Raw genomic sequence first — 57,671 nt, forward strand, 5'->3', positions numbered from 1 at the left:
CCTTGGCGAGGATGATGTAGTCCGGCTCCAGCCCGATGGCGGTGCCCGCGAGGAACGTGCCGGAGCGGCCCATGCCGGACTGGATCTCGTCGGACACCAGCGGCACGCCGATCGTGTCGCACGCCTGGCGCAGCGCCCGGGCCAGCTCGGCGGTCAGCGGGAAGATGCCCGCCTCGCCCTGGATCGGCTCCACCAGGAACGCCGCGAACACCGGGAAGTCGCGCTCCACCAGGTCGACCACGCCGTCCTGCACGACGAAGTCCAGCAGCGCCGCGCGCTCCTCGTCCACCACCTTGGCGATCAGCTCGGGGCGGTCGCGCGGGATGAACCGGGCCTGCGCGGCGAGCGCCTTGAACGGGCCCCGGAACTCCTCGTTGTAGGTGAGCTGGACACTGCTGACCAGCTTGCCGTGGAACCCGCCCTCCAGCGCGAGGAACAGCGGCGGCCGGGCGGCGGTCTCCGCGTTGCGCCGCTGGACCTCCGCGACCAGCGCCGCGAACCCGCCCCCGCCGGTGTCGAGGGCGGCGGCGGCCTCCGACACCGGCACACCGGCCTCCACCGCGGCACGGGCCCGCGCGGTGTGCTCGTCGATCTCGGCCTGGAGTTCGGCGATCCGCATCCCGCGGTCCAACTCGGCGTGTTTGATCGTGATCTCGACCGCTTCGGCGCCGGAGTTGCCGAACAGGCCGTAGAACTTGTCCTTGGTGCCCAGCTCGCGCCGGACGATCTTGTTCAGCCCGGCGGCGAGGTCGAGCGCGAAGGAGTAGCCGGAGAACTGGGCGTGCACCGGCGTCCGCTGGTCCAGCAGCCACTTGGCGTGCTCGACCAGTTCGGGGTGGTTGTGGCCGAACATCAGCGAGCCGAAGCCGCTGGCGGCGTCGAAGACACCGACCTCGGCGCCGTCGTCGGCGAGGTAGTACAGCGTGTTGCCCTCGGCCCGCACGTACTTCCGCGCCAGGCCGAACTCTTCGAGCACCTCGACCAGGTACGAGTCCGCGAATTCGGGCGTACCAGGAGATGAACTCATTTTCTCGTCTCCGATCGACAGGTTTTCGCGGCAGTTGCAGTTCCGCGCCCGCGCGGTTCGGCGAGCTGTGTGCAGATATATCGCGGATCGCCGACGAGGCTGGTCATCGCGGGTTCACCCGGGCTCCGGATGAGTCCTCGATGAGCACCCGATTACCGGCAGGTGCCCGGTGTGGGGAAATACGCGCGAGGCGTGGACACTATTCGTGTCGCCGACAGCACACAGCGCAGTCGCACCAAGCCGGCCAGTGGGGCGGGGTCTCAGCTCTCCAGCACAAGGGAGCGGACTTCGCTCAGTCCCAGCGCCCGGCCCTCGGCCATCAGATCGGCGAACGCAGCGCCCAACGCCGCCTCACCGCGCCCGGTGGAACGATCCACGTCGCCGCGTTCGGCGGGTGGCAGTGGAGCGCCGGCGGTGGCGCGGGCGGCTGCCGCGGCACCCAACAGCAGCGCCGCCCGGCGGTGGTCGCCGCACGCCGAGTAGCCGCCCGCCACGCCTTCCACGGCGAGCGCGATGGTGCGGGGGTCGCCGGTGGCCCAAGCGGCGGCGTAGCCCTCGCGGTGCAGGCACAGCGCGGTCTCGGCCTCGCCGCGCTGTTCGGCCACGAAACCCAGCTCCGCCAGGATCAGCGCGACGCCGTGGTCGCCGTCGAGTTGGCGGCACCAGTCCAGCCAGCGGCGCAGGTGCGTTTCGGCGGCGTCCAGCCGGCCCTCGCGCCGCGCGCCCAGTCCCAGCCCCACCTCGGCGAACTGCTCGCCGAAGGTGAAGCTCTGCTCGGCCGCCAGCCGCATCGCCCGCTCGTGCAGTTCCCGCGCCTGCGCGTAGTCGCCGCCGAGCAGTGCGATGCGGCCCAGCCCGGACAGTTTGGTCGACACCTCGGTCCACAGGCCGAGGGTCTCCGCGATGCGCAGCCCGTCCCGGTGCAGTCGTGCCGCGCGGTCGTACTCGCCGTGCACCTCGGCCAGCGCCGCCAGCGCGTCGGTCGCCTGCAACCGGCCCCAGCCGTCGCCGAGGTCGGTGAACAGCGCGGCGCTCTCCGTGCCGTACTGCCTGGTCGACGTCAGGTCGCCGCGCAGCACGCTCTGCGTCGCCAGCGCGGCCAGCGCGGCGGCGGTGCCCCAGTCGTCACGCAGCGCCCGGAACTCGCCCAACGCCCGGTCCAGGCGCTTCTCCGCGCTGTCCTGGTCGCCGAAGCCGATCCTGGTGAAGCCGAGGAACCAGCGCACGATCGCCCGGCCCAGCGGGTCCGCCACCTGGTCGACCAGCTCGTCGTAGCGTTCCAGGGAATGCAGGGAGTCGCCCGCGCGCAGACTGAACCCGGCCTGCCACGCCAACGCTTTCGCACGGTCCGAACCGGTCCTCGAAGCCCCGCTGAGCGCCCGCACGCCCTCCGAACCCGACCCCGCAGCCCCGCCCAACGCCGTCGCGCCGCCCGCACCCGGCCCCGCAGCCCCGCCCAACGCCGTCGCGCCGTCCGAACCCGGCCCCGCAGCCTCGCTCAACGCCGTCGCGCCGTCCGAACCCGCCGCCGCAGCCCCGCCCAACGCCGTCGCGAACGCCCGCTTCGCCTCCGCCAACCGGCCGCGCAGGAACCAGTACCAGGCCAGCGCGTTGACCATGCGCAGCGCGAGGTCCGGCGCGCCGTGCCGACTGGCGGACTCCCAAGCCACGCGGAAGTTCGCGCTCTCCGCGTCCACCCGCTCCAGCCACGTGCGCTGCCCCGGCCCCCGCAGGTGCGGCAGCACCCGTTCGGCCAGCTCCGCGTGGTGGCGGGCGTGCCGCAGCCGCACTTCCGCCTCCTCACCCGCCTGCCTCAGCCGGTCCGCGCCGTACGCGGCGACCGACTCCAGCAGCCGGTAGCGCCGCACCCCCGCGACGTCGGACACGGTGACCAGCGACCGGTCGACCAGGCGGGCCACCAGGTCCAGCACCTCGCCCGGCTCGATCGGCCCGCCCGCGCACACCTCCTCCGCGGCCCGCAGCGGGCAGCCGCCGCTGAACGCCGACAGCCTGCGCAGCACCACCCGTTCCTGCTCGGTCAGCAGCTCCCACGACCAGTCGATGGCCGCGCGCAACGTCTGCTGGCGGGCGGGCGCGCCCCGGTTGCCCACGGTGAGCACGGCGAACCGGTCCGCCAGCCGGGCGGCCAGCTCGTGCACGCCCAGCGCGCGGACCCGGGTGGCGGCCAGCTCCAGCGCGAACGGCAGCCCGTCCAACCGGCGGCAGATCGCGTCCACCGCCGCCAGGGTGTCGTCGTCCAGCGTGAACCCCGGCGCGGCGGCGGTGGCGCGGGCGACGAAGAGCTGCACCGCGCCGGACTCGGCGGCCCGCTCGGGCGACCGGGGCAGGGTCAGCGGCGGCACGGTCCACAGCCGCTCGCCCGCGATGCCCAGCGGCTCCTGGCTGGTGGCCAGCACGCGCACGCCGGGCGCGGCCTGGAGGATCAGCTCGCTGAGCCGCGCCACCTCCTCGACCACGTGCTCGCAGTTGTCCAGCACCAGCAGTAGCTGCTTGGTGCGCAGCGCGTCGGCCAGCCGACCGTCCTGCGACATCCGCCGCCCGCCGGCCGCGACCTCGTCCCGCACGCCCAGCACGCCGGCCACCTGGTTGGCCACCGCGGAGAACCCGTGGTCGGCGGGCCGGTCCAGGGTGGACAGCTCCACCAGCCACACGCCGTCCGGGTACTGCTCGGCCACCTGGTGGGCCACGGCCAGCGCCAGCCTGGTCTTGCCGACCCCGCCGATGCCGTGCAGCGTGACCAGCCGGCTGGCCTCCAGCAGCGCGCGGACCTGCACCACCGCCGCGTCCCGCCCGATCAGCCCGCTGACCGGCACGGGCAGGTTGGTCACCGGCCGCGCCGTGGTGGTGATGGGGCTGGGGAACGGCGCCAGCGCCGGGTCGCGCTCCAGGATCGACTGCCGCAACGCGACCAGCTCCGCGCTCGGCTCCAGCCCCAGCTCCTCGGCCAGCCGCTCGCGCAGCTCGTCGAAGCCGGCCAGCGCCTCGCTCTGCCGTCCCGCGCCGTACAGCGCCCGCAGGTGGGCGGCCCGCAGCCGTTCCCGCAACGGGTGGCGCACCACCAGGTCGGCCAGCTCGCCCACCAGCAGGCTGTGCTCGCCCAGCTCCAGCATCGCGTGGGCGCGGTCCTCCAGCGCGGTCAGCCGCTGCTCCTCCAGCCGCGCGATGGCCGGCTGCGCGAAGTCGTCGTCGGCGAAGTCGGCCAGCGCCGGGCCGCGCCACTCCGCCAGGGCGTCACCGAGGGCGGCCACCCGGTCGCGGGGGTTCGCGGCGTCCCGCGCCTCGTCCAGCCGGTGCTGGAAGCGGCGCACGTCCACGTTCGCGTCCGGCACGTCCAGCAGGTAGCCCGGCGGGCGCGACACGACCTGCTCCCCCGCGCCCGGCTCGGCCGCCTCCAGCGCCCGCCGGAGCTGCCAGACCTTGGTGTGCACGGCCCCGACCAGGTTGTTCGGCGGCGAGTCGCCCCACAGCACGTCGGCCAGCCGGTCCACGGAGACCGGCTCGCCCTCCTGCACGAGCAGCGCCGCGAGCAGCGCGCGGACCTTCTTCCCCGGCAGGGCGAGCGCGCGGTCGTCCACGGGCCACGCGGCGAGGGGCCCCAGGATGCCGAAGCGCATGACAGCACGATATCCGGCGGTCCCGCCCGGGACAGTGCGCTGACGGGCAGGTCGGAGGACATTTCCGGACCGGCCGAACGGGATCGAGAGAGGTTCGAGAGAGCGCCGGGAGAGCGTGGGGCCACGGTGGACCAGGAAGCGGAGGTGGGGTGTGCCCACCTACCACCGGACAACGCGACACACGAGGGGAACTGGCAATGACTTCGGACAACCGCGCGCCCGTGACGGTCATCGGCCTCGGCTCGATGGGCTCGGCCCTGGCGGGCGCCTTCCTGGCGAAGGGACACCCGACGACGGTGTGGAACCGGTCGCCGAGCAAGGCGGACGACCTCGTCGCCAAGGGCGCCGTCCGGGCCGCGACGGTGGCGGAAGCCGTCGCGGCCAGCGGCCTGGTCGTGGTCTGCGTGCTCGACTACCGGGCGATGCGCGAGATCGTCAACTCGCTGGGCGACGCGCCCGCCGGCCACGTCATCGTGAACCTGACCTCCGGCACCCCGCAGGAGGCGCGCGAGACCGCCGCCTGGGCGGCCGAGCGCGGCGTGGACTACGTGGACGGCGCGATCATGGCGATCCCGGCCATGATCGGCTCCGAGCACACGCTGATCTTCTACGGCGGCCCGGAGGACGTCTACGACGCGCACGCCGCGACGCTGACCGCGATCGCGGGCGCGGGCACGTACCTCGGCGAGGACGCGGGCCTGCCGTCGCTGTACGACGTGGCGCTGCTGGGCCTGATGTGGACCACGTGGACCGGGTTCATGCACTCGCTGGCCCTGGTCGGCACCGAGCAGGTCCCGGCGGCGGCGTTCCTGCCTTACGCGCAGGCGTGGTTCGAGCACGTCATCGCGCCGGAGGTGCCGAACATCGCGAGCCAGGCGGACGCCGGGTCCTACCCGGACAACGACTCGACGCTGGGCATGCAGGCCGTCGCGATCGAGCACCTGGTGGAGGCCAGCCGCGCCCAGGGCGTGGACCCGGCCCTGCCGGAGTTCCTGAAGAACCGCGCCGAGCAGGCGATCAAGCGCGGGCACGCCGGCGACGGGTTCGGCGCACTGCTCGAAGTACTGCGCAAGCCCGCCACCGATTAGGAGATCAAGCCGGACACACCGGAGACGGGCTCGGCGCACCACTCGAAGCCACACCGCTCGAAGTGCTCCGCACGCCCGCCACCGACTGGGCCGGGCCGCCGCGGGCGACGCGGGAACCCGTCGCCCGCGGCGGGAGGCCAGGCGGCCGGGCGCGTGCTCGGCCGCCCACCTGGGGAAGGAACGGACATGGCACACACCGCCGACCGCGCCGGGGTCAGGGAATGGCTCGGGCTCGCGGTCCTCGCGCTGCCGACGCTGCTGCTGTCGGTGGACGCGACCGTGCTCTACCTCGCGCTGCCGCACCTCGGGGCCGACCTGCGCCCGAGCGGCACCGAGACGCTGTGGATCATCGACGTCTACGGCTTCATGATCGCCGGCTTCCTGATCACCATGGGCACGCTGGGCGACCGGATCGGCCGCCGGCGGCTGCTGATGATCGGCGCGGTGGCGTTCGGCGCGGCGTCCGTCGCCGCGGCCTACGCCACCGACCCGGTGATGCTCATCGCCGCGCGGGCGCTGCTGGGCATCGCGGGCGCGACGCTCATGCCGTCGACGCTGGCGCTGATCAGCAACATGTTCCACGACGCGACGCAGCGCGGCGTGGCGATCGGCGTGTGGGCGGCCTGCTTCTCGGCCGGGGTGGCGGCCGGTCCGCTGATCGGCGGCGCGCTGCTGGAGCTGTTCTGGTGGGGCTCGGTGTTCCTGCTGGCGGTGCCGGTGATGGTGCTGCTGCTGGTGGCCGCGCCGTTCCTGCTGCCCGAGTCGCGCGACCCGTCGCCGGGCCGGCTGGACCTGGTCAGCGTGGCGTTGTCGCTGGCCGCGATCCTGCCGGCGATCTACGGGCTGAAGGCGGTGGCGGCCGACGGCGTCGGCGTGCCGGCGCTCGCGGCGATCGTGCTGGGCGCGGTGTTCGCGGTGCTGTTCGTGCGGCGCCAGCGGTCGCTGCCCGACCCGCTGCTGGACGTGCGGCTGTTCGCGCGGCCCGCGTTCCTGGGCGCGCTGTTGGCCCTTCTGGTGGGTTTGGCCGTGGTGGGCGTGGTGTATCTGTTCGTCACGCAGTACCTCCAGTTGGTTGCGGGCTTCTCACCGCTGGCCGCCGGGCTGTGGCTGCTGCCGTCGGCGGTGGCCATGATCGTGACGTCGATGGCGGCTCCGGTGCTGGCGCGCCGGGTCGCTCCCGGCCCGCTGGTGGCGGTGTCGCTGGGCGTGTCGGCGGTCGGCTACCTGATGCTGGCGTTCGTGGACGGGCCGAACGGCCTGGCGCTGGTGGTGGCCGGTCTGGTGGTGGTGTACCTCGGCATCGGACCGATGATGGCGCTGGGCACCGAACTGGTCGTGGGCGCGGCACCCGCCGAGCGGGCCGGGTCGGCGGCGGCGATGTCCGAGACGAGCATGGAGTTCGGGCTGGCGCTGGGTGTCGCGGTGCTCGGCAGCGTCGGCACCGCGGTGTACCGGTCGGAGCTGCCGGCCGGCGTGCCGGGCGATGCGGCGGAGTCGCTCGCGGGCGCGTTGGCGGTCGGCGGGTCCGACGTGGTGGAGGCGGCCCGAGCCGCTTTCACGTCCAGCCTGAACGTGGTCGGTGTGGTGAGCGCCACAGCGACGGCGGTCATCGCATTGGTGACGTTGTTGCTGGTGCGTGGTCCCGCAGTGGAAGAGAAGCCGTTGGTCGATGAAGAACGGACATCTCGGACATGACAGACACGTCACCCGGTCGGGCGACAAGCCGCATTTCTGCTGCCGGCGACCTCGTCACCGGGTAGACACATCGGGCACGGACCAGCGACGCACATCCGCCACCGGATCCGGTGGACTCCGCGGGCCGGCCCTGAAACCAGTGGCCTCACCCGCCAGAACTGGGGGAGAGAAGATGAAGTTCCGATTACTGGGCCCATTGGAAGTCCTGCACGAGGGACGGCCGATCGCACTGGGCGGCATCAAGCAGCGGGCGACCCTGGGTTTCCTGTTGTTGAAGGCCAACCAGGTGGTCCCGACCAGCCAGCTACTGGGCGCGCTGTGGCCGGGTGAGGACCCGCCCGCGTCGGCCCGCAAGATGCTCCAGAACGCGGTGTGGAGCCTGCGCGCGGCGCTGTCCGTGACGGAGGGCCCCCACGCGCCCCGGCTGTCCACCCAGGCGCCCGGCTACGTGCTCCAGGTGGACCCGGAGCAGGTGGACCTGTTCCAGTTCCACCGGCGGGCCGAGCTGGGCCGGGCCGAGCCGGCGGCGCCGGAGCTGGCCGCGGGCGTGCTGCGGGAGGCGCTGGGCATCTGGCGCGGCGCGGCGCTGGCCGACCTCGTGGAGAGCGGCATCTGCTGGCCGGAGCTGACCGTCGTGGAGAACGCCCGGCTGGACGCGCTGGAGGACTACTTCGACGCGGAGCTGGCGTGCGGCAGGCACCAGTCGGTGCTGGGCGAGCTGGAGGCGATGGTCGAGGCGGAACGGCTGCGCGAGCGGTCCTGCGGCCAGCTCATGCTGGCGCTGTACCGGTGCGGGCGGCACGCCGACGCGCTCGCCGTCTACAGCAGGCTGCGCACGTCGCTGGTGGAGGACCTGGGGCTGGAGCCCGGACCGGGCCTGCAGAAGCTCCAGCACGCGATCCTCACCCACGACCCGGCGCTCGCGCTGGAGCCCGCGCGGGAGGAGGCCGTGGTCCGGCACCCGCGGCCGGTGGAGCCGGTCCCGGCGCCCCGGCCCTCGTCCGGGCCGCAGCGGCAGCACCTGAGCGTGGCGCTGGTGCGGGTGCGGCCGGCCACCGACGACGCCGACCCGGCCGAGGTGGACCACGCGCTGGCGGCGGTGACGTCGATGGTGCGGTCGGGCATCGAGGAGCTGGGCGGCACGGTGGCCACGTCCATCGGGTCGGCGTCGCTGGCGCTGTTCGGCGGTCCGTTCGCGCAGGGCGACGACGAGGAGCGGGCGGTGCGGGCGGCGCTCGCGCTGCGCGACTGCTTCGCCGACGGGATGGGCCGCAGCCTGGTCGTGCACATCGCGGTGGTGACCGGCGAGGCGCTGGTGCTGACCGAGCCGAACGCGCCGCCGACCGTGAACGGCGCGCTGGTGGACGAGTGCCAGCAGGTGCTGTCGGCGGTGCCGGACGGCGCGGTGTGGATCTGCTCGCGGACCCGTGAGCTGACCGGCCCGGCGTTCCAGGGCACGGCGGCGCGGGGCGGGGCGTGGGAGATCTCCGGCGCGACCGGCGAGGCCGACGGGCACGACAGCGAGTTGGCCGTGGTGCGCGGGCTGCTGGACCGCACGCTGCGGCGTGCCACCCCGCACCTGGTGACGGTGCTGGGCGAGCCGGAGGAGTTCCTGGAGCGGTTCGAGGGCCTCGTGGACGGGCCTCGGGTCCTGAGTGGACGGATCACGCCGGGCGACCCGCTGGGCGTGGTGCACGAGGTGCTGGCCGGGTACTGCGGCGTGCGGCCGGACGACGGGCCCGACGTGACGCGGGGCAAGCTCGCGGCGGCGCTGCGGGCGCTGAGCCCGGCCGAGGCGGACCGGCTGCTGGCGCGGCTGGACCCGACGCGGCCGGTCGACCCCGACGTGGTGCCGGCGGCGTGGCGGCGGTTCCTGGAACTGGCGGCGCAGGACCGGCCGCTGGTGGTGGTGCTGCGGGACGTGCACCTGGCGGGCGAGCAGGTCCTGGACGCGGTGGAGGACCTGGCGGACTCGGCGCACCCGGTGCCGCTGCTGGTGGTCGTGGCCGCACGGCCGGCACTGTGGGAGCGGCGGCCGAGCTGGGGCGGCGGCAAGCCGCACGCGGCGTCCATCACGCTGGACCCGCCCCGGGACGGGACGGCGGAACGGCTGCGCAGGCTGGTGTTGTCCGAAGTGGACAGCGAGGCGCTGTTAGGCGGAGAGGAGGAGGACCCACCGCGGGACCGGCCGAGACGTGAGCCGGACAGCTCGCTGCGCACCCTGTGGCCCGCCGACCACTGGCCGCCGCGGGTGCTGAAGCTGCCCCGGCTGCCCGTCGGGGCGAACCGGGGGGCCTGACCGCCCCGCACCGGATACGCCCGCCGGTACCCCGCCCGCTCCCCCGGGCTCGGCGCGTCCGCTCCCCCGGGCTCGACGCCACCCACTTCCCTCGACGCCGCCGCTCCGCCGGCTCGACGCGTCCCCCTGCCGACGCCTTCGCTCCCCCGGCCCGAGGCCAGTCCACAGTAGACGGTCAGCCGGGGCTGGACCGGCCGTGCCGCCAGTAGCCGACGAAGGTGATGTCCGCTTTGGCCACACCGCGGTCGTTCACCAGGTGACGGCGCAGGCCGCCGGCCAGCTTGGCTTCGCCCGCGACCCAGGTGTAGAACCGGCCCGGCCGCAGCGGCGACCGCCGGACCGCGTCGAGAGCCGACATTCCGGGCCGGCTGTCCGCACCGTCACGGGCCAGCCAGTGCACGCGCACCCCTTGGGGTACTGCGATGTCGGGCCGGATGTCCGCCGTCTCCGGCACCTCCAGGAACACCTCCGCGATCAGCGACGCCGGGGCACCTTCGAGGATGGCCAGGATCGCCGGCACCGCGCTCTCCTCCCCGACCAGTAGCTGCCAGGGCACCTGGTCCGGCGGCAGGTAGGTCGTGCCCATGTCGAAGATGCCCGCCGGGTCGCCCGGCTTGGCGCGCCGGGCCCATTCGGAGGCCGGCGCGTCACCGTGCAGCGCGAACTCGATGTCGACCTCGTTCACCTCCGGTCGGGTCCGCCGGATGGTGAAGTTGCGCACCCGGGGGCGGCTCGACTTGGGCATCAGGAGAAGCTGCGCCATCCACGCCTCGGTGGAGAGGGTCGGCATCCGCAGCCCGGTCTGCCCGTCACGGGGGAAGAACAGGCGCACGGTCTGGTCGCGGCCAGTGGGTCGCAGGTGCGCCAGCTCGGGTCCGCCGAGCGTGACGGTCGTGAAGTTGGGGCTGAGCCTGGTGTTGGCGACCACCTCCAGCGTGATCATCCTGCGGGTCTCGGGTGTCTGCACCTTGGGCAGCATTGGATTCCTGGCTTTCCGGTCAGAGGTCCACGACGAGCCGGGGTGACAGCGCGCGGGACACACAGGCGTACATGCGGCCCGCCGCGTCCGCCGCGGGTAGGCGTCATGAACGGCTGCTCCTGGGTAGAGACATGCGGCGAATTCGTGCTCCCGCGACCTTTGACCCATCACGTTGTCGCAGGTCATAACACTATTATGAGCAATTGCTCGCTTCGCGCGCCACTCGCTTTCACGCTGCCGCCCGGTGGTGCCATGACGTCGGACAAGCACCGGCTCCACCCGCGCAAACAGCCCCGCCAGGTGCGGGCCGAACTCACCAGGCGGCGCATCCTCACCGCACTGCTCACGTTTTCGCCGAGCACGGGTACGCCGCCGGCTCGAAGACGAACTCACGGCCATGCCCGCCCGCTACCTCACCGCCGCGACCTGCCTGACCACACCGCTATAGTTGACACTGACTAATCAAGCATGGATAGTCAGTCCTGACTACAGGAGGACGGATGGCGAGCAAGCGCAAGGTCGGCAACCTGCTGGCCCTGGCGGTGCTGAGCTACCTGGTCAGGCAGCCCGCACACCCCTACGAGCTGAGCCGGATGCTGCGCGAGCACGGGGACGCGCGCAGCATCAAGTTCACGCACGGCTCGCTGTACATGGTGGTCGGGCAGCTCGCCAAAGCCGGGTTCATCGCCGAGCACGAGACGTCCCGCGAGGGCCACCGCCCCGAGCGCACGGTCTACGCGCTCACGCCGGCGGGCCGGGCCGAGTTGCGGGACTGGCTGCGGGAACTGGTCGCCGAGCCGCGGCACGAGTACCCGCAGTTCGTCGCGGCGCTGTCGCTGATCGGCGCGCTCCCGCCGGACGAGGTGGTGGAACTGCTCACCGGCCGGCTCGCGCGGCTCGCGGAACAGCGGGTCGAGATCCGCGGGCTGATCGACGACACCGACGTCCACCCGCTCTTCCTGGTGGAAGAGGAGTACCGACTGGCCCTGCTGGACGCCGAGGCGGCGTTCGTCCGGGGCTTCATCGAACGGATCGAGCACCCGGACAGCGGGTGGGGCCCGATGTGGGCCGAGTTCCACAGGAAACCGGAGGGGACATGACCGCGTTGGTGATCGGCGGCGGCATCGGCGGCCCGGTGGCCGCGATGGCGTTGCGGCAGGCGGGGATCGAGGCGACCGTCTTCGAGGCGTACGACCGCACCGCCGAGGGCGTGGGCGGCGCGCTGAGCATCGCGCCGAACGGGCTGCGGGCGTTGCGCGTGATCGGGCTGGACGAGGCGGTGCGCGCCATCGGCACGCCGATCACCGCCATGGCCATGCAGAGCTGGACCGGCAAGACGCTGGGCGCGTTCACCAGCGACCCGGCGCAACTCCTGGTGTGGCGGCAGGACCTCTACCGCGTGCTGAGCGAGGAGGCCGCGCGACGCGGCGTCGAAACCGTGCTGGGCAAGCGTTTGGTCGACGCCGTGTCGTCGCCCGACGGGGTGCGGGCGCGGTTCGCGGACGGCTCGGTGGCGCGCGGCGACATCCTGATCGGCGCGGACGGCATCCGTTCCACGGTGCGCGGGCTGGTCGACCCGGCCGCGCCGCGGCCCCGGTACGCGGGCCTGCTCGGGTTCGGGGCGAACGTCGCCGACACGGGTCTGCCGTCGACCCGGGGCCGGATGAACCTGGTCTTCGGCAAGCGGGCGTTCTTCGGCTACCAGGTGCTGGACGACTCGTCCGGCGGCTGGTTCGCCAACCTGCCGCGGCGCACCCCGGTGTCGGCGGCGGAAGTCCGCGCCACCGGCCCGGCGGAGTGGCTGGACATCCTGCGCGCGGCGTTCGCCGACGACCGCACGCCCGCCGTGGCGATGATCGACCGGGCGTCGCCGGACGAGCTGGTCGTGACCGGCCCGCTGGAGGACATCCCGTCGGTGCCGACGTGGAGCCGGGACCGGATGGTGCTGGTCGGCGACGCGGCGCACGCCACGTCCCCCAGTTCGGGGCAGGGCGCGTCGCTGGCCATCGAGAGCGCGGTCGAACTGGCCCGCTGTCTGCGCGACCTGCCGCACCCGCAAGCGTTCCGGACTTATGAAGGCCTGCGGCGCGAACGGGTGGAACGCATCATCGCCATGGCGGCGCGCACGAACCAGAACAAGGCGGCCGGACCCGTCGTGCGGGTGATCCGTGATCTGGTGATGCCGGTGGCGATGAAGTTCGGCAATCCCGCGAAGTACACCTGGCAGTTCGACCACAGCATCGACTGGGAATCATCTTTGGTGACCGCCTAGGAAATCGCGATGTCACCGGTTCGCGGTGGTGTGGGCGATATATGTTGCGCGGGTTGCGGTCCGCGTACGTGAGGCGAGACCGAGAACGCTGCGGCGGTCCGTTCGCAGGCGGGCCACGAGACCGATCACGGTTGCCGATACGAGTACCCAACCGGTGTGACCGGTCGAGGTGAGCAACAGGACCGGCAGCCACCACACGGCGAAGCGGAGCACGATCGCGGGTCGTGGCGCGGGGTTGCCGTCGGCGTCCAGCACCGCCAGGTGGAACACGAACTGGCCGGGGGTCGCGCGGTCGGCGCGCAGCAGCGGCACGACGAGCGTGCAGGTGATCAGCACGGCCGCGCCGAGGGCGACGCCGAACCAGCGCGTGCCGGCCAGGTCGCGCAGCCGGCCGCCGGCCAAGGACAACGCCGCCTGGCAGGCGAACTGGGTCAGGCCGATGGTGAGCAGGTCGCCGGCGAACGCCAAACCTCGGCGGGGCAGGCCCGGCGGGGCGGTGTCGTCGGTCGGTTCGGACACGGCGGGTGGCAGCACGCCGGCCAGGAGTCGGGCGAGCAGCCAGCCCAGGACGCCACCCAGCGTGTTGGTCATCAGGTCGTCCACGTCGGCCAGCCGGTAGGGGCACGGGTAGAGGCCGAAGACCGCCGTGCCCTGCGTGATCTCGACGCAGAGGGAGGTCGCCAGGGCCAGCGCGGTCGCGGCGGGCAGACCTCGGTGGAAGCGGTAGCGGAGCAGGAAACCCAAGGGGGCGAACAGGATTACGTTCAGCAGCACCTGCTGGAGGGCGGGACCGCCGGCGCGGACGATGTCGTCCAGCGACGCGAACGGGCGGAGCTGCCAGTCGTCGATCAGGCGCCGGTCGGCGCAGAAGTCCGGCGTCACCACCGGCAGGGGGAACAGCGTGAAGGCCACCAGGCCGCAGGCGTAGAGGACGCCGGCCGCGGCCACGAACGCCGACCAGCCGCGCAGCTTGCCGAACAAGCGGTACTGGCGGTGCACCCAGGGGAGCACCGCCAGCGGTACCACCAGTGCGAACAGGATGAGCGTGATGATCGATTCGCTCATCCGAACCGACACGCGCTAAGCCTCCCGGATTGTCGTCTGTTCTGGACTACCATTGTGGACAGTCAGTTTCGTGGTCGCCTCACTCCCGCGGTGCACGAGGTCGGTCACGTGGTGGCCGTGCGGTCTTCCGGGCAGGCGGGCGTCCCGCCCGGGTCGCACACCCGGCGTCCACGCGAAGTTTTTGTGGTGACGTGCTGATTATCGGACGCGCAGGCTCCTGAGCTGGTCGGGACGGTCCACATCGGCGCCGGTGCCGGTGCGGATCCGGTTGCCGGTGATGATGAGGTCGGGGTTGGTCAGGTGTTCCGGGTTGAGTTCGACGAGGGCCTGCCAGCCCCCTGCCACGTTCAGTTGCTCCGCGATGGAGGTGAGGGTGTCACCGGCCACGATGGTGTAGTCGCCGGCCGGGTTGTCCGCGGAAGCGGGCCGGGCCGGCGCCACCGGGGCCGCCGGGGGCTGCGGCGCGAGGTACGCCGTGCCGGTCGGAGCGGTGGTGGCGGCCGTGGCGGGCGCTGCCTTCCGGACGGGGCCGCCACGGGCGCAGTTCGGCCACGCGCCGGGGCCTTGGGTGCGGAGCACGTTCTCCGCGACGCGGATCTGTTCCTCTCGACTGGCTTCGTTCGGCATCCCGGTGCCGCCGTTGGCCTTCCAGGTGCTGGGAAGGAACTGCAGGCCGCCGTAGTAGCCGTTGCCGGTGCTGATCGACCAGTTGCCGCTGGACTCGCACTGGGCGACCGCGTCCCAGTCCAGACCGGGTTGGGCGGTCGCGGCGCCGCTCGTGAGACCGAGCAGGCAGGCGGTGGCGGCGAGGAAGAGCGCCGCCCGGCCGAGGTAGCTGGTGCCGCTGTCGGGGTTGCCTCCGTGATATCCCATGGACTCGACTCGCCGCCGCACCCGCGCCGGTCCGCGTCGCGGTCCGGCTTCCCCTGTCCGACGGCCTGGCCCTTCCGTGCGGTGACCCTGGTCCGGGAGGCCGGCGGACAGAGCTGGTGCCCGACCACCCGGTGGTGCCGTGTCCGGTCCGATCTAGGACCGGTCACGAACGGACCATAGGAACCTCCGGGCGGAACGGCGCGGCGAGCCGGCCACCGTCACCTGGATGACCAGGGGTAAGTCCACTCGAAACGGTGACTTCCGGAAACGAATGGGTGCTATCGGGTTTGGCCCGCCGACTTACCGCCGAGCACTCCGCCGAACACCGCGAAAGCGATCAACCCTCGGAAAAGAATCCTCCCGGGATTGTGCCTACTCCTTCCCCCGCGACAGCCGGGAGGGCCACCAGATCCGCCGGCCGATGTCCACCGCCAGCGCGGGCACCAGCAGCGACCGCACGATCAGGGTGTCCAGCAGCACGCCGAACGCCACGATGAACGCGATCTGCGCCAGGAACAGGATCGGCAGCACGGCCAGCGCGGAGAACGTCGCCGCGAGCACCACGCCGGCGGAGGTGATCACGCCGCCGGTGATGGTCAGGCCGCGCAGCACGCCTTCGCGCGCGCCGAGCGCCCGGGACTCCTCGCGGACCCGGGTCATCAGGAAGATGTTGTAGTCGATGCCCAGCGCCACCAGGAACACGAAGCCGAACAGCGGCACCACCGGGTCCGCGCCGGGGAAGTCGAGAATCCCGTTGAACACCAACGCGGACACGCCCATGGTGGCGCCGAAGGACAGCACGACGGTCGCGATCAGCAGCAGCGGCGCGAGCAGTGAGCGCAGCAGCAGGGCCAACACCAGGAAGATGACCAGCAGCACGATCGGGATGATGACCAGGCGGTCGCGCTCGGACGTCCGCTGGGTGTCGAGCTGGGTCGCGGTGGGGCCGCCGACCTTGGCGTCCGCGTCGGGCACGGCCCGCACGGCGTCCCGCAGCCGTTGCACGGTGGCGACGGCGGCCTCGGAGTCGGCCGGGTCGTCGAGCACCACGTCGAACCGTGCCAGCCCACCGGTTTCGCCCTTCGGCTCCACTGTGGACACTCCGGCGACGTCGGCCGCCCGCGCGACCGCCTCGCCCTGATCGGCACGCGCCAGGACGACGGTGGGCGCGCCGCTGCCGCCGGGGAAGTGCCGGGACAGCAACTCCTGGCCCGCGACGGAGTCCACGTCGTTGAGGAAGACGTCGGACTGGGCGGTGCCGGATGCCTTGAGCTGCGGCACGAACGCCACGCCGACCAGCAGCACCAGCGTGGTGGCGACCCACGTCAGCCGGGGGCGGGCGGAGATCAGGCGGGCCACGCGCGCCCACAGCCCACCGGCTTCCGGGTGCGGCGAGCCGAACGTCGGGCGCTTCGGCCAGAACGCCGTGCGCCCGAGCAGCACGAGCACGGCGGGCAGGAACGTGGTGGAGGCGAGCAGCGCCGCGCCGATGCCGATGGCGGCCACCGGGCCGAGGCCCTTGTTCGAGGCGAGGTCGCTGAACAGCAGGCACAGCACGCCGAGCACGACGGTGCCGGCGGACGCGGCGATGGGTTCGACGGTGGCCCGCCACGCGGTCCGCATGGCCCGGTAGCGGTCCTCGGTGTCGCGCAGTTCCTCGCGGAACCGGGAGACCAGCAGCAGCGCGTAGTCCGTGGCCGCGCCGAAGACGAGGATGGACAGGATGCCCTGGCTCTGGCCGTTGAGGTCGAGCACGTCGTGGTCGGCCAGCAGGTAGACGGCGAGGCTGGCCGCGCCGAGGGCGAACCCGCCGGACAGCAGCACGACCAGCGGCAGCAGCGGGCTCCGGTAGACCAGCACCAGGATCAGGGCCACCACCGCGCCGGCGACCAGCAGGAGCAGCCCGTCGATGCCGCCGAACGCCTCCTTGAGGTCGGCGATCTGCGCGGCCGGTCCGGCGACCAGCACGGTGAGCCCGTCGGGCGGGTCGGCGAGTGCGGCCCGCAGGTCCGCCACCGCGTCGGCCGGATCGGCGGCGTCGACCGCGACCAGCACCTGCGCGGCCTGGTCGTCCTGCCGGGAGGGGATGACCGGCGACGCCTGGCCCGGGTACGCGATGCCGGCCAGGTAGGCGCGGTCGGCCTCCGTCATGCCGGATGGGCGCTCGGCCACCACAATGGCGGGGAGGCTGCGCTGGTCGCCGAACGCCTTGAGCCGCTCGGCCACTTCGGTGGCCTCGGCCGAGGCGGGCAGGAACGCGGTGCTGTCGTTGACCGCGACCTGGCTGAGCTTGCCGGTGTACGGGCCGGCGAACCCGCCCAGGGCCAGCCAGGCGACGGCGATCAGGGCGGGCAGTAGCCATCGGGCGCGCACGGGAGAATGACCTCCGGGACAGCAGGTGCTTCGATGATCTGATAATTCGATCATCGAAATAGTAACCGGAGGACGGATGGTCGACAACGCGGCGCTGGTGCGGCTGCTGCGGCAGCTCATCGTGGAGTCCGACCACTTCGTCAGCCTGTTCGGCGAGGTGCAGGGCATGCACCGCACAGACCTCAACGCGCTGGCCCTGATCATGGACGCGAAGTGGCGCGGCGGCGAGCCGCTGACGCCGGGGAGGCTGGCCGAGGCCATGCACCTGAGCGCGTCGGCGACGACGTCCGTGCTGGACCGGCTGGAGTCCTCGGGCCACGTCGTGCGGACCCGCAGCACCCGTGACCGGCGGAAGGTCGAGCTGCGGGTGCCGGACCAGGCGCTGAGCCTGGGGCGGCGGTTCTTCACGCCGCTGGACGGGGCGTTCGGCGAGGCGTGGGCCGGGTTCAGCGACGCGGAGAAGGCCACGATCGCGCGGTTCCTCGCGGCGAGCATCGAGGCGACGGTCGCGGTGCGCGGGGAGTTCGCCGCGTTCCGGAAGTCCGCCGACGCGAGGCAGGGCACACCGGACTGACCACGGTCGATCACCCGGTGTCACGAGTGGTCACCCAGGCGGTTCGAGTAATTCACCCGGTGACGAAAAAAGTGGCTATGATCGAACCGGTGAGGATCCTCTTTTCGAGCCTCGGCTCGCACGGACACACCTACCCACTCCTGCCCCTCGCGATCGCGGCGCGCGAGCAGGGCCATGACGTCACCTTCGCCACCACCGCGAACTTCGCCGCGGCGGTCGAGCGGCACGGCATCCGCCACCGGACGGCGGGTCTGCCGATGCGCCAGGCGTTCACCGAGGCGCACGGCGTCCACGCCCCGGAGCTGCCCAAGGAGCAGTTGCCGCCGCTGATCGCGGAGGTGTTCGGCTCGTTCCTGCCGCGCCGCAACCACGCCGAGCTGACGCCGTTCATCGCCGAATGGCGTCCCGACCTGGTGGTGCACGAGCTCGCCAACACCGGCGCCGGGCTGGCCGCGCGGGTCGCGGGCGTGCCCGCGCTCTGCCACGGCTTCGGCCGGATGTGGCAGCCCGAGGAGCTGCACCTCGGTGAGAAGCACCTGTCCCTGTTCGCCGCCGAACTCGGCGTCGACCTGTCCGCCGAGGACCCCATGCTGCTCGGCAACCCGTACCTGGACGTCTGCCCGCCTTCCGTGCAGGACAAGCGTTTCCTGGCGGCGAACGACACCATCCCGCTGCGGCCGGTGCCGTTCGCCGAGCCGGGCGAGCTGCCGTCGTGGGTGGCGGAGCACGACCGGCCGCTGGTGTACCTGACGCTGGGCACGGCGTTCGGCGATCCGGGCGTGCTGCGGTCCGCGATCACCGGGTTGTCGACGCTGGAGGGCACCCGCGTGCTGGTCGCGGCCGGGCCCACGGTGGAGGTCGGGTCGCTGGGCGAGATCCCGGACCACGTCGTCGTGCTGCCGTGGGTGCCGCAGGCGGACCTGTTGCCGCACACCGATCTCGTGGTGCACCACGGCGGTAGCGGCACGACGATGGGCGCGCTCGGCGCGGGCGTGCCGCAGCTCGCCCTGCCGCAGGGTGCGGACCAGTTCGGCAACGCGGAGGCCATCGTCGCGCACGGGCTGGGCGACCGGCTGGTGGGCGAGCAGGTGACGTCCGAGGCGGTGGCGGACCGGGCACGGCGGCTGCTGGCGGACTCGGTGGTCCGGGACGCTGCCAAGGCGGTCGCGGCGGAGGTCGCCGCCATGCCGTCGCCCGCCGAGGTGGCCGCGCGGCTGCCCGAGTACACGCGCTAGTCGACTGGGGTTCCGCGGCTCTTGGGGTGTTTCGTTTCGTTCGCCGCGGATGTTCGGAAGCTCAGGACGCGGGCATGGGCGCTCATGCCCGCGTTCGTCTTGTGTCGCGTTCGTCTCGGTGGCGTCGTGCGCTGACGGCGAACGGGCCTGACAAAGCGGCCCTGCCTCGCGCACGATGGCGTTGGAATCGGGTGACCGCTGGGAGGCCGGGTGGACGAGAGCCCGTTGGACGCCTACTCACGGGTGGTGGTCGCCGTCGCCGAGTCGGTCACACCGCACGTCGCCAGTGTGCGGATGCGGCGCGGCAGCGGGTCGGCCGTGGTGTTCACCGACGACGGCTACCTACTGACCAACGCGCACGTCGTCGGAACCGGCCGCGAGGGCGCGGTGGTGTTCGCCGACGGGGCCGAGTCGAAGTTCGACGTGGTGGGCGCGGACCCGTTGTCCGACTTGGCGGTGGTGAAGGCACACGGCGACGCTCCCCCGGCGGCGGTCTTCGGCGACGCGGACGCGTTGCGGGTGGGCCAGTTGGTCATCGCGGTGGGCAACCCGCTGGGCCTGGCCGGCTCGGTGACCGCCGGCGTGGTCAGCGCGCTGGGCCGGGCCGTGCCGGTGAGCACGGGACGGGTCGGCCGGGTGATCGAGGACGTGATCCAGACCGACGCGGCGCTCAACCCGGGCAACTCCGGCGGCGCGCTGGCGAACTCGGCGGGCGAGGTCGTCGGCATCAACACGGCGCTGGCGGGCATCGGGGTCGGGCTGGCGATCCCGATGAACACCACGACGCAACGAATCCTGTCCACGCTGATGGTCGAAGGACGGGTGCGCCGGGCGTACCTGGGCGTGGTCGGCGTGCCCGCGCCTCTGCCGGACCCGGTGGCCTTGCGGACTGGGCAGCGGGCTGGTGTGCGGCTGGTGCAGGTGATCCCCGGCGGTCCGGCCGACCAGGCTGGGTTGCACGACGGGGACCTGGTGCTGAGCGTGGCCCGGACGGAGGTCCGGGACGCGCAGGGCATCCAGAAGCAGCTCTTCGCCGAGGCGATCGGGCTTCCCTTGCCTGTGACGGTTTTGCGCAACGGCGCGATGGTGGACGTCATCGCCACGCCTGTCGAGCTGACCGCTTAGGTGTGCTTGCTCAGCGTGGAAGGCACGCGGCTTGGCACGCTGGGCGGGTCGCTGTGCGGGCGGCGTGTTGCGTTCCGGCCGTCCCCCGGCAACCCACAGGTGCATCGATGATGTGGTCCATTTGCTTGATGTTCCCGGCTTGAGCCCAGACCTGCGTGCTTCCGGAGCGCTTTGAGTCCGTGGTCCCTCTTCTGCCGTCAAGCTGCGTAAAACAAGGGGCACAACATGATCGTCGGTTTTTTGCGCAGCTTGACGGCAGAAGGGTGACCACAACGGCGGGGCGACCAGAACCTACGCAGGTCTGGGCTCAAGCCGGGGACAGCACGCAAATGGACCACATCATCGGAAGCCCTAAAGGCTGCCGGGGGACCGGACTCAGCGCAACACGCCGCCCGCAGAGCGACCCGCCCAGCGTGCCAGGTCGCGTGCTCTGTCCATGAGCCCCGACAGACTCACAGTCGGATTCCGATCCAGCGGGCGAAACCGGCGAGGGAGTCCGATCGGCGGCGGTCGTGTTCGGCGAGGGTGAGCAGTGTTTCGCGGACCTGCGGGTGGTAGCGGACCTGTTGTGGCGCGGTCCTTCTGGCCTGTTGCAGGGTCGACAGGGCTTTCTCTCGGTTCCCGTGGAGTTGCCAGCCCCGGGCCAGGTCGATCCAGTGGTGCCCGATGCGTTCCTTCGGTGTGGTGCTCGCGAAGCGGAGCCCTTGGGAGCGGTTGACCGCTTCGGTGCCGTCCTGTCGCTCCACCGCCAAGCCGACTGCCCAGATGTCGACCGAGTCGGTGTCGAACGCGAGCCGGTAGTGATCGCTTCCGGTGGTGACGTGGCGGGCCAGGTGTCGGGCTTCGGCGAGGTGGGCGTCGGAGGTGTCGGCGTCCCCGGCCCTGGCGGCGGCGAGCCCGGACTTCAGGTGCAGGACGCCGCACATGGCGTACGCCGCTTCGTCGCCGGCGGTGAGCCGGTCTTCGACGCGGGCACGTGCGTCGTCGAGGAAGGTGAGCGCGCCACGCCACTCGGCGGTCGCGATGAGCTCACCGGCCAGGTAGAAATCCGCCGCCGCGCGGGCGAGCGGGTCGCCGGATGCCGCAGCCGCCCATTCGACGCGTTCGGTGGTCAGGGAGGAGAGGTCCGGGTAGCCGAGCTTCCAGGCGACTTGCCCGGCGGCTGCGTAGGCCTCGGCGAGCAGCCCGAACAACAGCTCACGCTCACGCCCGTCCGCTTCGGCGATCGCCGCCCGGATTTCGGCGAGTAGCGCGGGCAACCCTGCTCCCAGGGTGTCCAGGGCTGCGGCGTGGCGCAATGCGGAGACCTTCGCGACCGCCTGGGTGAGTGCGGGCCGGGAACGGGGGCGGATGCCGGTTTCCGGTGGGAGCCGGTAGGCGACGATTTCCCGCCGAAGTGCGGGAATGACAGCGTGGATGCGCTGATCGGCCCGGTCCTCGACGCGGTGCGGTTGACCTTGGAGCTGCGCGTGGTCCACACCGAGCGCACGCGCGGTGGCCGCGATGAACGCGGTCAACGCCGGGGCGCGGCCTTGCTCGACGGCCTTGACCAGGCTGAGGCTGACGTTGGCGGCACGGGCAAGCTGCCGTTGGGTTCTGCCGTCGATCCTGCGGGCGAGCGCGATGCGCGCCCCGATCCGGGCGGGCGGCTGGTCAGCGGGCATGGCGCACCTGCTTCATGGGCGGAGCCTGGCGCTTCCCACCGTACAACGGCGGTGACGCCACCCGCCTGTTGAATTCAGTCTCGCCGGCGGCACGTTGGACTCCCACTCGTCGTGACGCTCGACGGCTCGCGACCCGTGCGCCCAAGGACTATCCGGACGAGCTGCGTCCACGGCAACAGGGCGCAAGACAGCCCAGCCGGAGACCGCTCCGCAGGGAACGGCCCCCGGCCGACTGGAGTGTCAGGCTCCAGCTCTCAACGCCACTAGAGCGTCAAGGTCCAGGTGTCGATGGTGCCGACGTCGTTGCGCGCCACGTCCTGCACGCTGAGCTTCCACGTGCCGTTGCGCGTCTCGGACGTCAGGTTGGCCGTGTAGGTCGCGTCCACGTTGTCCGCGCTGTCGCTGCCGCTGGAGTTCTTCAACCGGTAGGAGGAACCGTCCGGCGCGATCAGGTCGATCACCAGGTCACCGCGGTAGGTGTGCTTGATGTGCACCTCCACCTTGCTGCTCGCCGAAGCGGTGCCGGTGCAGCCGGAGAACGTGACCGAGCTGGTCACCGCCGCGCCGACGTCCGGGATCGCGACGTCGGTAGCGCTGGTCTGCGGGGAGCAGTCCGCCGCGGCCACGGTCCAGGTGAACGTGGTGCTGCCGGAGCCGCCCGCCGACGCGGTGGCCGTCGCCGTCACGTTGTAGGTGCCGGGGGTGGTCGCCGTGCCGCTGATCAGGCCGGTGGACGAGCCGATGGTCAGGCCCGCGGGCAGGCCGGTGGCCGTCCAGGTGTACGGGGCCGTGCCGCCGGACGCGGTGAGCTGGAGGTTCGCGCTGCCGCCGACCGCCGTCGTCTGGTTGCCGGGGTTGGGCACGGTCACCGCGCCGGTGCCGCCCTTGTTGACGCGCAGCAGGAGGTTCGGGGTGCCGGTGCCGGGGCTGGTGATCTTGCCAGGCGTCGCCGCCGCGGTGATCGCGGTGTGCACCTCGGCCGGGGTCTTCGCGGGGTTGTCCGCCAGGTACAGCGCGACCGCGCCCGCCACGTGCGGCGAGGCCATCGACGTGCCGCTCATCGACGCCGAGCCCGAGTTGTTCGAGTGCGACGCCGAGACGATGTCCTGGCCGGGCGCGAACAGGTCGCTGCACCTGCCGAAGCTGGAGAACGACGCGCGTGCGTCGCTGCGCGCCGAGGCCGCGACGTTGATCGTCTCGGTCACCCGCTGCGGCGAGTACTTGCACGAGTCGTCGTTGAAGTTGCCCGCCGCCACGACGTACGAGATGCCCTTGGCGATGGACGCCTTCACGGCGTTGTCCAGCACGCGGCTGGGCTCGTTGGCCGTGCCGGTGTAGAGGCTCATGTTCGCCACGGCCGGGAGCACCGCGTTCGCGGTGACCCAGTCGACGCCCGCCGCCTCGGTGGACACCGAGCCGCTGCCCGCGCAGTTGAGCACCCGCACGGCCTTCAGCTTGACCTGCTTGGCCACGCCGAAGGTGTTGCCGCCGACGGTGCCCGAGACGTGCGTGCCGTGACCGTGGCAGTCCTTGCCGTTCTGGCCGTCGGAGAACGCGTCGAAGCCGGCCGTGGCGCGCCCGCCGAAGTCGGTGTGGTTGTAGTTGATGCCGGTGTCGATGACGTACGCGGTGACGTTCGACGCGCCGGTGGAGTAGCTGTACTTCTGGTTGAGCGGCAGGGAGTCCTGGTCGATCCGGTCGATGCCCCAGGACGGCGGGTTGTTCTGGTCGGTCGCCACCTGGACGGTGCGGTCCTGCTCCACGAACGACACGGCCGGGTCGGCGGCGAGGCGCTTGGCCTGCTTGGCCGACATGGTGACCGAGAAGCCCTTCAGGGCCGCGCGGTAGGTGAAGCCGATCTTGCCGCCGTAGCGGGCGACCAGGCTGTCCGCCTCGCCGCGCACCGCCGACTGCGCGAGCCCGTCGTTCTTGAGCACCACGATGTAGCTGTCGTGGACCGCGTTCGGCGCGCTCTCCGCGACGATCGGTCCTTCCTGAGCGGCGGCGGTGGCCACGCTCGGCAGGACGACCGCGGCGGCGACGGCGGCGGTGGCCGCCAGTCCCAGGCCGAGAATTCGTCCGGGCAGGGTTCGGTCTCGCATCACTGCTCCTCGGTGCAGGGCGCCCGGAACGGCCAGCCCTCGATGACCACGTTGTCCCGGGCGGGGGAATGAGCGGTGTCCGATCGGACCTCGCGAGTATTTGCCGCCACCGCGGTGCCGGACAAGAGACTTTCGTACGGTTCCGGGTGAATTCCCATCGAGCCGCGTGTCCGATTCCCGACAATGTCCGGGTTCCCCATTTCCCGACGTTCGGCCCTTGACGACACTCGGGCGTCCACCTAACGTCGCCGGACGTTCGCCCTGCGAGGTGCAGATGTTCCTGCTGGAACCGGTCGGGCTGGGTCAGCGGGACAACGACGTCTACCTCGCCCTGCTGGAACTGCGCCGGGCCACGGTCGCGCATCTCGCCGAGCACGTGGGCGAGTCGCAGGCCGAAGTCCGCGCGGCGCTGGCCGTGCTGCTCGGCGCGGGCCTGGTGCACCAGCTCGGCTACGCCCCCGCCGTCTACATGGTGGTCGCGCCGGACGAGGCGCTGGCCGCGCTGATCCAGCGCCGCCGCGGCGACCTGGCCCGGATGCAGGTGCGGGTGGAGGACCTGGCGCACCGGCTGCGGTCCGGGCCCCCGCGCACCGGGTCGGCGGTGGAGCTGGTCGAGGGCGAGGACGCGGTGATCGCGTCGGTGACCAGGTTGCAGGCGCACGCCCGCAAAGAGGTGCTGGCGGTGGACGCGCCCCCGTACCTGGGCGGCCAGTGGAATCCCAACGACTTCGAGATCACGCAACTGGAGAGCGGCGTCGAGTACCGGTTCGTCTACTCGGCGGACTCGCTGTCCACGCCGTTGCACGTGGCCAACATGCGGCGCTGCGTGGAGGCGGGCGAGCAGGCCCGCGTGCTGCCGGACGCGTCGATGAAGATGCTCATCGTGGACCGGCACACGGCTCTGATGCCGGCGTCCTACCAGCACCCGGACGCGGCCGTGCGCCTGCTGGTCCGCGAGTCCGCGCTGGTCGACGTGCTGGTGTGCTGCTTCGAAGGCATGTGGGCCCGCGCCACCCCGGTCGTGGCGGGCGAGGCGCCGGACGGCGTGCTGGCGAAGGCCGCCGACAAGCCGGGGCTGTCACCGCGCGACGGGGAGCTGCTGTCGCTCCTCGCCTCCGGGATGAAGGACCGGTCCATCGCGCGCGCACTGGGCGTGACCGAGCGGACCGTCGGCCGGCGGGTCACCGAGCTGATGACCGAACTGGGCGCGCAATCCCGTTTCCAGGCGGGTCTGCTGGCGGCTCGGAAAGGCTGGATCTGACCGCGGCGAATGTCGTGCGGTGGCTGCATCAACAGCTCGCACCGCGCGTGAACAGGCCCGACCACCACTGCCCGGCTTCTCCCCACCCGCGCCTTGCCCGGTGTTCCCGCGCGCGTCGAATCGGGGGGCACTAGGCTCCGCGCATGGCGAGGTACTTCGACGTTCACCCGGTCAACCCCCAGCGCCGCAGCATCGACCAGGCGGTGGAGATGATCAGGTCCGACGGTCTCATCGCCTATCCGACGGACTCCTGCTACGCGCTGGGCTGCCGGCTGGGCAACAAGGACGGCCTGGACCGCATCCGGCAGATCCGCCACCTCGACGACCGGCACCACTTCACGCTGATGTGCCGGGACTTCGCGCAGCTCGGCCAGTTCGTGCACGTGGACAACGCGGTGTTCCGGGCGATCAAGGCCGCGACGCCGGGCAGCTACACGTTCATCCTCCCGGCCACCCGCGAGGTGCCGCGCCGGCTGCTGCACCCGAAGAAGAAGACGGTCGGCGCGCGCATCCCCGAGCACGCCGTCGCGCAGGCCCTGCTCCAGGAACTCGGCGAGCCGATGCTGTCCAGCACCCTGCTGCTGCCCGACCAGGACGAGCCGCTGGTGCAGGGCTGGGAGATCAAGGAGCGCCTGGACAACGTGGTCGACGCGGTGCTCGACTCGGGCGATTGCGGCACCGAGCCGACCACCGTCATCGACTTCTCCGACGGCGAGCCGGAAATCGTCCGCCGGGGCGCGGGCGACCCCAGCCGGTTCGAGTGAGCCGGGTCGAGTGAGCCGGGTCGGGTGAGCCGGGTCGCGGCGGTCAGTCGAGCAGCCCGGACGACATGCCGATCCAGAACAGGTTCACCGTCACGTAGACCGCGGTGACCACGAGCGCGGTGACGCTCAGGCTCAGCCGCTGGCCGACCTTCCCGGTGATTTCGCGGCCGACGACCATCTGCCACAGCACGATCACCAGCATCGGGGCCAGTCCGAGGTGCGGCATCAGGAGCAGGGGCAGTGTGTCGGCCACCCGGTTGAGCGGCAACAGCACGAGCATGCTCACCAGAGGCACCACGACCACCGCGACGCACATGAAGCCGGTCATCAGCGCCGGCCTGAGTGTGGGCCCACGGGGTCTCCGGGACAGGAACCAGCTCGCCACCGCCATGCCCAGGGACAACGCGATCATCAGGCACAGCAGGGCCAGCGTGATCGTGCCCTCGGTCAGCTCGGACCACCACGGCAGACTGTCGCGGACCGCCCGCGCGGCCTCCTCGGGGACGGACAGGCCGACCGCTACCTCGGGCGCGTACGGGCTGTTGCCGAACCTGCGCGCGCAAGTCGTCGACTCCGAGCCGTAGGTGGCGGTGCAGTCGACGTTCATCCGGGCGCGATCGGTGTCCACGGTGACGGCGAGCGTCTTGCCGTCGATCGGGACCGCGCAGGTGGCGACGGTCCCGTTCAGGTCGCAGTCGGGGTGCGTGACGGTGAACCGGTCGGTGTGGATGCGGTAGACGCTGGTCGCGGTGGGTGCGACCGGGGCGAGCAGCACCGACACGAGCAACAGCGTTCCGGGGACGAACAGCGGCAGCCAACGCAGCGGGCCCGGTCTGGTGCGGGTGATGGTGGTCATGAGTCAGTCCACCAGCCCGGTCGCCAAGGCCATCATGAGCAGCGTCGCGGACCCGTAGACCGCCGTCGCCACCAGGGCGGAGGCGCTCAGGCCCAGCCGCGCGCCGGTTCTGCCGCTGATCCCACGGTCCACGAGCAGTTGCCACGGCAGCACCAGCGTGAGCGTGAAGCACGGCAGCATCGCCATCGGGAGCTTTTCCGCCACCTGATCGAGCGGCGTCAGCAACACGAGGCTTGCGAACGGCACCAACGCCCCAGCCGCGAACGTCACCACGGCCATCCGCGCGCTGTTCGGGTTTGCCTCGCGCGGACGCCCGGAGAGGAACCAGCTCGCCGCGGCGGCGACGAGCGACATGCCCACCAGTAGCCAGAACAAGGTTCGGGTGAGCGCGCCTTCGCCGACACCGGACCACCAGGGCTGACCGGCGCGCACGGCTTCGGCGGCCTCTTCGGGGACCGTGAAGCCGTTCAGGATGACCGCGGGCGTGAGAATGTCGCCCAGCGTGCGGTCGCGGCTGCACGCGGTCGGCCGGGAGTCGTAGGTGGCGGTGCAGCCCGAGTTTAGCTGCGACCTGTCGTTGTCCAGGACGACGGTGAGCGCCTTGCCGCCGACGGGGACGGCGCAGGTGAGAACCGTGCCGTCGGTGGCGCAATCGGGCTTCATGACGGTGAACTGCGGTGTGGTGACGCGGTACAGGCTGTCCCGGTCCGCCGAGACCGGCATGAGCGCGATGGCCACGAGTAACAGGAATCCGGGAACCGATAAGGGCAACGAGCGCAGCAGACCGGGTCCGCTGCGGGTGATGGTGGTCAAGGTCCACCTCCTGTCACCCGCAGGATCGGCTGCGCCCGTCACCTCGTTAGCCACGGCGCGACAGTCCGGCCCGCCGCGCCATTGGCTACCGCGTTGCCGTCACCGCGCCGCCCGGCGCGAGGCCCGCGGCGGTGTGGTGCCGCCGCCGTCGGGCATGTCGGTCTCCTCCGAGTCGAGACCGGGCCGCTTCCGCGACCAGTCGCCGCGCGTGAAGTCCGGCACCGGCACGGCCATGCCGCCCATGGCGAGCGACCTGACGCTCAGCGGGATGGGAGCGCACCACGCCGCCGAGTCGTACACGTCGATGTCGGGCACCAGACCGGACCGCATGCACTGGACGGTGCGCCACTGCATGATCCAGTCCATGCCGTCGTGGCCGCCGATCGGCACGGGGAACTTCCGCCACAGCCAGTGCTTGTGCTCGTCGCGGAACGGCGCGAAGTCACGCCAGGAGTGGTTGGTGTGACCGGGTTCGAAGTAGACGCGCGCCCCGGACGGCGTGCCCGCGTAGTCCTCGAAGATGCCGCGCGTGCCCGCGATGCTGTTGATCCGGCTGTACGGGCGCGGCGTGCTCACGTCGTGCTCGGTGCGGATCTGGTAGCCCTTGGACGTCTTGATGTGGCAGGTGACCAGGTCGCCGTTGACGTAGGTCTCCTGCCACGACCGGTGATCGCGGGGCACGAACCGCTCGCGGTAGTCCGCGAGGCCGCGCGCGGGCGTGGACACGGCGCTGACCGTGGTGAAGCGGTCGCCCCGGTTGACGTCCATCGCGGCGGCGACCGGCGCGAGGCCGTGCATGTGGTAGAAGCTGGCCTTGCTGCGGGTGTGCCACAGCCTGCGCCAGTCGTCGGTGTAGTAGCCGTCGTCGAACAGCAGCGCCCGCAGGTCGTGCAGGTAGCCGCCGTGCCCGTTGGTGACCTCGCCGAAGACGCCCCGGTGCGACATCCGCAGCATGGCCATCTCGTTGTTGCCGTAGCAGCAGTTCTCCGCGAGCATCAGGTGCTTGCGGGTCTTCTCCGAGGTGTCGACCAGGCTCCACAGCTCGTGCAGCTCGGTCGCGATGGGCAGTTCGACGGCCACGTGCTTGCCGGCCAGCATCGCGTCCCGGCCCTGCGCGTAGTGGAACTCCCAGGGCGTGGCGATGTAGATGCAGTCGATGTCGTCACGGGCCAGCAGTTTCTTGTAGGAGTCGGCGGAACCGCCGTAGACGGCAGGCTTGGCCCTGCCTTCGGCGTCGAGCCGGTCGGCGGTGCGCTGCGCGCGGTCGGTGCGGATGTCGCAGACGGCGGCGACGACGCAGCCGGGCACGGCGGCCCAGCCGGAGGCCATCGAGCCGCCCCGGTTGCCCAGGCCGATCATGCCGACGCGGACGCCCTTCAGCGGGCGGAACGGAACGTCGATCATGGACGCCTGGCCGTGCGGGCGGGGACGCGCGGCGGCGGGGTCGCCGAGGGCCGCCGGCGTGGCGCCGGTCCCCAACGCGACTCCCGTGGCGATGGCTCCTCCGAACAGGGAACGGCGGGAGACGTCGGCCATGAAGGGCTCCTTCGCTTGTTACTTCACGGCGCCGAGGGTCAAGCCCTCGGCGATGCGGCGGCCGAGCCATGCATAGAGCGCGAGCATGGGGAGCACGAACTGGATGAACACACACCGGTCAACAGCTATCTGTCCACCATTCGAGCACGGATTTAGCCAGATAAAGGGGCCTATGTTGCAAAATTATGCAGTATGTTCAGAGCTTTAGTGCAGAAATGCGCACCACCTGGAGGAGGGCCCGTGAGCACCCACGTCGCCGTCGAGATCGCCACCCAACCGGACTGCTGGCGCCGGGCGGCCTCGCTGGCCGACGAGGTCGCGCCGCGCCTGCCCCGACCGGGTGAACGGGTGGCCGTGGTCGGCTGCGGCACGTCCTGGTTCATCGCCCAGTCCTACGCGTGGCTGCGCGAGGCGCGCGGGCTCGGCCACACCGACGCGTTCGCCGCCTCCGAGTTCCCCGGCGTGCGCGACTACGACCGCGTCGTCGCCATCACCCGCTCCGGCACCACGTCGGAAGTGCTGGACCTGCTCAACTCGGTCGCCGTGCCGACAACGGCCATCACGGCGGACGGCGGCACGCCGGTGGCCGACGCCGCCGACGGGCTGGTGGTGCTGGACTTCGCCGATGAGGCGTCGGTCGTGCAGACCCGGTTCGCGACCAGCACGCTGGCCCTGCTGCGGGCGTCCCTCGGCGAGGACCTGTCGGCCGCGGTCGCCGACGCCACGGCCGCGCTGACGGCTCCGCTGCGCCCGGAGTGGACCGGGGCCACGCAGTTCACGTTCCTCGGTCGGGGGTGGACGTGCGGCCTGGCGAACGAGGCGGCGCTGAAGATGCGCGAGGCGGCCGGCGCGTGGACCGAGTCGTACCCGGCGATGGACTACCGCCACGGCCCGATCAGCATCACCGCGCCGGGACGGCTGGCGTGGATGTTCGGCCCCGCGCCCGCCGGGCTGGCCGAGGACGTCGCCGCGACCGGGGGCACGTTCGTGACGAGCACGCACGACCCGATGGCGACGCTGGTCCTGGCGCAGCGGCTGGCGGTGCACGTGGCGGAGGCGGCCGGCCGGAACCCCGACCGGCCCCGCCACCTGACCCGGTCGGTGATCCTGTCCTGACCCCGAGAACCCCGGTTCCGCGGGTGCTCGCGACGCCGGCGCCGGGCACGTGGTGGACGCACCCGGCGCGGCGACTCAGCGACGGCGACTCCGGCACACCGGCGCTGTCCGGTGGCCCCCGGAATCGCGGCGGCGGTCTTCGTGGTCGTGGTCTCGGTGGTCGTGGTCTTCGCGGTCGTGGTCTTCGCGGTCGTGCCGGGGGTGCGTCGCGGCCCGGCGCACCCCCCACACTCTTAAGCCGGCCAAGGCACACCCCCGAAGGTTCGAGCCGGACATGACGCGTCCGGTGACAGGTGGTGGAAGGACCCGCTCAGGTCGCTCCTGTCCTGGTCCCGACTCCGACGCTAGGCCGTTCCGCCGGGCCCGGCCACGCGAGGTAGCACAGACGAGTGACGTGCGAATTCGAGAACCGGTCGAGTTTTCCCGAAGCGCTCCCCCGGACGGTGAGCCGTCGGCAGGAGGAGGACACATGGCCGGACGGACGGCGTGGCTCGCGTTGGTGGCGGTGCTCGGCGCGGTGCTGGTGAGCGGGCAGGCACAGGCCGAGGAGCGCACGAACCTGTTGTGCGCCAACAACACCGGCGACGACGAGCGGATCAACGCGGCCACCGCCGCCAGCTCGCCCGGCGACGAGATCGTGCTGCGGGGGACGTGCCTGATCGACCGCACGGTCCGGCTCGCGGGCGACCGCACCTACCGGGGGCTGTCCCGCAGCGGCACGGTCATCCGACAGGCGCCCGGCGCGAACCTGGACGCGATGCTGGCGAGCGACTCGTACCTGGACAACGTGCCGTGGACCGGCGCCCCGGTCACCCTCCGGTCGCTGACCCTGTTCGCCGACCGGGCGAACAACCCGCGCGCCCGCGACGGCCTCGTGCTGCGGTCCTGGCAGGCGGTCGTGGAGGACGTCGTCGTGCGTGAGAGCAACCGGCACGGCATCCGGGTCACCAACCTGTCCGCCAACCGCACCGCCCTGACCACGACCCAGGTCAACGGCCGCATCACCGGCAGCCACATCGCCGGGTCCGGCGGGCGGGGCGTGCACGTGGAGGACACCGGCAACGCGGTCACCGACTGGCAGCTCCTGGACAACTGGGTCGAGGACTCCGGCGCGGACGGCATCGGCCTGGACAACGCCGCCGGGTGGCTGATCCGCGGCAACCACGTCTACGGCGTGGGCGGTGTGGCGGTGTGGGCGGAGCGGCTGTTCGGCTCGTCGATCACCGACAACTACCTGGAGGACTTCACCACGTCCGGCATCCGGGTGTCGGTGCAGGGCGAGGCGGCGTCCACGGTCAGCGGCAACCGGGTGTTCAAGGCCAACGGCGGGTCGGGCACGTTCGTGGAGACCCGCGTCAACTACGGCGTGGGCAACCTGGCCGTCGTCGGGAACACCATCCGGGGCAACGGCTCCGGCGTGGGCCTGGACTTCCGAGGGCCGAACCTCGTCGTGACGTCCACCGGCAACCTGGTCACCGGCGTCGACACGCCGCGCCGCGTCGGTCCGGGCGTGTCGCTGTCCGCCGGGAGCTGAGCGGGACCACCCGCCCACGACGGGCTCGGCCGACCTCGCCCACCGGCTGCCAGGCAGGACCGACCACCCGCCACGACAGGCTCCGCAGCCCACCACGGCCAGGAGCTGCTAGGCGGGACGGACCACCCGTCTGCGACGGACCCCTGACTCGGCCGCCGACGCCTGCAACACCTGCCGGTGCACCGCGCGCAGGGCGCCTCCGGGATCGGTGCCCAGCTCGTCCGCCAGCAGCCGGCGCACCCGCTGGTAGTGGCCCAGCGCCTCGCCCGTCCGGCCGGTCCGGTGCAGGGCGAGGATGAGCTGCGCCGCCACGCGCTCGTCCAGCGGGTGCGCCGCCACGCGGGCGGTGAGCCGGGCCAGTTCCTCGCCGCCCCGGTCCAGCCGCAGCACCACGTCGGTGCGGTCGGTCTCGACGAGGAACCGCTGCCGCTCGGCCATCGCCCGCAGCGCGGTCAGCCAGGGCGTGTCCAGCCCGGCGAACGCCTCCCCCCGCCACAGCCCCAGCGCCGCGTCGAGCAGCGCCAGCCGCTCGGTGTCGGACCGCGCCCGACGGGCGTCCTCGGTCAGCCGCTCGAACCGCCGCAGGTCCACCGCGTCCGGGTCCGCCACCAGCTCGTAGCAGCCGGTGCGGCGGACCAGCGCCAGGTCGCCGGTGTCCGCCAGCGCCTGCCGCAGCCGGTACAGGTAGCCGTACAGCGCGGCGCGCGGCCGGCGGGGCGGCTCGTCCCCCCACACCCGCGTCACGAGCTGGTCGAAGCTCACCGGCTGGTTGGCCTCCGCCGCGAGCGCCGCCAGGACGCACCGCTGCCGGGCGTGCCCCAGGTTCGTCCGGCGTCCGTCCAGGACCGCCTCGACCGTGCCGAGCAACCGGATCTCCACCGCCATGCCCCCACCTCCCGATCCCCGGTATAGCGGTGCGCGGGCGTTCGGAGCCGTTCGGGCTTGTACGGGGATGTACGTGCAGGTGGGGACGGTGTCCCGGTGTCACGCCGACCACGGGTCGGCCGACGCCGGGACACGCCCTTGTGACACTCGCACCAGTGCCGTGGACCAAATCGCCGATGGAGGGCGGCAGCCGGCTAGAGCAAGCTGTGGGCGTGGAAGATCTCCGGGCGGGGCCGCCGCGGCCCGAGGACGCGACCACGGCCGCCGAGTTCATCACCGCGATGAAGCAACTGCGGCTGTGGTCCGGTTTGACCTTCCGGCAGCTTGAGGGCAAGGCGCAGGCGGCCGGCGACGTGCTGCCGTCCAGCACCACCGCCACCATGCTCGGCCGGGCCACGCTGCCCCGCGAGCAGTTGGTCACCGCCTTCGCGCGGGCGTGCGGGCTCGGCGACGAGGAGGCCGAACGCTGGGTCGCGGCCCGCCGCAGGCTGGCGATGGACCCGGCCGAACCCTCCGACGAGCCGGCCGAGCCCGTCGAGTCCGTCGCTCCCGGGCGGAACTGGTGGCCGCTGGTGGCGGGCGTCGCGGTGATCGCCGCCCTGGCCGCGACGGTGGCCGCGCTCGTCACCCGATCGGATGCCCTGGAGAAGCCGCCGCCGGACGGCCGGTACCTGCTGCGCCCGGCGCACGTGGCCGACCGGGACCTGTGCGTCGGCGAGGGCCAGGAGCGCAACAAGCGCACCACCCGCCCGCTGGCCGTGCAACGGGCGTGCGAAGGGCTGGTGCCGGACACGTACCTGGAGTCCGTGGGCGAAGGCGTGTACCTGGTCAAGTGGCGGCACCCGGTGGAGGGCTGGGGCTGCCTGTCCGTGGACGGCGCGTTCCTGGGCGACGAGGCGTTGATAGCGCCGGAGGACTGCACGGGCGCGGCGCACCAGCGCTTCCTGTTCGAACCGGTGTCCACGCCGAAGCCCCGGGGCTTCGTGCTGCGGCCCGTGCACAGCGGCAAGTGCGTGGGCGTGCTCGGCGGCCCGGCCGACGTCGAACCGGGCGCGGAGCTGATGCAGACCGGCTGCTCGGGCAAGGCAGACCAGGAGTTCCTCATCGAGCCGGTCCGAGGCTGACTGAACCCCCCGCCAACGATTCTCTGTTCTTTGCTTTACGCAGCTTGACGGCAGAAGAGGGACCACAGCGGCGGGGTGACCAGAACCTGCGCAGGTCTGGGCTCAAGCCGGGAACAGCACGCAAATGGACCACATCATCGGAAGCCCTAAAGGCTGCCGGGGGACCGGTGTCAGCGCAACACGCCGCCCGCAGAGCAACCCGCCCAGCCGATCGACTCGCGTACCCAGGAGCAGAACGCGACCTGGCAGCCGCAAGTGCACGATCCGTAGCGCGCGTGGCGTTCCAGCCGTCCCTGGCAGCTTCAGGGCTTATCGATGATGTGGTCCCGTTGCTTGATGTTCCCGGCTTGAGCCCAGACTTCCGTGCTTCTGGAGTGCTTTGAGTCCGTGGTCGCCCTTCTGCCGTCAAGCTGCGTAAAGCAGAGATTCAAACGATGCTCGCTTGGGGTGGGGGTGGGGGTGGGGGTGGGGGTGGGGGTGGCGGTGGCGGTGGTTGGGGCGGTGGCCGGCTGCTGTTGGCTGTGCCGGCCACCGCCTTGGGCCGTGCTAGCGCGGTAGGTATGCCCTGTGCGCCTTGGAGAACTCGAAGCCGTTGAACCTGTCCCAGTTGATCGACCACGTCATCAGGCCGCGCAGGTTCGGGTAGGTGGCCTTGGGCTTGTACGGGCCGCAGTTCGTGCCCTTCATCAGGCAGTCCAGTGCCCTGTGGGTGTCGGCGACGGACGTGAAGCCGTTGCCCGCGTTGACGCTCGCGGGTAGGCCGATGGCTACCTGGTCCTGCCGCAGGCCGGTGAAGAACTTCGTTGCGTCGCCGCGTACCGGGAAGCCGGCCAGCACCATGTCGGCCATCGCGACGTGGAAGTTCGAACCGCCCATCTGGTGGTACTGGTTGTCCAGGCCCATGATGGGGCCGGAGTTGTAGTGCTGGACGTGCAGCAGCGTCAGGTCGTCCCGCATGGCGTGGATGACCGGCAGGTATGCGCCGGCCCTCGGGTCCTGTCCGCTGCCGCCGCCGTAGAACTGGTAGCCGAGTTGGACGAAGAACGTCTCCGGGGCCATGGTGAGGACGAACTTGGCTCCGTAGCGGGACTTCAGCGTTTTGAGCGCGGAGATCAGGTTGACGATGACCGGCGTGGTGGGGCTGCGGAAGTCGGTGTCACCGGAGTTGAGGGACAGCGAGTGGCCCTCGAAGTCGACGTCGAGACCGTCCAAACCGTACCGGTCGATGATCGCGCCCACGCTGCGCACGAACGCGTCCCGCGCCGCCGTGGTGGTTAGCTGGACCTGGCCGTTCTGGCCGCCGATGGAGATCAGCACCTTCTTGCCCTGGGCCTGCTTCTCGCGGATGCCGGCGATGAACTCGGCCTCGGGCTCGACGTTCGGGCACTCCGCGACGGGGCACTGCTGGAAGCGCAGGTCGCCGGAGGTGACGGAGGTGGGCTCGGCGAAGGACAGGTTGATGATGTCCCAGTCCGGCGAGACGTCCTTCATCCGGATGTAGCCGGAGCCGTTGGCGAAGCTGGCGTGCAGGTAGCCGACCAGGACCCGCTTCGGCAGGTCGGTGGGCGGCCGGGTGGTCGTGGTGGTCGTCGTCGTGCTCGTGGAGGTGGTCGTCGTCGTGGTGGTCGACGTCGGCGACGTGGTGGTGGTCGTGGTGACCGTCGGCGCGCCGGTGCAGGCCGCGCCGTTGAGCTTGCAGTTGGCCGGCACGGCGGCGCCGGTGGCGTTGAACCCGAAGGTCACCGTCGCACCGGGCGCGACGGTCCGGTTGTACTCACGGTGGGTGAACGAGTAGTGACCACTCGCGTTGGTCTGGAGCGCGTCCCAGTACGCGGCGACACTGGTGCCGGAAGGCAGGTCGAACTCCACCTTCCACCCGGTGATCGCCTCGCTGGTCTCGTTCTTGATGGAGAACTGGGCGGTGTAGCCGGCATCCCAGGACGCGGTCTTGGTGAACGTCGCGGTGGCCGAGGCGGCGTACGCCGGGGCGAAGCCGACCGCGACCGCGCTCAACACCAACGCACCCACCGCCGCCACCCTCGCCAACAGGACTCTGCGTGACATCAGTCGTTCCTCCTAGCGGTGGGCGGCCTCCAGGTGGTCAAAATTGGACTAGACCATGTCCGCACTGTCAAGGCCGGCGCCGGGGAGACCGGAACGAAGCGCGGAAAAGCTCCCGCCGAACGGGTTTCGGCGATTACCGTCACCAGGGTGCAGATACCGTGGAGAGCCGCGCCGCGCGCCGCGCTGTCGAGCCCGCTGACCCTGCTGGTCAGCCTGGTCACCGCGCTGCTGCTGAGTTTCGTCGTGGCCGCCGCGGTGCTGCATTCGGCCGCGTCCGGGAGCGCCGCCGTGGACTACCAGCAGGACCGGCTCTGCGCCGAGGCGCTGCACCCGTCGTTGGAGACGCGCCTCCCGCCCGAGCAGGTGACGCCGCTGCTGGACGAAGTGCGCCGGACCGTCGGCGACCAGCCGATGCTGCCCGCCACCTACACGCGTGAGGCGCGCGCCGACTTCGGCGGCAAGCAGACCTACGCCAAGTTCGGCTTCCGGCCCGGCGCCACGGACCGCCTGGAGGTCCTCGAAGGCGGTTCCAAAGACGGGCTGTGGGTGCCCAAGAGCATCTCGTTGACCACGGACCTGAAACTCGGCAAGCGCGGCATGGGCGGGAGGCTGCCACCGGTCACCGCCATCTACGCCGACCTGCGCGACCCGCTGGAACCGTGGTGGTGCTCCGAACGGTCGTGGGTCATCCCGAACACGTACGCGAAGTACGACCTGGCGACGGCCGTGGTGTGGATGCCGAGCGCCGAGTCGTTCGCCGACCTCCCGCCCGAGCTGGCCCGGACCGTCGACGTGACCATCCGGTTCCCCAGCGCCCAGCCGCAAACCGTGGACGAGGCCGAAGACCTGCTCGCCACCGGCACCGCACGTGTCAAGCCGATCGCGGACCAGGGCGTCCGGATGGTCTCCCAGCTCGTCCTGCCGGTGGAGAACGCCCACCAGACCGCCGGCAACGTCCGTTCCGCGATCCTCCCGCTGACCCTGATCAGCCTGCTCATCGGCCTGGCCGGCGTGGCGACGGTGACCGTCCAGTGGGCACAGCGCCGGCACGGCGAGCTGCGCCTGCTGTGGGTGCGCGGCTCGGGCCCGGCGGCACTCGGCGGACGCGCCCTGCTCGAACTGGGTCTGCCCCTGGTCGTCGGCGGGTTGCTGGGACTGGGCGTGGCCCGGCTGCTGCTCCCCCTCTACGCGCCGTCGACCGCACTGCCACCGGGCACGATCCCCACCGCCTCGGTGGCCGTCCTGGTCGTCATCGCGCTCGCCATCGCCGTCACCTGGGCGACCGCCGCCGTCCGCATCCACCGCGTGTTCCAGGCCGCCACCGCCGACACCCGGGTCCGCCGCGTGCTGGCCGCCGTGCCGTGGGAGCTGGCCACCGCCGCGCTCGCGGTGTGGGCGTGGAACCGGGTGCAGCACAGCGGGCTGTCCACCCCGCTCAAGATCGGCGGCCTGCCCCGCATCGACGCCGCCGCGCTGGCGTTCCCGTTGCTCGTCGTGCTCACCACGGCGTTGGTGGCGGCCCGGCTGGCGCGGTGGGCGCTCAAGGCCTCGCACCGCACCTCGCTGTGGTCCAAGCCGGCCGCGCAGCTCGCGATCCGCCGGCTGGCGGCGGCGGCCGGACCGGTGACCGGTGTGCTGCTGGTGGGCGTGCTGGCCATCGGCACGATCGCGGTCGGCTCCGGTATCGCCGGCTCGCAGAAGACCGCGCTGGACGTCAAGTCCGGCATGTTCACCGGGGCGGAGAGCATCGCCCAGGTCGACTACGACACCGTGCTGCCGGCCGACCTGCGCGGCACCTCCACCATCGTCGGGGTGAGCGAACTCCCGGACCGCATGGCGCTGGTGGTGGACCCGGGGACGTTCAACGACGGGGCGTTCGGCGAGGACCTCGACCCGGCGCTGCTGGCCCAGCCGCTGCGCGTGGGCACCGCGCCGCGCCGCGAGATCACGCTGCCCGGCCTGCCGCCGATGAACCCCGAGGCGCACCTGCCGTCGTTCCCGAAGCTCGGCACGTTCGGCTGGGTCGTCCCGCGGGACCGGGTGCCGGCGGCGGACGACGTCAGCTCCTGGTGGGTGTGGTCCGCCAAGCCGCTGGGCGAGTTGACGAAGGCGTTGGCGGACAACGGTATCCCCTACCGGAACGTGGGCGAGAAGGCGAAGGCCGTCGCGGGCCTGCCGTTCCTCACGATCGCGTGGACGTTCGGCTTCGTCACGGCGATCGGCGCGGTGCTGGCGGTCGTCGCCGCGATAGCGCTGCTGCTGGCGATCGAGGTCCGGCGGCGGCAGAACGCGGTGTCCGGCGCGTTCAGCACGCGGATGGGGCTGCGCCCGTCGGCCCTGCTGTCCAGCCACCTGCTGGAACTGGGCGCGCTGGCGTCGGCGGCGGTCGCGGTCGGACTGGCCGCGAGTTCGGTCAGCAGCGGGTTCGCCGTGCCGCGGCTGGACCCCTCACCGAGGCTGTTCCCCACACCGGAGCTGCCGAACCTGTTCCCGCTGTTCGGCGCGACGGTCGCGGGCAGCGCGGCGGTGGTGCTGGTGGCGGCGTGGATCGCGGTGCGCGCGGTTCGTTCGGCGCGGATCGGAGAGCTGATCCGTGGCTGACCCGCACGACGTGAAGTCGAAGAGCCGATCCGTGGCCGACCCATACGACGTGAAGTCGAAGAGCCGATCCGTGGCTGACCCGTACGACGAAGGGACGGCGGCCGTGGCCGAGCACGTGTTGCGCCTGCGAGAGGTGGGCGTCGAGTACCGGACGCCCGGCGGGACGGTGACCGCGGTGTCCGATGTGTCGCTCGACGTGCCGTCGAGCGGGATCACCGTGCTCGCCGGGCCGTCCGGGTCCGGGAAGTCGACGCTGCTGCGGGTGCTGAGCCTGGTGGAGCGGCCCACGCTGGGCGGCGTCGAGCTGCGCGGCAGGGGCACGGCGCGGCTGTCGTCCCGGGCGCGGAGGGCGTTGCGGCGCACCGAGATCGCGCTGGTGTTCCAGAACCCGGGCGACAACCTGATCGGCCACCTGACCGTCGGCGACAACCTGCGGGCGGCCTCGCAGGCCGCGGGACGCCCGCCGCGGGTGGACGAACTGCTGACGCGGCTCGGGCTGCCGGACACGGCGGCGTGGAAGGTCTCAGCGCTGTCCGGCGGGCAGCAGCAGCGGCTCGCCTTCGGGTGCGCCCTGGCGCGCGAGGCCTCCGTGGTGCTGGCGGACGAGCCGACGTCCCAACTGGACTCGGCGTCGGCGGACCTCGTGCTGGAGACCATGGCGGACCTCGCCCGGCAGGGTGTGCCGGTGGTCGTCGCCTCGCACGACCCGCGCCTGATCGCGTTGGCGCACACCAGGTACGACCTTCGGAACGGGGCGTTGGCGGCATGACGGCGTTGCGAGCGGTAGGGGTCAGACGGTCGTTCGAGCACGCCAGCGGACCGGTGCACGTGCTGCGCGGGGTGGACTTGGAGGTGTCGGCGGGCGAGCTGGTGACGCTGGCCGGTCCGTCCGGTTCGGGCAAGAGCGCGCTGCTGACCGTGCTGTCCGGGTTCGACCGGGCCGACGGGGGCACCGTCGAGCTGTGCGGCGAGCTGATGACCACGCCCCCGACGTGGCGGGTGTGCGCGCTGCTGCCGCAGGCGCTGGGCCTCGCGGGCGAGCTGACGCTGGCCGAGAACGTCGCGCTGCCGCTGCGCCTGCGCTCGTCCGGACCGGTCGACGTCAGCGCGGTGGCCGAGCTGCTGGAGGAGCTGGGCATCGGCGAGCTGGCCGACCGCTACCCCGGCGAGGTGTCGTTCGGGCAGCAGCAGCGCGCCGCGCTCGCCCGCGCCGTGATCGGGTCGCCGAAGGTGCTGCTGGCCGACGAGCCGACCGCCCACCTGGACCAGGTGAGCGCGCCGACGGCGGTGCGGGTGCTGCGGCGGGCCGCCGACGCGGGCGCGGCAGTGCTCATCGCGACCCACCACGACGAGGTGCACCGGGCGGCCGACCGCACGGTCGTGATGTCGGCCGGGCGGGTGTCCGTAAACTAGTCCGCGATGTCCCGCCGAATCATCGCCCTCGCCCTGGTGCTGCCCCTGGTGGCGCTGCTGCTGATGGTGGCCGACTCCCCGTTCCCGGACCCGATCGGTCCGGGTCCGGACGCTCCGACGGCCATGGTCGCGATGGGTGACAGCACCATGTCGGGCGAGGGCGCGGGCTCCTACGAGCCGGGCACGGACGGTGAGAACGGCAACTGGTGCCACCGGTCGCGCGAGGCGTCGATCCACCACACGAAGGTCGCGGGCGTCGACAAGGTCTTCAACCTGGCCTGCTCGGGTTCGAACGCCGAACAGGTGGGCCTCACCGACCAGGTCCGCAACACCGAGGGCTCGCAGGCCCGGCAACTGGCCCGCATCGCTCGCGAGTACCGCGTCACGACCGTTGTGGTGGCGGTGGGCGCGAACGACGACCCTCGCTTCGCCGATGTCCTGGGGACGTGCCTGCAAGCCTGGATCCAACGCCGGGCCGACTGCTCCAAGGCGCTCACGGACGACTGGCGTGGCCGGGTCTCACGGATGGTGCCGAAGGTCGAGAGTGCTTTGCGGGATATCCGCCAGGTGCTGCGGGACTCGGGCTACACGCCCCGCTCCTACACCTTGGTGTTGCAGTCCTATGCCGCCCCGGTCAGTCCTGATCTGCCGTTCGACTTGCAGAACCTGGCTGGGTGTCCACTGCGGACCGGTGACTTGCGTTGGGTGCGGGAACACGCCGTCGGGGAGCTGTCCGCGGGGTTGCGTTCTGCGGCTTCGGCGGTGGGGGTGCGGTTTTTGGACCTGTCTCAGGCTGGTTCGCGGCATGAGGCTTGTTCTGGTGGGAAGAACCCCGATGGCGAGTGGTTCACCCGGCTCACGGTGGACTTCGCGGGGTTGCGGGACGATGCTCGGGCTCGGCACGCGTTGCAGGAGTCGTTCCACCCCAACGCCCGGGGGCACGCGCAGTTCGGGCGCTGTATGACCGAGTTCCTGAGCACGTTGGTCCGGTCGGCGTCGTGTGTGGTGGGTGAGGACGGGAATCTCACCGTTGTCCAGGACCGGGACTGACCTCGCTTCGGCTGCTTCGCTTCGGCCTCTGAGCGGCTGTGTGGCTACCGCGTGGTGGCTCGCCACTCGTCTTCGAGGATGGCGTAGACGAACTCCTCGCCCCAGTCGCCCTTGAAGACCTCGTGGTGGCGGAAGTGGGCTTCCCGGCGCATGCCCAGGCGTTCCATCACTCGCCAGGACGGTTCGTTGAACGCGTCGCAGGACGCCACGATGCGGTGCAGGCCCAGGTTGTCGAAGCCCAGCCGGAGCATGGCTCGGGACGCTTCGGTGGCGTAGCCGTTGCCGTGGTGGTCCGGGTGGAAGATGTAGCCGATCTCGCCTTGGCGGTGTTCCTCGTTGAGCCACTTGAGCACCGCTTCGCCGATGACCCGGCCGTCCCGCTCCACGGCCAGCGACAGGTGTTCGCCTTCCTTTCCCGGCCAGGTGACGGCGGCCTTCATGGCCAGGCTCTCGGTGGTCTGCTCCGGGGTCTTGGCCTCGCCGTAGAGGTAGCGCACCACGTCGGGCCGGGACTGCCAGGAGTGCAGCGCGGCGTGGTCGGCGAGGGTGAACGGGCGGAGCAGCAGGCGTTCGGTGTGGATGGGGTAGTGGGGTTTCGTCACGTCGTCCAATCTACGAGAGTCGGGCGCGTGACGCGGGTTGTCCGGTTACAGCTCGGCCAGGGCGGTCACCGGGGATTCCACGCAGTCCGCGACGAACCGCAGGAATCCGCCCGCCGTGCCGCCGTCGCACACCCGGTGGTCGAAGGCGAGGGTCAACTGGGTGACCTTGCGGACCGCCAACCTGCCGTCGACGGCCCACGGTCGGTCGATGATGCGGCCGATGCCCAGGATCGCCGCCTCCGGGTGGTTGATGATCGCGGCCGAGCCGTCGACGCCGAAGACGCCGTAGTTGTTGACCGTGAAGGTGCCGCCGGTCAGCGACGTCGGTTGGAGCCGGCCTTCGCGGGCGGACGTGGCCAGGTCGGTGATGGCGGTGGCCAGGTCGGACGTGGTCATGGTGTGCGCGTCGCGGACCACCGGGACCAGGAGGCCTCGGTCGGTCTGCGCGGCGAAGCCCAGGTGCACTTCGTCCAGCACGACGATCTCGTCGCCTTCGACCCGCGAGTTGAGTTCGGGGAACTTCCGCAGACCCAGCACCGTGAAGCGGGCGAGGAGGGCCAGTAGCGACACCGACGGCATCGCGGCGCGGGCCGTCAGGAAGTCGGTGGCGTCGACGTCCACCCACACCGTCGCCTCGGGGATCTCACGGCGGGAGGTCGTCAGCTTCTCGGCTACCGCGCCGCGCAGGCCCCGCAGCGGGATGCGTTTGCCGGGCTGTCGCCCGGTGGTGGGGGGCGGGGCTTCGGTGGCCGCCAGTTCGCGCTCCACGTCCGCACGCCGGATCACGCCGCCGGGGCCGGTGCCGGCGATGCGGTCCAGGGCCAGTCCGTTCTCCTTCGCCATCCTTCGCACGAGTGGCGAGATGACCGCCGGGGCGTTCGTCCGGGTGGGCGCGAGCGGTGCGCGGTCGGAGCCGGCCGGCGGTGCGGTCGCTTGGGTGGGCGTGATCGGGGCGGTCGTCGGTGCGGTCGCCTGGGTGGGCGCGATCGGCGCGCGGCCCGAGCCGGTCGGCGGTGCGGTCGCCTGGGCGGGCACCGAGACAGCGGTTCCCCGACCTGGGCCTCGGCGGTTGGCACGGCGGCGGCGTGGGGAGTCCGAAGTGCCGTAGCCGATCAACACGTTGCCCGAGGACTCGCCGGACGCCGGCTCCTCCGCGCCCACCGACAGCAGCACGGACCCGACGGCCAGCTTCTCCCCCGGCTCGCCGAACCGCGCGCTCACCACGCCCTCGAACGGGCACGGGACCTCGACCACGGCCTTCGCCGTCTCGACCTCCACCACCGGCTGGTCGACCGACACGTGGTCGCCCACGGACACCAGCCAGGTGACGATCTCGCCCTCGGTCAGGCCTTCGCCCAGGTCGGGCAGCCGGAAGTCAGGCACCGTAGCTCCCCACGACCTCGTCGTCCCACTGGAGCCGCGCGACGGCGTCCAGGATGCGGTCCACGGTCGGCAGGTGGTACTCCTCCAGCTTCGGCGGCGGATACGGAATGTCGAACCCGGTCACCCGCAGCACGGGCGCGTGCAGGTGGTGGAAGCACCGCTCGGTCACCCGCGCCACCACCTCCGCCCCGTACCCGCCGAAGCCGGCCGCCTCGTGCACCACCACGGCCCGACCGGTCTTGCGCACGGACGCGCACACGGTCTCGTCGTCGAACGGCGACAGCGAGCGCAGGTCCACGACCTCGACGTCCCACCCTTCCTCGCGCGCCGCCTCGGCGGTCTCCAGCGCGGTGGCCACCATCGGCCCGTACGCGATCAGTGTCACGTCCGAGCCGGTCCGCCGCACGAGGGCGCGGTCCATCGGCACGGCCACGTCCGACAGCTCGCCCTTGGCCCAGTACCGCCGCTTGGGCTCCAGGAAGACCACCGGGTCCGGCGACGCGATCGAGTCGCGCAGCAGCCGGTAGGCGTCGTCGGCCGTGCCCGGCGTGACGACCGTCAGGCCCGGTGTGTGCGTGTAGTAGGCCTCCGACGAGTCGCAGTGGTGCTCGACGCCGCCGATCCCGCCGCCGTAAGGCACCCGGATGACGACCGGCAGCGACACGGCCCCACGGGTGCGGTTGCGCATCTTCGCCAGGTGGCTGGTGATCTGCTCGAACGCCGGGTACGCGAACGCGTCGAACTGCATCTCCACCACGGGCCGCAGCCCGTTCATCGCCATGCCGATCGCCGTGCCGACGATCCCGGACTCGGCCAGCGGCGTGTCGAACACCCGCGCCTCGCCGAACCGCGCGGCCAGCCCGTCGGTCACCCGGAACACCCCGCCCAGCGGCCCGACGTCCTCGCCGAACACCAGCACGCTCGGGTCCTCGGCGAGCGAGTCGGCCAGCGCCCGGTTCAGCGCGGCGCCCATCGAGAGCGTCATGCCAGTTCCTCCGCCAGCGCGGCGGCCTGCTCGCGCAGGTGTGCAGTGGGCGTGGCGTAGACATGCTCGAACAGCGACGCGGGGTCGTAGGAGTGGTCGACGTTCAGCTTCGCCCGGACCGACGCGGCGAACTCCTCGGCCTCCGCCGCCACCGCCGACCGCCGTGCGGCGTCCAGCAGCCCGCGCGAGGTCAGGTAGGCCTCGATCCGGTCCACGGGGTCGCGGTCCAGCCACGCGGCGACCTCGTCGGCGTCCCGGTAGCGGGTCGCGTCGTCGGCGTTGGTGTGCGCCTCGATCCGGTAGGTCAACGCCTCGATCAGGGTCGGCCCGCCCGCCTCCAGCGCCTCGCGCACCACCGCGTAGACCGCCGCGACGTCGTTGCCGTCCACCAGCACGGACGGCACGCCGTATCCGACGCCCTTGTGCGCCAACGAAGGCGCGGCGTTCTGCTTCGACATCGGCACGCTGATCGCATACCCGTTGTTCTGCACCAGGAACACGACCGGCGCCCGCCACACCCCGGCGAAGTTCAACGCCTCGTGCGTGTCCCCCTCGGACGTGGCCCCGTCGCCCAGCAGCACGAGTGCCGCCGTGTCCTCGCCCTTGAGCCGCGCGGCGTGCGCGAAGCCGACGGCGTGCAGGCTGTTGGTGGCCAGCGGCGTGCACTGCGGCCCCACCCGGTGCTCGTACGGGTCGTAGCCGAGGTGCCAGCCACCCTGGAGCAGCGTCAACGTCTCCGCCGGGTCCACTCCCCTGGTGACCAGCGCGACCGAGTCCCGGTACGTGGGGAACAGCCAGTCCTCCGCGCGCAGCGCCGACACCGAGCCGACCTCGCACGCCTCCTGCCCGCGCGACGACGGGTACACGGCCAGCCGGCCCTGCTTGGTCAGCGCGGTGGCCTGCGTGTCGAACCGCCGGCCGACGACCATCCGGCGGTGCAGTTCCAGCAGCACGTCGTCGTCCGGCATCCGCAGCGGCGAGTCGGCCACCGGCGAACCGTCCTTGTGCAGCAGCGCCAGCGGCTCCCGGGTGGGCAGCAGCGACCGCTCCCTGGTGTGCACCATGGCTCCTCCGACGCTCGGGTGACGACGAGCGCATGGTCCAGGTCACACTGACCAAGCTTCCAGTTCTGGGCCGGAATTCCGGACGAATTGCCGCGCAGAAGGGTTATGGTCGGCCATATGACGCCCAGGTCTGGACATTCGGCCCCACTGGATGCCACCGATCGCCGCCTCGTGGAGGAGCTGCGCGCGGACGGCAGGCTGTCCATGCGGGCGCTCGCGGACAAGCTGCACATCTCGCGCGCGAGCGCCTACTCACGGGTGGAGCGGCTGCACCGGGACGGCGTGATCACCGGCTACACGGCCGTGGTCGACCCGGAGCGCTACGGCTTCGGCATCTCGGCCTACGTCTACCTCAAGATCAGCCAGCACTCGTGGAAGGCGGTGCGGCAACGCGTGCTGGAGATCCCCGAGGTGTGGCACGGCGCGCTGGTGTCCGGCGACTACGACCTGGTCCTGCTGGTCCGCGCGCCGGACGCGCACAGCCTCCGCGACCTGGTGCTCAGCCGACTCCAGACCATGCCCGACGTGACGTCCAGCCACACCGTGCTCATCCTCGACGAGCTGCCGACCGACGGTCACCAGCCGAAGTTCTGAGTCCAGTACAGCCCGTACGCCCCGCCCCGCGCCATCCCGACACCCAGCGTCCTGAGCTTGCAGTTGAGGATGTTCGCCCGGTGTCCGGGCGACTCCATCCACCCCTTGACCACGGCCTCCGCCGTGCGCTGGCCGGCGGCGATGTTCTCGGCCCCCGGCGCGGGGTGGCCGGCGGCCTTGACCCGGTCCACGAACGTGCGGCCGTCCTTGGACTTGTGGTCGAAGTAGTTCTGCGCGGCCATGTCCGCGCTGTGCCCGCGCGCGGCCTTGTCCAGCCGCTCGTCCACGCCCAACGCCGGGCACCCGTTCGCCGCGCGCTCGGCGTTGGTCAGGTTGAACACCTTGGCTTCGGAGATCTCCACGTCCGTCCTGGTCGGCGCCACCGGCTCCGGAGCGGGTTCCGCCACCGGCTCGGGAGCGGTCGTCGTCGTGGAAGGCGGCGCCGGCGTGGTGGACGGCGAGTCGGACGCCGACCGCGCCGGCGGGTTGGCGTGCGACGTGGTGCGCACGGTGGTGGTGGCCGTGGCGGTCACCAGGCCGACGTCGCCGGAGTCACCGCACCCGGCGAGGCCGGGTCCGGCCGAGGCGACGAAGGCGACCACGACGACACACCGTGCACTGCTCATGCGCGACACGCGGGAAACCTCATCTGCATTCGGTGGCAGTTCGGGCACGGCGACCGCGCGAGCGCTTCTTCGCAGGGAAAGCGCGCTGCGGTCGCCGCACCGAAGGGGGAACCGGGCGGACCGGGCAAGGGGGAGAGCGCTGCGGTCGGCTCCAATTCCGAAAATAACCATATCCGCCGAAACCGCATTGTCAACACGGCACTTTATTTAAGGAACATTTAAAGGTGCCATCAGGTAACGCAAAGAAAAGCCGGGCTAGCCTTCCTGCTCGGGCAGCCGGGTCAGGTGCAGTTGGACCCGGGTGCCGCCGAGCGGCCCGCGGTCCACGACCAGCGAGCCCCCGGTGGACTCGGCCGCGCGGCGGGCGATGTCGAGTCCGAGGCCGGTGGAGCCGGCGCTGCTGCTTCCACGGCGCAGCGCCGCCTCCAGGTCCACGATGCCGGGTCCGGCGTCCTCGATGACGATCACCACCCGGTCGGGCTGGTGGAACAACGCGACGACGAACCCGACCCCCTCCGGCGTGTGCCGGAAGATGTTGCCCAGCACCACGTCCATCGCGGCGGCGAGGTCGGTCCGGGTCAGCGGCACGAACGCGCTCCGCTCGGTCCCCCGCATGTTCCACCGCCGCTGCTGGTCGTCGGCCAGCGCGGACCAGAACACCAGCCGGTCGTGCACGACCTGCGCGGCGTCACAGCGCCCGCCGTCCGGGTCGTCCAGCTCGTGGCGGGCGGCCCGGATCAACTCGTTGACCTCGCGCTCCAACGCGTGCACGGCCTGCCGGACCCGGTTGGCGTTGGTATCGGCGCCCAACGTCTCGGAATCCAGCCGCAACGCGGTGAGCGGCGTCCGCAACCGGTGCGAGAGATCGGCGAGCACCTCCCGCTCGGCGGCCATCAACTGCCCGATCCGGTCGGCCATCCGGTTGAACGCACCGGCCGCGTCCACCAGTTCGGGCGGCCCGGTCTCGGTAGGCGTGACCCGAGCCGCCAACTCCCCCTGCTCCATCCGCCGAGCCCCGTCCGCCAACGCCTTGGACGCCTTGACGACCCGAGCCCCGAGCCGATCGGCGACCAACACGGAAGCCAACACCACCAACACCCCGACCCCGCTCAACGCCAACCAGGCAGAAGTCACCCCGCGCGACAACTCGGCCTCGGGCATGAACGCCTCCACGACCACAACCCGCCCCTTGTCCAGGACAACCGGCTGGAGGTGCACGCGACCGTCCGGAACAACCGCGCGAAACGCCAACCCTTGGTCACGAGCGGTCGCAAGCTGCTCGTCGGTCGCCTTGGCCGTGCCGACCACCCGCCCGTCCGCCAGGTGCACGGAAACCTGCCCACCCGTGGACGCCAGGGCCTGCTCGACGATCGCGGGATCAACGGTGATCGCCAACACCGGAGTCAGCGCACCGGCCTGCCGCTCGGCGCCGTCCATCGCACGGTCCTCGGCAAGCCGGCGGACGACCAGGGCGAGCGGGATCAGGAAGGCCAACGCCACCATCGACGTGACAGCCAACGAGACGAGCGCCAGCGACTTCCTCACTCGGCCGCCGTCAACTTGAACCCGACACCACGCACGGTGTGCAGGTAACGCGGCTGGGCGGCCCGCTCCCCCATCTTCCGACGGAGCCACGACAGGTGGACGTCCAACGTCTGGTCGTCATGCCGACCGGGCAGGTTCCACAGATTGGCCAACAACTCGGCCCGAGGAACCACTTTGCCTTCACGAGCGGCGAGATAGGCGAGCAGATCGAACTCCTTGCGGGTCAACTGAAGCACCCGAGCCCCCAACCGAGCCTCCCGCCGATCGAGGTCGACACTCAACTCGCCAATCCGGATAGGCCCAGGAGGAACATCCTTGCGAGCCCGCCGCAACACCGCCGACAACCGAGCGGCGAGGTGCTCACTGGAGAAGGGCTTGACGAGATAGTCGTCCGCCCCGGCATTGAGCACCCGAACGATCGAAGCCTCATCGTCACGCGCAGTAGCCACAATAACCGGCACATCACACACCCCCCGCAACATCCGAAGAGCGTCGGCACCGTCCATGTCAGGCAGTCCAAGATCGAGAACAACCAGGTCGAACCGCCCGGCAGTGATCTCCCGCAAGCCCTCCAACGCCGTCCCGACCGGCAGCACAGCATGGCCCAACCCAGTCAACGCACGGGTGACAGCAGACCGCACAACAGGGTCATCCTCGACGAGCAACACCGAGACCATGGCGCGCACCGTAACGCCAACCGCCACGAACAGGTGACCACCCCACCCACCAACCACACGAGACGACACACCAGCCCAACCGTGCGTGAGCACCCAACAAGCAGCCTGCGCGAGCACAAAGAAGGGGCCTCGTGTTCTCCCCGTATGGCCTGCCCGCAGGGCAACCGCGCTTGTCAAGGAGGTGCAAGCACGCTTTTCGCTTGCGCCTCCTTGACAAGTGTGGTGGTCTTTGACCAGGTCATACGGGGAGAACACGACGCCTTGCCCTTCCTCCCCGGAGGCCTGCCCAGCGGCGAGCGCCCGCTCTTCGTCTTGAAGCGGTCGCGACTGCCCATAGACGAAAAGCTAAAAGCGTCCTCGCCGGACCGGCAGGCCGCCAAGGATGTACACAAAAGCAAGACTCGGGCGTCGTGTCATCCCCGCATGACCTGGTCAAAGACAACCACCCTTTTCCTGGGAATGCAAGCGAAAAGCGTGCTTGCATTCCCAGGAAAAGCGCGGTTCCCTGCGGGCAGGCCATACGGGGATGACACGCAGCCCACCTGAGGGTGTGCGCGGGGCGCGCGTCCTACGACGAAGCTCCCGCCTCGCGGTCTCCACTCGCGTCCGGGTAAGCCAAGAACAAGGTGTTCACCGTGCGCGTATCCGTGCCACCCTCGGAGTACTTGGCCAACAACGCCAAGTACTCCTCGAAAAATGCCTCAAGCTGTTCCAGTGAAACCCGAACCGTGCCCCGGGAATAAGGGAACGCGTCGCCCCACCCGCCATCGTCGGCAGCATCCGCCCGTGCCCGCTGGAAAGCCTCCACGTCCTCGGCGAACCCACGGGCGTCCATATCCGCCAACACCGCCCGCACCTGCGAGTCCTACGCGCTGCGCCGAGGAAACCGGATATCGGCGGGCACCGCCCGCCACCACCGCTCCCGGCCGTGTGCCCGATCCGGCATCTCCTCCACGAACCCGTGTCGAGCAAGCTCCCGCAGGTCGTAGCTGGTGGCGCCGGTGTTCAGGTCCAGCGCACGCGCCAACGAGGCCGAGGTGGCAGGCCCGTCCCGATGCAATCGATCAAGCATCTGCTGCCAGCGGGGGATGAGCGAGCGCCTTCAGCTCCGCGAGGTCGGTGATCATGCGCGGCTGGTCCGGCAACTCGACGCCCACCACCGCGAGCACCACACCTTCTGGCCGTACACGGCAGCCGAGACGTCGGGGCCGATCACCGACTCCCCCCGGCACTGCGCCCACTGGCCCACCCCGCGCCACAGCCCACCGGTCCGAGCGGGCCACTACCCGGCCGTCCCGGTCCTGGCCATCAGCGGCGAGTTCGACATCGGCACCACCCCGGCGCACGCCGACACCATCGTCGCCCGGTACCCGAACGCCCGCGCGGTCACCGTCCCGTACGGCCGGCACGGGCTGTTGCTGGGTCTGTCGCCGGCGGCGAACTGCGCCCAGGCCGCGATGCTGGACTTCCTGGCGAACCCGCGCACGGACGTCCCGGTGGACTGCACCGCCCGGACCCACCGAATGCTCGGCCGGTTCCCGACCACCGCGCCCCTGCCGACCGGCGGCGACCTGACGGACGGGCAACGCGAGCGGATCGCCGCCGCCGCCCACACCGCCGAGGACGCGCTGGCCCTGCTCGACCCGGAAGCCGCCGCGCCCGCCGCGTCGGAGCCGGGGCTGCGGGGCGGTCGGCTGACCATCACCCCCGACGGCATCACGCTCGATGCCGCCCGCTTCACCGACACCCCCGTCTCAGGGGCCGTCGGACTGGACGGCACGACCGCCACCTTCACCGCCCCCGGCCTCGAACTGACCTGGACACCGTTCCGCGCCGGAGACTTCACGCAGGTCAGCGGCACGGTCGACGGTCAGGGGTTCGCCGTGGAGGTTCCGCCGGCAGGATGACCGCGTGACCAGAGGACTGCAGTACCTGGCGGCGTGGTCGGCATCGACCGCCGTCGCGGTGGCGCTGTCCTGGCTGGGCATCCGGTTCGTGCTGGACGCGGGCGTCCCCGAACGCCCGCGTCTGGTGGCCGGTCCGGTCCAGCAGTCCACGGTGATCCCGACGACCACCACGACAACGACGACGACAACGACCACCACGACCACCACCACTCAGCCCGTGATCGTGACGACCGAACCACCCGCGACAACGACGACCACCACCGCCACCACGACGACGATCCCGCTGCCATCCGAACAGGGCGCGTGGGTCGAGCAGAACGGCGAGCAGGTCTACCTGCGCAGCTTCCGCCTCCAAGGCGGCGTGGCGGCGATCCGGTTCTCGGCGACCGACATGGAGCCGATCTCCGCCACCCCGCGCGAGGGCTTCGCGACCAGCATCGAGCAACCCGCCAGCGCCGTGGTGGTCGAGTTCGCCGGCTTCGGCCACCGTTCCCGCCTCGAAGCGAGCTGGATCAACGGGCCGCAGTGGCGGGTCCTGGAAACGCGCTGATCCTCCGCCTGCCCGGACGCGACCGGGCAGGCGGGCCCGGACGCACCCGCGCACGCCCCCGCGCACCCGTCCGAACGCACCCGCGCACCCGTCCGAACGGACCCGCGCGGGGCCAGGCGCCAAGTGGTTCGATCATCGCCATGGCACACCCCGGCGAAGCGCACCACGACGACCTGTCCGAACGCCTCAACTGGCTGCGGGCCGGGGTGCTCGGGGCCAACGACGGCATCGTGTCCACGGCGGGCCTGGTGGTGGGCGTGGCCGGGGCGACCACCGACCGCACCGCGATCTTCGCCGCCGGGGTGGCGGGCCTGGTGGCCGGCGCGCTGTCCATGGCGGGCGGCGAGTACGTGTCGGTGAGCACCCAGCGGGACACCGAGCGGGCGGCGCTGAAGCTGGAGGAGCGCGAGCTGCGCGAGATGCCCGAGCTGGAGGAGCGCGAACTGGCGGAGATCTACCAGGACAAGGGCCTGTCGCCGGAGCTGGCCGCGCGGGTGGCGCGGGAGCTGACCGAGCAGGACGCGCTGCGCGCCCACGCCGAGGCCGAGCTGCAGATCGACCCGGACAACCTGACCAGCCCGTGGCAGGCGGCCTGGGCGTCGCTGGTGTCGTTCGCGGCCGGCGCCCTGATCCCGCTGGTGGCGATCGTCCTGCCGCCGACCACCTGGCGGGTGTGGGCGTGCGCCGCCGCCGCGCTGGTCGGCCTGGTGCTGACCGGCGTGATCAGCTCCCGGCTCGGGGCCGGCCCGACCTGGCGGGCGGTGCGGCGCAACGTCGTGGTCGGCACGCTCACCATGGCGGTCACCTACTGCGTCGGCCTCTTGTTCGGTGTGACGATCGCCTGACTTCCGTCAGCCGCCGACGCTCCGTGGCGGCGCCCTCGCGGTGATCACCCGACCTCCACACGCCACCGAAAAAATTCTTCCCACGGAGGTGTGGATTCCGCACGGAACGGGTACCCGCGACGGACTTGACGCGGTCGAGCGCGTCACCGGAGCGGAGGTGCCTGCTGTGACCCATCCCCCCACGACCCTCTTCGCCCCGCGCACCGAGAGAGCCGAGCGGCGGCTGTGGGCGGTGCTCGCCGCCCTGTTCATGCTGGTCGCCGGGGTCAACAGCGTGCTGGCCCTGAGCGAGGCCCAGTGGTGGCAGGGCGCCGTCGCGGGCGTGTTCATCGTCGCCGCCGCAGGCTGCGCGCGAGTCGCCACTCGCACCCGCGACTGACCGCCGCCAGGATCGACAGCACGCGCCGGGGTCGGCAGCACGCCGACCCTGGACGAGGCCGACCGGTGGCAGGACGCCGTCCCGCGCCTTTCCACCACCGCCGCCGCAGGTCTGCCCGCCGCAGCCTTGTCCACCACCGCCGTCGCAGATCCCCGCGCCGCGGCTCTGTCCACCACCGCCGTCGCAGCTCTGCCCGCCGCAGCTCTGTCCACCACCGCCGCAGCCTGCTCACGCGTCGCCCTCCGCACCCGCGACCCACCCCCGCCGGCATCGGCGCGCGCTGAAGGCATCGAAGGACTAGTCCACCCGGGTGTAACCCGCTGGTCGGATGGATGTCAACTGGGCGTGGGATTCCCCACGACGCCCTGTCGGACTAGAGCCATAACCGCGAATTCACACTATCGTCACAAGACCCCGGCAATCCCGGTGCACCGCCCCGCGTGGACCAAGCGGCCCGATCCGGCCGCGCGGACCACGCGCACAAGGAAGTGCAGTTTCCGCACAACGGAGTGCGGTCCCACGCCGTCGATCTCCCGGCGTGGCTCCACAGCCAGCCATGCAGGCCGAGCTGCCACGCGTCAACGTCGCGCGCGGCTTCGGCCATCTCCGTTTGCCCAGAAAAAGCCTCTTCAGGCGATGCCACGGGAGGGCCCGTTGTGACCCACCACAAGCCGCAAGGCCTATACGACCCCCAGTTCGAGCACGACGCCTGCGGTGTCGCGTTCGTCGCCGACCTGGCCGGTCGGCGAAACCACGCGATCGTCGCCCAGGCGTTGATCGCGTTGCGCAACCTGGAGCACCGGGGCGCGCGGGGCGCGGAGCCGGAGACCGGCGATGGCGCGGGCATCCTGATCCAGGTGCCCGACGCGTTCTTCCGCGAGGTGGTGGGCTTCCCGCTGCCCGATCCGGGCTGCTACGCGGTCGGCACGGCGTTCCTCCCCCAGGACGACGCCGAGGTCAGGGCGGAGATCGAGCGCATCGCGACGGAGGAGGGCGCGACCGTCCTCGGCTGGCGCGACCTGCCGGTGGACCCCGACCACGTCGGCCCGACCGCGAAGACCACCATGCCCGCGTTCAGCCAGCTCTTCCTCGGCGGTGAGGAGGGCCTGGAGCTGGAGCGCCTGGCGTTCGTGGTGCGCAAGCGCGTCGAGCACGCCACCGACGTGTACTTCCCGAGCCTGTCCGGCCGCACCATCGTCTACAAAGGCATGCTCACCGAGCCGCAGGTGGAGAAGTTCTTCCCGGACCTCACCGACGAGCGGGTGACCAGCTCCATCGGCCTGGTGCACTCCCGGTTCTCCACCAACACCTTCCCGTCGTGGCCGCTGGCCCACCCGTACCGGTACGTCGCCCACAACGGCGAGATCAACACCCTGCGCGGCAACCGGAACTGGATGGACGCCCGCGAGTCGACGCTGGCCACCGACCTGATCCCGGGCGACCTGGAGCGGATCTTCCCGGTCATCACGCGCGGCGCGAGCGACTCGGCGACCTTCGACGAGGTGCTGGAGCTGCTGCACCTGGGCGGCCGGTCGCTGCCGCACGCCGTGCTGATGATGATCCCGGAGGCGTGGGAGAACCACGCCGAGATGGACCCGCAGCGGCGCGCGTTCTACGAGTTCCACTCCACGCTGATGGAGCCGTGGGACGGCCCGGCGCTGGTGGCGTTCACCGACGGCACGCTGATCGGCGCGGTGCTGGACCGCAACGGCCTGCGCCCGGCCCGGTACTGGGTCACCGAGGACGGCCTGGTGGTGCTCGGCTCCGAGGCGGGCGTGCTGGAGTTCGACCCGGCGACCATCGTGCGCAAGGGCCGGCTGGAGCCGGGCCGGATGTTCCTGGTGGACACCGCGCGGGGCCGGATCGTCGACGACGAGGAGATCAAGGGCGAGCTGGCCGCCGAGCACCCGTACCAGGAGTGGGTGGCCGACGGCATCCTGCACCTGGCCGACCTGCCCGCGCGCGAGCGCGAGGTGCCGACGCACGCGTCCCTCGTGCGCCGTCAGCAGGCGTTCGGCTACACGGAGGAGGAGCTGGCGGTCCTGCTGCGACCGATGGCGCGGACCGGCGCGGAGCCGATCGGCTCGATGGGCAACGACGCCCCGTTCGCGCCGCTGTCCGACCGGCCCCGGCAGTTGTTCGACTACTTCTCCCAGTTGTTCGCGCAGGTGACCAACCCGCCGCTGGACGCGATCCGCGAGGAGCTGGTGACCAGCCTGCACGCCACGCTCGGCGCGGAGCCGAACCTGCTGGCCGCGGACGCCGGCTCGTGCCGCCGCATCTCGCTGCCGTTCCCGGTGCTGGACAACGACGAGCTGGCCAAGCTGGTGCACGTGGACGACGACGGCGACCTGCCGGAGTTCCGCACCCACACCGTGCACGGCACCTACGACGTGCACGGCGGCGGCACGGCGCTGGTCGGCCGGCTGGCCGAGATCAAGGTCGAGGTGTCGGCGGCGATCCGGGACGGCGCGCGGCTGATCGTGCTGTCCGACCGGGGCGTGGACGCGACGCGCGCGCCGATCCCGTCGCTGCTGCTGACCGGCGCGGTGCACCACCACCTGGTGCGGGAGAAGACCCGGACCCAGGTCGACCTGATCGTGGAGGCGGGCGACGCCCGCGAGGTGCACCACATCGCGCTGCTGGTCGGCTACGGGGCCAAGGCGGTCAACCCGTACCTGGCGATGGCGTCGGTCGAGGAACTGTCCGAAGTGGACCCGAAGACCGCGACCCGCAACCTGATCAGGGCGCTGGGCAAGGGCGTGCGCAAGACGATGTCCAAGATGGGCGTGTCGACCGTCGCCTCCTACACCGGCGCGCAGATCTTCGAGGCCATCGGCCTCGGCGCGGAAGTGGTCGACTCCTGCTTCACCGGGACGACTTCCCGGCTCGGCGGCGTCGGGTTCGACGTCATCGCCGAGGAAGTGGCGCGGCGGCACCGGGTCGCGTTCCCGGCCGACGGCGTGCGGGCGCACCACCGCGAGCTGGAGACCGGCGGCGACTACCAGTGGCGGCGCGAGGGCGAGGCGCACCTGTTCAACCCGCAGACGGTGTTCAAGCTCCAGCACTCCACCCGCAGCGGGCGCTACGACATCTTCAAGGAGTACACGAAGGCCGTGGACGACCAGTCGCGGCGGCTGATGACGCTGCGCGGCCTGTTCGCGTTCAAGGAGGGCGTGCGGGAGCCCATCCCGATCGACCAGGTCGAGCCGGTCTCGGCCATCGTCAAGCGGTTCGCCACCGGCGCCATCTCCTACGGCTCGATCTCCAAGGAGATGCACGAAGTCCTGGCGGTCGCGATGAACCGGCTGGGCGCGAAGTCCAACACCGGCGAGGGCGGCGAGGACGCCGAGCGGTTCACGCCGGACGCGAACGGCGACTCCCGCCGGTCGGCGATCAAGCAGGTGGCGAGCGGCCGGTTCGGCGTCACCAGCGAGTACCTGGTGAACGCGGACGACATCCAGATCAAGATGGCGCAGGGCGCGAAGCCCGGCGAGGGCGGCCAGCTACCCGGCGCGAAGGTGTACCCGTGGATCGCCAAGACCCGGCACTCCACGCCCGGCGTCGGCCTGATCTCCCCGCCGCCGCACCACGACATCTACTCCATCGAGGACCTCGCCCAGCTCGTCCACGACCTGAAGAACGCCAACCCGGCGGCGCGCATCCACGTGAAGCTCGTCTCCGAGGTCGGTGTCGGCACGGTCGCGGCGGGCGTGTCCAAGGCGCACGCGGACGTCGTGCTGATCTCCGGCCACGACGGCGGGACCGGCGCGTCCCCCTTGTCGTCCATCAAGCACGCGGGCGGCCCGTGGGAGCTGGGCCTGGCCGAGACGCAGCAGACGTTGCTGGCCAACAGGTTGCGCGACCGGATCGTGGTGCAGACCGACGGCCAGCTCAAGACCGGCCGGGACGTCGTGGTCGCGGCGCTGCTGGGCGCGGAGGAGTTCGGCTTCGCCACCGCTCCCCTGGTGGTGTCCGGCTGCGTCATGATGCGGGTGTGCCACCTGGACACCTGCCCGGTGGGTGTGGCGACGCAGAACCCGGTGCTGCGCGCGAAGTTCGCGGGCAAGGCCGAGCACGTCGTGAACTTCTTCGAGTTCGTGGCGCAGGAAGTCCGGGAACTGCTGGCTCAGCTCGGTTTCCGCACGCTGGCCGAGGCCGTGGGCCACGCCGAGCTGCTGGACACCCGCGCGGCGGTGGACCACTGGAAGGCGGCCGGGCTCGACCTGTCGCCGATCTTCCACGTGCCCGAGCTGCCCGAGGGCGCGTCCCGGCACCGCACGGTGGCGCAGGACCACGGGCTGGAGAAGGCGTTGGACAACACGCTGATCCAGCTCGCCGAGGGCGCGATCGCGGCGGGCGACCGGGTGCGGCTGGAACTGCCGGTGCGCAACGTCAACCGCACCGTCGGCACCATGCTCGGGTCCGCCGTGACCAAGCGCTGGGGCGGCGCGGGGCTGCCGGACGACACCATCGACATCACGTTCAGCGGCACCGCCGGGCAGTCGTTCGGCGCGTTCCTGCCGCGCGGCATCACGTTGCGGCTCATCGGCGACGGGAACGACTACGTGGCCAAGGGCCTGTCCGGCGGGCGGATCACCGTCCGGCCGGTGCCCGACGCGCAGTTCGCCGCCGAGCAGCACGTCATCGCGGGCAACGTCATCGGCTACGGCGCGACCGGCGGCGAAATCTTCCTGCGCGGCAAGGTCGGCGAGCGGTTCTGCGTGCGCAACTCGGGCGCGCTGGCCGTGGTGGAGGGCGTCGGCGACCACGGCTGCGAGTACATGACCGGCGGCCGGGTCGTCGTGCTCGGCCCGACCGGGCGCAACTTCGCGGCGGGCATGTCCGGTGGCATCGCCTACCTGCTGGACGCCGCGGAGCAGCGGGTCAACCCGGAGATGGTGGACCTCGACCCGCTGGACGAGGCGGACCGCGAGTTCCTCCGCTCGGCGGTGGAGAAGCACTACACCGAAACGGACTCCGCGGTGGCGCACGGCCTGCTGGCGGACTGGGACCTCGCGGTCGACCGGTTCACCAAGGTCATGCCCAAGGACTACAAGCGGGTGCTGGCAGCACAGGCGCGGGCCGAACTGGAGGGCCGCGACGTCGACGAGGCGATCATGGAGGCCGCTCATGGCTGACCCGAGGGGCTTTCTGACCACCGAGCGGGAGACCCCCCGCAGCCGCCCGGTATTCCTGCGCCTGCGCGACTGGCGCGAGGTGTACGAGGAGTTCGAGCGGCCCCGGCTGGAGAAGCAGGCCGGGCGCTGCATGGACTGCGGCATCCCGTTCTGCCACCAGGGCTGCCCGCTGGGCAACCTCATCCCGGAGTGGAACAACCTGGTGTGGCGGCAGGACTGGCGCGACGCGGCGGAACGCCTGCACGCCACCAACAACTTCCCGGAGTTCACCGGGACGCTGTGCCCCGCACCGTGCGAGACGGCGTGCGTCGTGGGGATCAACGGCGATCCCGTGACGATCAAGCGGGTCG

At 71.6% G+C, this 57,671-nt stretch carries 46 protein-coding genes and 1 pseudogene (2 of these 47 cut by a window edge); 25 read left to right on the forward strand and 22 right to left on the reverse strand.

The window, feature by feature from the left end:
* Window positions 1-1,027, reverse strand: partial view of an aspartate aminotransferase family protein gene (locus ACQPZF_RS28535; RefSeq protein WP_433262087.1) — the 5' portion only. 533 nt of this gene lie to the left of the window's left edge; the window shows 1,027 of its 1,560 coding nt (coding positions 1-1,027); the start codon lies at window positions 1,025-1,027; the stop codon falls past the left edge of the window.
* A gap of 260 nt (window positions 1,028-1,287) precedes the next feature.
* Window positions 1,288-4,662: a BTAD domain-containing putative transcriptional regulator gene (locus tag ACQPZF_RS28540; protein ID WP_433262089.1), complete on the reverse strand. Its 3,375-nt coding sequence runs from the start codon at window positions 4,660-4,662 to the stop codon at window positions 1,288-1,290.
* Window positions 4,663-4,859: 197 nt separating this feature from the next.
* Between ACQPZF_RS28540 and ACQPZF_RS28545 the strand changes: the two genes are divergently transcribed.
* The 3 genes from ACQPZF_RS28545 (at window position 4,860) to ACQPZF_RS28555 (ending at window position 9,744) form a co-directional block, all read left to right on the forward strand.
* Window positions 4,860-5,750: an NAD(P)-dependent oxidoreductase gene (locus ACQPZF_RS28545; RefSeq protein WP_433262091.1), complete on the forward strand. Its 891-nt coding sequence runs from the start codon at window positions 4,860-4,862 to the stop codon at window positions 5,748-5,750.
* Window positions 5,751-5,936: 186 nt separating this feature from the next.
* A complete protein-coding gene (locus ACQPZF_RS28550) occupies window positions 5,937-7,445 on the forward strand; it encodes an MFS transporter (protein WP_433262093.1) in 1,509 nt (502 codons plus the stop codon).
* Between the two features lie 172 nt (window positions 7,446-7,617).
* Window positions 7,618-9,744: a BTAD domain-containing putative transcriptional regulator gene (locus ACQPZF_RS28555; protein WP_433262095.1), complete on the forward strand. Its 2,127-nt coding sequence runs from the start codon at window positions 7,618-7,620 to the stop codon at window positions 9,742-9,744.
* Window positions 9,745-9,919: 175 nt separating this feature from the next.
* Here ACQPZF_RS28555 and ACQPZF_RS28560 read toward each other — a convergent pair whose 3' ends face one another.
* On the reverse strand, window positions 9,920-10,711 hold the full coding sequence (locus ACQPZF_RS28560) for a siderophore-interacting protein (protein ID WP_433262097.1): 792 nt from the start codon (window positions 10,709-10,711) through the stop codon (window positions 9,920-9,922).
* Between the two features lie 264 nt (window positions 10,712-10,975).
* Between ACQPZF_RS28560 and ACQPZF_RS28565 the strand changes: the two are divergent.
* The 3 genes and pseudogenes from ACQPZF_RS28565 to ACQPZF_RS28575 all read left to right on the forward strand — a co-directional run.
* Window positions 10,976-11,103, forward strand: a pseudogene (locus ACQPZF_RS28565) (TetR/AcrR family transcriptional regulator); the annotation flags it as partial.
* Between the two features lie 120 nt (window positions 11,104-11,223).
* Window positions 11,224-11,823 carry a PadR family transcriptional regulator gene (locus tag ACQPZF_RS28570; RefSeq protein ID WP_433262099.1) on the forward strand — a complete coding sequence of 200 codons (600 nt, stop codon included), beginning with the start codon at window positions 11,224-11,226 and terminating at the stop codon, window positions 11,821-11,823.
* Complete coding sequence (locus tag ACQPZF_RS28575) at window positions 11,820-12,995, forward strand: FAD-dependent oxidoreductase (RefSeq protein WP_433262101.1); 1,176 nt, start codon at window positions 11,820-11,822, stop codon at window positions 12,993-12,995. Before ACQPZF_RS28570 ends, ACQPZF_RS28575 begins: the two co-directional genes overlap by 4 nt.
* Window positions 12,996-13,007: 12 nt before the next feature.
* Here the strand turns inward: ACQPZF_RS28575 and ACQPZF_RS28580 are convergent, their stop codons facing one another.
* The 3 genes from ACQPZF_RS28580 to ACQPZF_RS28590 form a co-directional block, all read right to left on the reverse strand.
* Window positions 13,008-14,060, reverse strand: a complete 1,053-nt coding sequence (locus tag ACQPZF_RS28580) for a VanZ family protein (RefSeq protein WP_433262103.1) — start codon at window positions 14,058-14,060, stop codon at window positions 13,008-13,010.
* A 198-nt stretch (window positions 14,061-14,258) separates the two neighbouring features.
* A complete protein-coding gene (locus ACQPZF_RS28585; protein ID WP_433262105.1) occupies window positions 14,259-14,933 on the reverse strand; it encodes a transglycosylase family protein in 675 nt (224 codons plus the stop codon).
* Between the two features lie 372 nt (window positions 14,934-15,305).
* On the reverse strand, window positions 15,306-17,360 hold the full coding sequence (locus ACQPZF_RS28590; protein ID WP_433262107.1) for an MMPL family transporter: 2,055 nt from the start codon (window positions 17,358-17,360) through the stop codon (window positions 15,306-15,308).
* 22 nt (window positions 17,361-17,382) lie between these two features.
* On the opposite strand from ACQPZF_RS28590, the gene ACQPZF_RS28595 reads away from it, so the two are divergent.
* The 3 genes from ACQPZF_RS28595 (at window position 17,383) to ACQPZF_RS28605 (ending at window position 20,240) form a co-directional block, all read left to right on the forward strand.
* Window positions 17,383-17,880, forward strand: coding sequence for a MarR family winged helix-turn-helix transcriptional regulator (locus ACQPZF_RS28595; protein WP_433262109.1), 498 nt, complete (start codon window positions 17,383-17,385; stop codon window positions 17,878-17,880).
* A gap of 89 nt (window positions 17,881-17,969) precedes the next feature.
* Window positions 17,970-19,115: a glycosyltransferase gene (locus ACQPZF_RS28600; protein WP_433262111.1), complete on the forward strand. Its 1,146-nt coding sequence runs from the start codon at window positions 17,970-17,972 to the stop codon at window positions 19,113-19,115.
* Window positions 19,116-19,325: 210 nt separating this feature from the next.
* On the forward strand, window positions 19,326-20,240 hold the full coding sequence (locus ACQPZF_RS28605) for a S1C family serine protease (RefSeq protein WP_433262113.1): 915 nt from the start codon (window positions 19,326-19,328) through the stop codon (window positions 20,238-20,240).
* 452 nt (window positions 20,241-20,692) lie between these two features.
* Here the strand turns inward: ACQPZF_RS28605 and ACQPZF_RS28610 are convergent, their stop codons facing one another.
* Together ACQPZF_RS28610 and ACQPZF_RS28615 are read right to left on the reverse strand one after the other, a co-directional pair.
* The gene (locus tag ACQPZF_RS28610; RefSeq protein WP_433262116.1) at window positions 20,693-21,904 is read right to left on the reverse strand and encodes a helix-turn-helix domain-containing protein; all 1,212 of its coding nucleotides are present in this window, start codon (window positions 21,902-21,904) and stop codon (window positions 20,693-20,695) included.
* Window positions 21,905-22,167: 263 nt separating this feature from the next.
* Complete coding sequence (locus ACQPZF_RS28615; RefSeq protein WP_433262118.1) at window positions 22,168-24,006, reverse strand: S8 family peptidase; 1,839 nt, start codon at window positions 24,004-24,006, stop codon at window positions 22,168-22,170.
* A 274-nt stretch (window positions 24,007-24,280) separates the two neighbouring features.
* Here ACQPZF_RS28615 and ACQPZF_RS28620 point away from each other — a divergent pair, with 274 nt between their 5' ends.
* Together ACQPZF_RS28620 and ACQPZF_RS28625 are read left to right on the forward strand one after the other, a co-directional pair.
* Entirely contained in the window at window positions 24,281-25,267 is a 987-nt protein-coding gene (locus tag ACQPZF_RS28620) for a helix-turn-helix domain-containing protein (RefSeq protein ID WP_433262120.1), read from the forward strand.
* 143 nt (window positions 25,268-25,410) lie between these two features.
* Window positions 25,411-26,031, forward strand: a complete 621-nt coding sequence (locus tag ACQPZF_RS28625) for an L-threonylcarbamoyladenylate synthase (protein WP_433262122.1) — start codon at window positions 25,411-25,413, stop codon at window positions 26,029-26,031.
* A gap of 43 nt (window positions 26,032-26,074) precedes the next feature.
* Here the strand turns inward: ACQPZF_RS28625 and ACQPZF_RS28630 are convergent, their stop codons facing one another.
* The 3 genes from ACQPZF_RS28630 to ACQPZF_RS28640 all read right to left on the reverse strand — a co-directional run bounded on the left by ACQPZF_RS28630 (window position 26,075) and on the right by ACQPZF_RS28640 (window position 29,236).
* On the reverse strand, window positions 26,075-26,887 hold the full coding sequence (locus tag ACQPZF_RS28630; RefSeq protein WP_433262124.1) for a hypothetical protein: 813 nt from the start codon (window positions 26,885-26,887) through the stop codon (window positions 26,075-26,077).
* Window positions 26,888-26,890: 3 nt separating this feature from the next.
* On the reverse strand, window positions 26,891-27,700 hold the full coding sequence (locus ACQPZF_RS28635; RefSeq protein ID WP_433262126.1) for a hypothetical protein: 810 nt from the start codon (window positions 27,698-27,700) through the stop codon (window positions 26,891-26,893).
* Between the two features lie 99 nt (window positions 27,701-27,799).
* The gene (locus ACQPZF_RS28640) at window positions 27,800-29,236 is read right to left on the reverse strand and encodes a Gfo/Idh/MocA family protein (protein ID WP_433262128.1); all 1,437 of its coding nucleotides are present in this window, start codon (window positions 29,234-29,236) and stop codon (window positions 27,800-27,802) included.
* A gap of 240 nt (window positions 29,237-29,476) precedes the next feature.
* Between ACQPZF_RS28640 and ACQPZF_RS28645 the strand changes: the two genes are divergently transcribed.
* The gene (locus ACQPZF_RS28645; protein WP_433262130.1) at window positions 29,477-30,352 is read left to right on the forward strand and encodes an SIS domain-containing protein; all 876 of its coding nucleotides are present in this window, start codon (window positions 29,477-29,479) and stop codon (window positions 30,350-30,352) included.
* 469 nt (window positions 30,353-30,821) lie between these two features.
* Window positions 30,822-31,886 carry a right-handed parallel beta-helix repeat-containing protein gene (locus ACQPZF_RS28650; RefSeq protein ID WP_433262132.1) on the forward strand — a complete coding sequence of 355 codons (1,065 nt, stop codon included), beginning with the start codon at window positions 30,822-30,824 and terminating at the stop codon, window positions 31,884-31,886.
* A 108-nt stretch (window positions 31,887-31,994) separates the two neighbouring features.
* On the opposite strand, the gene ACQPZF_RS28655 is transcribed toward ACQPZF_RS28650, so the two are convergent.
* Window positions 31,995-32,771, reverse strand: coding sequence for an AfsR/SARP family transcriptional regulator (locus ACQPZF_RS28655; protein WP_433262134.1), 777 nt, complete (start codon window positions 32,769-32,771; stop codon window positions 31,995-31,997).
* A gap of 212 nt (window positions 32,772-32,983) precedes the next feature.
* Between ACQPZF_RS28655 and ACQPZF_RS28660 the strand changes: the two genes are divergently transcribed.
* Window positions 32,984-33,895 (forward strand): helix-turn-helix domain-containing protein, encoded by a 912-nt coding sequence (locus tag ACQPZF_RS28660; protein ID WP_433262136.1) that lies wholly within the window; start codon window positions 32,984-32,986, stop codon window positions 33,893-33,895.
* A gap of 546 nt (window positions 33,896-34,441) precedes the next feature.
* Here the strand turns inward: ACQPZF_RS28660 and ACQPZF_RS28665 are convergent.
* Window positions 34,442-35,959: a chitinase gene (locus ACQPZF_RS28665; RefSeq protein WP_433262138.1), complete on the reverse strand. Its 1,518-nt coding sequence runs from the start codon at window positions 35,957-35,959 to the stop codon at window positions 34,442-34,444.
* 147 nt (window positions 35,960-36,106) lie between these two features.
* Here ACQPZF_RS28665 and ACQPZF_RS28670 point away from each other — a divergent pair, with 147 nt between their 5' ends.
* The 4 genes from ACQPZF_RS28670 (at window position 36,107) to ACQPZF_RS28685 (ending at window position 41,023) form a co-directional block, all read left to right on the forward strand.
* Window positions 36,107-38,560, forward strand: coding sequence for an FtsX-like permease family protein (locus ACQPZF_RS28670; RefSeq protein ID WP_433262140.1), 2,454 nt, complete (start codon window positions 36,107-36,109; stop codon window positions 38,558-38,560).
* Between the two features lie 70 nt (window positions 38,561-38,630).
* The gene (locus tag ACQPZF_RS28675; RefSeq protein WP_433262142.1) at window positions 38,631-39,329 is read left to right on the forward strand and encodes an ATP-binding cassette domain-containing protein; all 699 of its coding nucleotides are present in this window, start codon (window positions 38,631-38,633) and stop codon (window positions 39,327-39,329) included.
* Window positions 39,326-39,973, forward strand: coding sequence for an ABC transporter ATP-binding protein (locus tag ACQPZF_RS28680; RefSeq protein ID WP_433262144.1), 648 nt, complete (start codon window positions 39,326-39,328; stop codon window positions 39,971-39,973). Before ACQPZF_RS28675 ends, ACQPZF_RS28680 begins: the two co-directional genes overlap by 4 nt.
* Before the next feature lie 6 nt (window positions 39,974-39,979).
* On the forward strand, window positions 39,980-41,023 hold the full coding sequence (locus ACQPZF_RS28685; RefSeq protein WP_433262146.1) for a GDSL-type esterase/lipase family protein: 1,044 nt from the start codon (window positions 39,980-39,982) through the stop codon (window positions 41,021-41,023).
* A gap of 44 nt (window positions 41,024-41,067) precedes the next feature.
* On the opposite strand, the gene ACQPZF_RS28690 is transcribed toward ACQPZF_RS28685, so the two are convergent.
* From ACQPZF_RS28690 to ACQPZF_RS28705, 4 genes are read right to left on the reverse strand one after another with little or no spacing between them, the layout of a single operon-like run.
* Window positions 41,068-41,625, reverse strand: coding sequence for a GNAT family N-acetyltransferase (locus ACQPZF_RS28690; RefSeq protein ID WP_433262148.1), 558 nt, complete (start codon window positions 41,623-41,625; stop codon window positions 41,068-41,070).
* Window positions 41,626-41,670: 45 nt separating this feature from the next.
* Window positions 41,671-43,008, reverse strand: coding sequence for a dihydrolipoamide acetyltransferase family protein (locus ACQPZF_RS28695; RefSeq protein WP_433262150.1), 1,338 nt, complete (start codon window positions 43,006-43,008; stop codon window positions 41,671-41,673).
* Window positions 43,001-43,993: an alpha-ketoacid dehydrogenase subunit beta gene (locus tag ACQPZF_RS28700; RefSeq protein WP_433262152.1), complete on the reverse strand. Its 993-nt coding sequence runs from the start codon at window positions 43,991-43,993 to the stop codon at window positions 43,001-43,003. The genes ACQPZF_RS28695 and ACQPZF_RS28700 overlap by 8 nt, the downstream gene beginning before the upstream one ends.
* Window positions 43,990-45,057 carry a thiamine pyrophosphate-dependent dehydrogenase E1 component subunit alpha gene (locus tag ACQPZF_RS28705; RefSeq protein WP_433262154.1) on the reverse strand — a complete coding sequence of 356 codons (1,068 nt, stop codon included), beginning with the start codon at window positions 45,055-45,057 and terminating at the stop codon, window positions 43,990-43,992. Before ACQPZF_RS28705 ends, ACQPZF_RS28700 begins: the two co-directional genes overlap by 4 nt.
* Before the next feature lie 105 nt (window positions 45,058-45,162).
* On the opposite strand from ACQPZF_RS28705, the gene ACQPZF_RS28710 reads away from it, so the two are divergent.
* Window positions 45,163-45,651: an Lrp/AsnC family transcriptional regulator gene (locus tag ACQPZF_RS28710; protein WP_433262156.1), complete on the forward strand. Its 489-nt coding sequence runs from the start codon at window positions 45,163-45,165 to the stop codon at window positions 45,649-45,651.
* Here the strand turns inward: ACQPZF_RS28710 and ACQPZF_RS28715 are convergent.
* The 5 genes from ACQPZF_RS28715 to ACQPZF_RS28735 all read right to left on the reverse strand — a co-directional run bounded on the left by ACQPZF_RS28715 (window position 45,633) and on the right by ACQPZF_RS28735 (window position 49,571).
* Window positions 45,633-46,277 (reverse strand): CAP domain-containing protein, encoded by a 645-nt coding sequence (locus ACQPZF_RS28715; protein ID WP_433262158.1) that lies wholly within the window; start codon window positions 46,275-46,277, stop codon window positions 45,633-45,635. The two genes, ACQPZF_RS28710 and ACQPZF_RS28715, sit on opposite strands and share 19 nt — an antisense overlap.
* A 255-nt stretch (window positions 46,278-46,532) precedes the next feature.
* Window positions 46,533-47,822, reverse strand: a complete 1,290-nt coding sequence (locus ACQPZF_RS28720; RefSeq protein ID WP_433262160.1) for a HAMP domain-containing sensor histidine kinase — start codon at window positions 47,820-47,822, stop codon at window positions 46,533-46,535.
* Window positions 47,819-48,499 carry a response regulator transcription factor gene (locus tag ACQPZF_RS28725; protein WP_433262162.1) on the reverse strand — a complete coding sequence of 227 codons (681 nt, stop codon included), beginning with the start codon at window positions 48,497-48,499 and terminating at the stop codon, window positions 47,819-47,821. The genes ACQPZF_RS28720 and ACQPZF_RS28725 overlap by 4 nt, the downstream gene beginning before the upstream one ends.
* 568 nt (window positions 48,500-49,067) lie before the next feature.
* Window positions 49,068-49,355, reverse strand: a complete 288-nt coding sequence (locus ACQPZF_RS28730; protein ID WP_433262164.1) for a hypothetical protein — start codon at window positions 49,353-49,355, stop codon at window positions 49,068-49,070.
* A 9-nt stretch (window positions 49,356-49,364) separates the two neighbouring features.
* Window positions 49,365-49,571: a helix-turn-helix domain-containing protein gene (locus tag ACQPZF_RS28735; RefSeq protein WP_433262166.1), complete on the reverse strand. Its 207-nt coding sequence runs from the start codon at window positions 49,569-49,571 to the stop codon at window positions 49,365-49,367.
* Between the two features lie 16 nt (window positions 49,572-49,587).
* Here ACQPZF_RS28735 and ACQPZF_RS28740 point away from each other — a divergent pair, with 16 nt between their 5' ends.
* From ACQPZF_RS28740 to ACQPZF_RS28765, 6 genes are all read left to right on the forward strand, one after another.
* Entirely contained in the window at window positions 49,588-50,406 is an 819-nt protein-coding gene (locus tag ACQPZF_RS28740; protein WP_433262168.1) for an alpha/beta hydrolase, read from the forward strand.
* 4 nt (window positions 50,407-50,410) lie between these two features.
* Window positions 50,411-50,956 carry a hypothetical protein gene (locus ACQPZF_RS28745; RefSeq protein ID WP_433262170.1) on the forward strand — a complete coding sequence of 182 codons (546 nt, stop codon included), beginning with the start codon at window positions 50,411-50,413 and terminating at the stop codon, window positions 50,954-50,956.
* A gap of 140 nt (window positions 50,957-51,096) precedes the next feature.
* On the forward strand, window positions 51,097-51,801 hold the full coding sequence (locus ACQPZF_RS28750) for a VIT1/CCC1 transporter family protein (protein ID WP_433262172.1): 705 nt from the start codon (window positions 51,097-51,099) through the stop codon (window positions 51,799-51,801).
* 166 nt (window positions 51,802-51,967) lie between these two features.
* Window positions 51,968-52,180, forward strand: a complete 213-nt coding sequence (locus ACQPZF_RS28755; protein ID WP_433262174.1) for a hypothetical protein — start codon at window positions 51,968-51,970, stop codon at window positions 52,178-52,180.
* Between the two features lie 656 nt (window positions 52,181-52,836).
* Entirely contained in the window at window positions 52,837-57,321 is a 4,485-nt protein-coding gene (gene gltB / locus ACQPZF_RS28760) for a glutamate synthase large subunit (protein ID WP_433262176.1), read from the forward strand.
* On the forward strand, window positions 57,314-57,671 hold the start of the coding sequence (locus ACQPZF_RS28765; protein WP_433262178.1) for a glutamate synthase subunit beta. Its footprint extends 1,094 nt past the window's final position; the window shows 358 of its 1,452 coding nt (coding positions 1-358); it begins with the start codon at window positions 57,314-57,316; its stop codon lies beyond the right edge, outside the window. The genes gltB and ACQPZF_RS28765 overlap by 8 nt, the downstream gene beginning before the upstream one ends.

The sequence above is a fragment of the Actinosynnema sp. CS-041913 genome, assembly GCF_050942485.1.
GTDB lineage: Bacteria > Actinomycetota > Actinomycetes > Mycobacteriales > Pseudonocardiaceae > Actinosynnema.

Bases quoted from the DNA above. Each gene is read 5' to 3' on its own strand.
- ACQPZF_RS28680 (WP_433262144.1), top strand. From the start codon at position 39,326: ATGACGGCGTTGCGAGCGGTAGGGGTCAGACGGTCGTTCGAGCACGCC.
- ACQPZF_RS28715 (WP_433262158.1), bottom strand. From the start codon at position 46,277: ATGAGCAGTGCACGGTGTGTCGTCGTGGTCGCCTTCGTCGCCTCGGCC.
- ACQPZF_RS28615 (WP_433262118.1), bottom strand. From the start codon at position 24,006: ATGCGAGACCGAACCCTGCCCGGACGAATTCTCGGCCTGGGACTGGCG.
- ACQPZF_RS28625 (WP_433262122.1), top strand. From the start codon at position 25,411: ATGGCGAGGTACTTCGACGTTCACCCGGTCAACCCCCAGCGCCGCAGC.
- ACQPZF_RS28640 (WP_433262128.1), bottom strand. From the start codon at position 29,236: ATGGCCGACGTCTCCCGCCGTTCCCTGTTCGGAGGAGCCATCGCCACG.
- ACQPZF_RS28595 (WP_433262109.1), top strand. From the start codon at position 17,383: ATGGTCGACAACGCGGCGCTGGTGCGGCTGCTGCGGCAGCTCATCGTG.
- ACQPZF_RS28575 (WP_433262101.1), top strand. From the start codon at position 11,820: ATGACCGCGTTGGTGATCGGCGGCGGCATCGGCGGCCCGGTGGCCGCG.
- ACQPZF_RS28725 (WP_433262162.1), bottom strand. From the start codon at position 48,499: ATGGTCTCGGTGTTGCTCGTCGAGGATGACCCTGTTGTGCGGTCTGCT.
- ACQPZF_RS28665 (WP_433262138.1), bottom strand. From the start codon at position 35,959: ATGTCACGCAGAGTCCTGTTGGCGAGGGTGGCGGCGGTGGGTGCGTTG.
- ACQPZF_RS28610 (WP_433262116.1), bottom strand. From the start codon at position 21,904: ATGCCCGCTGACCAGCCGCCCGCCCGGATCGGGGCGCGCATCGCGCTC.
- ACQPZF_RS28570 (WP_433262099.1), top strand. From the start codon at position 11,224: ATGGCGAGCAAGCGCAAGGTCGGCAACCTGCTGGCCCTGGCGGTGCTG.
- ACQPZF_RS28555 (WP_433262095.1), top strand. From the start codon at position 7,618: ATGAAGTTCCGATTACTGGGCCCATTGGAAGTCCTGCACGAGGGACGG.
- ACQPZF_RS28580 (WP_433262103.1), bottom strand. From the start codon at position 14,060: ATGAGCGAATCGATCATCACGCTCATCCTGTTCGCACTGGTGGTACCG.
- ACQPZF_RS28650 (WP_433262132.1), top strand. From the start codon at position 30,822: ATGGCCGGACGGACGGCGTGGCTCGCGTTGGTGGCGGTGCTCGGCGCG.
- ACQPZF_RS28710 (WP_433262156.1), top strand. From the start codon at position 45,163: ATGGTCGGCCATATGACGCCCAGGTCTGGACATTCGGCCCCACTGGAT.
- ACQPZF_RS28700 (WP_433262152.1), bottom strand. From the start codon at position 43,993: ATGACGCTCTCGATGGGCGCCGCGCTGAACCGGGCGCTGGCCGACTCG.
- ACQPZF_RS28740 (WP_433262168.1), top strand. From the start codon at position 49,588: ATGAGCGAGCGCCTTCAGCTCCGCGAGGTCGGTGATCATGCGCGGCTG.
- ACQPZF_RS28585 (WP_433262105.1), bottom strand. From the start codon at position 14,933: ATGGGATATCACGGAGGCAACCCCGACAGCGGCACCAGCTACCTCGGC.
- ACQPZF_RS28550 (WP_433262093.1), top strand. From the start codon at position 5,937: ATGGCACACACCGCCGACCGCGCCGGGGTCAGGGAATGGCTCGGGCTC.
- ACQPZF_RS28590 (WP_433262107.1), bottom strand. From the start codon at position 17,360: ATGATCGAATTATCAGATCATCGAAGCACCTGCTGTCCCGGAGGTCAT.
- ACQPZF_RS28540 (WP_433262089.1), bottom strand. From the start codon at position 4,662: ATGCGCTTCGGCATCCTGGGGCCCCTCGCCGCGTGGCCCGTGGACGAC.
- ACQPZF_RS28655 (WP_433262134.1), bottom strand. From the start codon at position 32,771: ATGGCGGTGGAGATCCGGTTGCTCGGCACGGTCGAGGCGGTCCTGGAC.
- ACQPZF_RS28545 (WP_433262091.1), top strand. From the start codon at position 4,860: ATGACTTCGGACAACCGCGCGCCCGTGACGGTCATCGGCCTCGGCTCG.
- ACQPZF_RS28705 (WP_433262154.1), bottom strand. From the start codon at position 45,057: ATGGTGCACACCAGGGAGCGGTCGCTGCTGCCCACCCGGGAGCCGCTG.
- ACQPZF_RS28735 (WP_433262166.1), bottom strand. From the start codon at position 49,571: ATGCTTGATCGATTGCATCGGGACGGGCCTGCCACCTCGGCCTCGTTG.
- ACQPZF_RS28750 (WP_433262172.1), top strand. From the start codon at position 51,097: ATGGCACACCCCGGCGAAGCGCACCACGACGACCTGTCCGAACGCCTC.
- ACQPZF_RS28620 (WP_433262120.1), top strand. From the start codon at position 24,281: ATGTTCCTGCTGGAACCGGTCGGGCTGGGTCAGCGGGACAACGACGTC.
- ACQPZF_RS28630 (WP_433262124.1), bottom strand. From the start codon at position 26,887: ATGACCACCATCACCCGCACCAGACCGGGCCCGCTGCGTTGGCTGCCG.
- ACQPZF_RS28685 (WP_433262146.1), top strand. From the start codon at position 39,980: ATGTCCCGCCGAATCATCGCCCTCGCCCTGGTGCTGCCCCTGGTGGCG.